Below are 57,671 nucleotides of genomic sequence, written 5' to 3' on the forward strand. Positions count from 1 at the left end.
GTGACCCTGGTAACTGACGGCGAGACCATGAAAGGCATCGTCAGCGGCGAGACCGACGGCATGCAGGCATTCATGGGCGGCAAGCTGCGCGTCGAAGGCGACATGATGCTGTCGATGAAGCTGAGCGAGCTGTTCCCGACCTGATCCACGCCCGTAGAACAGTCGAAACCCGATAGCCCGCGATGCCCACCCTGGCGTCACGGGCATCGGGTTTCGTGCGTTATATCGACCACCCTCGGGCAAGCCTGCTCCGGCAATGGGCACTCTTGCCAAGCACCGCTTTCCCTCTACGCTGGCCTATCAGGCACGCTGATCATCCTGCAACACCCCGGCCTATAACAGCGGAGCGCGCTTGTAGGCAGACAGGGCGAGCATTAGATTAGTCAATAATCTCTGGCCTCCAGAATAAGCAGAAGGGATAAGCATGACGCTTACTGACCAGTCCACCCGTATCCGCGCCGGCGAAGAGCTGGATGCCGGCTTGATCGATCCGTATCTCAAGGCTCATATTCCGGGCCTGCACGGCCTGCCGACGATCAGCCAGTTCCCCGGCGGCGCCTCGAACCTGACCTACCTGATCCGCTACCCGGAACAGGAATTTGTCCTGCGTCGGCCGCCGTTCGGTCACAAGGCCAAGTCCGCCCACGACATGGGTCGCGAGTTCCGCATCCTCAACCAGCTCAAGGACGGTTTCCCGTACTGCCCCAAGGCTTATGTGCACTGCACCGACGAGTCGGTGATCGGCGCCGAGTTCTATGTGATGCAGCGGGTCGAGGGCATCATCCTGCGCTCCGACCTGCCACCGGAGCTGGGTCTGGATGCCGCGCAGACCGAAACCCTGTGCAAGAGCTTTATCGACCGTCTGGTCGAACTGCACCAGGTCGACTACACGGCCTGCGGCCTGGCTGACCTGGGCAAACCCGAGGGTTACGTCGAGCGGCAGATCCGTGGCTGGAGCGAGCGTTACGAAAAAGCCCTGACCCCTGACGCCCCGAGCTGGGAAGCGGTACGGACCTGGCTCAAGGACAAGATGCCCGCCGACCATCCGACCTCGAGCATCGTGCACAACGACTATCGCTTCGACAACGTGATCCTCGATCCCCACAACCCGATGCAGATCATCGGCGTGCTCGACTGGGAACTGACCACTATCGGCAACCCGCTGATGGACCTGGGCAACACCCTGGCCTACTGGATCGAGGCGGGCGACCCGGCCCCGGTGCAATTGATGCGCCGCCAGCCCAGCCATGCCCCCGGCATGCTGACCCGTCGCCAGTTCGTCGACTACTACGCCGAACGCTCGGGGATCGCCATCGACAACTTCGATTTCTACTACACCTACGGCCTGTTCCGCCTGGCCGGCATCGTGCAGCAGATCTACTACCGTTTCTTCCACGGCCAGACCCAGGACAAACGCTTTGCGCAGTTCATTCACATGAACAAGCTGCTGGAGCAGATGAGCCTGAAAGTCATCCAGTCGTCCAGCCTCTGACCGCGCCTACAACCAGGAAAATCACCATGTCCAAGACCCAGTTGTTCGACCTCGATGGCAAGATCGCCTTTGTTTCCGGCGCCAGCCGTGGTATCGGCGAGGCCATTGCCAAGCTGCTGGCCCAGCAAGGCGCCCATGTGATTGTCTCGAGCCGCAAGCTCGAAGGCTGCCAGCACGTGGCCGATGCGATCATCGCCGACGGCGGCAAGGCCACCGCCATCGCCTGCCATATCGGTGAAATGGAACAGATCAGCCAGGTCTTCGCCGGTATCCGCGAGCAGTTCGGGCGTCTGGATATCCTGGTCAACAACGCCGCCACCAACCCGCAGTTCTGCAATGTGCTGGACACCGATCTCAGCGCGTTCCAGAAAACCGTCGACGTGAATATCCGCGGCTACTTCTTCATGTCGGTGGAAGCCGGCAAGCTGATGCGCGAGCACGGCGGTGGCAGCATCATCAACGTGGCCTCGATCAACGGCATTTCCCCGGGCATCTTCCAGGGCATCTACTCGGTGACCAAGGCCGCCGTGATCAACATGACCAAGGTCTTCGCCAAGGAGTGCGCGCAGTTCGGCATTCGTTGCAACGCCCTGCTCCCGGGCCTGACCGACACCAAGTTCGCCTCGGCCCTGGTCAGCAACGAAGCGATCCTCAAGACCGCCCTGCAACAGATCCCCCTCAAGCGCGTCGCCGCGCCGAGCGAAATGGCCGGGGCCGTGCTGTACCTGGCCAGCGATGCCTCCAGCTACACCACCGGGGTAGCGCTGAACGTGGACGGTGGTTTCCTGTCCTGATCATGAAATAAAAATTCCATCAGTTGAATTTATTGAATTTAAATTCTATAAATAGCCCTTCCTGAAAATAATAATCAGAGGGCGTGGTGATGGACGAGTTGGGAATAGGCTTGATCGGCACGGGCTTTATGGGCCGTGCCCACGCGCTGGCATTTCACAATGCCAGCGCCGTATTCGAACTGCCGCTGAAGCTGCGCCTGGTGGCACTGGCGGATGCCGACGCCCGGCGTGCCGAATCCTGCGCCCAGGCCTGGGGTTTCGAGCAGGCCTACGGCGACTGGCAACAACTGATTGACGATCCCCGGGTCGGGGTGGTGGCGATCACCACGCCCAATCACCTGCATTTCCCCATGGCCATGGCCGCCCTTGCGGCGGGCAAGGCGGTGTACTGCGAAAAACCCCTGGCGGTCGACCTGGATCAGGCAACGCAAATGCGTGACGCGGCCCGACAGGCCGGCGTGGTCACCCGCGTGGGCTACAACTATCAGCACAACCCGATGATAGACCTGGCCCGGGAGCTGATCCAGAGCGGCGAACTGGGGGAAATCGTCGGTTTCCAGGGCGAATTCAGCGAAGACTTCATGGCCGACCCCGCCTCGCCCTGGTCCTGGCGTTGCGAAGCCCAGCATGCCGGCGGCGCCCTGGCCGACCTGGGCAGCCATCTGCTGGCCATGGCTCGTTATCTGCTCGGCGATATCAGCGCCGTGTGTGCCGACACCCGCACCGTCCATGCACAGCGCCCGGCCAGTGCCGGTAGCCTGGAGACCCGTGGGATTGCCGTCGACGATCAGGTCCACGCCCTGCTGCGCTTCGCCAATGGCGCCCGGGGCACCTTCAGCAGCAGCTGGCTCAAGCACGGCTACAAGAACCACCTGAGCTTCGAGATCAGCGGCACCCGGGGCACCCTGGCCTTCGACCAGGAGCGCCTGAACGAACTGCAACTCTGCCGCGCCGGCCAGAGCGGTTTCCAGCGCCTGCTGGCCGGGCCGCATCTACCGCGTTACGCAGCCTTCAGCCCGGCCGCCGGCCATCAGTTGGGTTACAACGAACTCAAGGCCCTGGAAGTCCAGGCATTGATCGAGGCGCTGGCCGGTCGAAGCCAGACGGGGACCGACTTCGAAGAGGCCTGGCAAGTGGAGCGCCTGGCGACAACGATTCGCCGGGCGGCCAGGGAACAGCGCTGGGTCGATGTCAGCGAGCTGTAAAACCTGTGGACTGCAGAACCCGTGGGAGAGACAGAACCTGTGGGAGCGGAGCTTGCCCGCGAAGAGGCCCGTCAGGACGCCAAAAGCTTCGCGGCGGTGCGGCGATCCGACAAGCTCCGCTCCCCCACACAGAACGGTGCATTATTTGAGGCTGGCGGCAACCTTGTTGGCCACATCCACGGGCAACCAGGCCTTCCAGACCTCCGGATGCCCCTTGAGGAAAGCCTCCGTCACCTGGCGTGGCGGCAGGCGCTCCTCGCTCATTTTCGCCAGCGCCTGGTTCAACACATCAATCGGCAGGTCGACCTTGGCGAAAAACGCCAGTATCTGCGGGTATTGCGTCTTGAACGGCGTAGACACGCCAATGCTCAGCTTCGAAGCCAAAGAACGGCTCGGCTTGGGATCAGGATTCTCCGGGTCGGTCAGGGTCTTCCAGGCCTCGGCATCAAAGGCCGGCTCCTGCAACTGGACCAGCTTGAACTTGCCCAACAGCGGCGTCGGCGACCAGTAATAGAACAGGATCGGTTTGCCACGCCGGATCGATGAGGTGATCTCCGCATCCAGCGCCGCTCCGGAGCCACTGCGAAAGTTCACATAACTGTCGGTCAGGCCGTAGGCCTTGAGTTTCTGCTGGTTGACGATTTCCGATGTCCAGCCGATCGGGCTGTTGAGAAAACGACCCTTATCCGGGGACTCCGGATCGCGGAACACATCCTTGTAGCGGGCCAGGTCCGCGACCCCGTGCAGATCCGGCGCCAGGGGCTTGATGCCACGCTCCGGATCGCCCTTGATCACGTACTCCGGCACCCACCAGCCCTCGGTGGCACCCTTGACGGTATCGCCAACGGCTGCAACCTCACCCGCCGCTTCAGCCTTGACCCACACCGGACTGCGTCCGGCCCACTCTTCGCCAATCACCTGGATATCATTCTTGGCCAGGGCCGTTTCCAGGGTCACCGTGGTGCCGGGCAGCATATCGGTCGGCAGGCCGTAACCTTTTTCGACGATATACCGCAGGATGTCGGTGATCAGACTGCCACTTTCCCAGTTCAGGTCGGCAAAGTGGATCGGCTGGGGCGCGGCTCGAACCGCCAGCGGCATGGCGCCGATACAGAAAACAGCCAGGGCGCTGGCGAACAGCGCGCGAAATCCTTTCATGGAATCACCTCAATCGCAGATCGTTTTTCGGCGAAAAGTCCGAAAGCCCGGAAATATTCAGTCAGCAGAACTGTAGTCGAGGTTCCCGGAATGATGCGCCAGCGATCAATGAGTATCTGGCGACTGAAGTTGCTGCAACTCACGTCGGACCATGCTGACATACTCCGCAGGCCCCAGGGCATACAATTGCGCCGCGACCCAGTTGAGCCAGGCGCCCTGCAGTTCGGCCTTGCGTTCGAACAACCGGCGGGCCTCGGCACTGGCCTGCCGCACATGCTGTTGATGGAACTCGGCCCGGGTCAAACCCATTACTCGCTGGCCTTGAAGGTCAGTTCGCCCTTGCGCCAGCGCGCGGCCTTCTTGGTCACGTCCTTGAGGGTCTTGCTCAAGGTGCCCTGCAACTGTTCATGGGCGGCAAACACCATCACCACGGTATGCCCTTCCTTGAACACAATGCCATGGCCTTCCGGTACGGTGATATAGGCATAGTCGCCCAGGCCATAGACCGTCAGTTTGATCTCGCGAAACTTGATGTCGAACTTGCCGCCTTCGCGGCTGGGCAATACCGCGGCACGAAAATGATCGCCGACCTTGAGCTCCAGGTGCTGCTTGTCATCGACCACCAGGGAGGTTTCGGTGTCGATCTCGGCGATGTAGATGCCTTCGGCGGTTTGTTCGGTGATATAGACGAAACGCGATTGAAACTGCTTGACCAGCTTGGCCCGAAGATCACCCAGTACAAACAGTGCATGCATATCCAGATTACTGACTGCCAACGAAAAGTCCTCAAACTCGAAAAATGAAGCCGCCCGGCAAGTGTCAGGCAACACAAAACGATCGGTCACCGCCGTCGGTTACTGAATAGAAAGCCCTGATGTTTGCCCGCGCGGCCTGGCGATGCTCACCGGTGCGCAGCAAGCCTAATGGATGCAAGGTCCCATGACTTCTGCGAAGTGTCATCAGCGCTTGAAGGAAAACACCGCATTGCACCGATCACGGGAAACCGGCAACTGAATTTGCGAGGGAAGGCCTTCCTGAAAAAAAGTAATTTCCGACATGCAGGTTGCAAAAAATGCCCTGGATGAAATCAGCCCCTGGACACTGGAAGTGATTCTAGAACACGTCGGGCCATTCGGGCCAATCAAACTACCCGTGAGCAGCATCTTACAAGACAAAAAGTACTCAATTGTGTCCAGTCTGTCGCAAATACCCTGTAGAAGCGCTCGTCGAGACTACAGAATGCCATCCCGCGGTCGATAATCTGGCAAGCGTCATTCCAGGAGTATCGCCGATGATCAACTTGAATGTTTCCTTGATCCCCTCCGCCTTCCTGCTGTCGTCCCCCGAAGAGAGCGGCAGCGCCGCCAGCCGTCTTTCGTCCGATCCTTTGCTGGATGGCGACAGTGGCTTGAATCTGCTGGGCGACAGCCTGGCGGCCAATGCAAAGGCGGCGCAGGATCGGGTCAAGAAACTCCGGGCACAGATCGAGCAGTTGCAACAACGACTGCGCAAGGCCAATGCGCACCTGGCCGCGACCAAAAGCGGCCACCACCCCAACGCAGCGGCGCGCGAAGCTGCTGTCCAGCCGGCCAAGGCCCAGGTCGCAGCCCTCGGCGCCGCACTGAACGGCACCAGCACCGCGCTGTTCATGGCGGAAAAGCTGATGGCCGGGATGACTGATACTTCGGCCTGAGCAACTCCCACAGTCTTGCAGTGGTTGAACCGGCCTCTTCGCGGGCAAGCCCTGCTCCTACAGTTTTTTGTCGAACACTCTCTTGAGTACGACACAACACTGTAGGAGCAGGGCTTGTCGGGACGCCGCACCGCCGCGAAGAGACCCTTGAGGACAGCCTCAACCTTTCCTGGGCGCACTTTCCGGCTTGTAGCCCAGGCGCAGTCCGCCCCAATGGCGGCCCTTGACCATGATCGGCACCGACAGGTCATGCATCAGCTCACCCGTGTCGCGGGTATAGGTCTGCAACAACAGCGGCTGCTGGTGGCTGCCACAGCGAATCCCCGTACGGTCATCGAACTTGCGCTTGGTCCGGTTGTGCAGCGTGTCCTGCTGCGGGTTACCCGTCAGGGGCTGGCAAAACGCCTGGTTATGGGTCGGCACATAGCCCTGGGGCGTACAGGCGATGGCAAACACCAATCCTTCATGGCGTGCCAGCAACGGCTCCTGGATCGCCGGCAGGACCTGATCGGTGTAACGGTCGAAACGCGTCTGGTATTTGGCCGGCGAGGTATTGGCGATCGGCTGGTACGTCCGGTCGAACAGGTCATCAAGGCTGATGCGGTTCTGTTCGATATCCGCCTCGAAACGCGCGGCAATCTGTCCGGCCCCTTCACGGGCGAGGTCGTAGACCCGCTGATGGTAATCGTCCAGGCCGACCTCGGCCAGGCGCTGGCTGATGGTCTCGGCCTGCCCTTCCATCTGGGTCGCCGCCTGGGTCAGGTGGCGGGTCTGCTGGTCGCTGACGGCCAGGTCGCCGCGCATCTGCTCCACCGCCGTGAACAGGCTGTCCAGTTGCTCGCGGTTGCTCTGTGCACCGCGGGCGATCTCGCCCACCTGCGCTTCGACACTGGCCGCCAGGCCGGCGATATTCGCCAGGTGCCGGCCGGTATCCTCGACCTGCTCCACACCGCCGTCCAGATCCTGGGCCAGTTGACGGATCTGCTCGACGACCTGGGTGGTGCGCTGCTGGATATCGGCCACCATGACCCCGACCTCATCGGTCGCCGTGGCCGTGCGCCCGGCCAGCCCGCGTACTTCGTCGGCGACCACGGCAAAACCGCGACCATGCTCGCCGGCGCGGGCCGCCTCGATGGCGGCGTTAAGGGCCAGCAGGTTGGTCTGGCTGGCGATCGCCTGGATCACCAGGGTCACCCGCTGGATTTCTTCGCTGCGCTGGCTCAGGGCCTCGATTGTCTGGCGACTGGCATTGGCCTGCTGGCTGAGCCGGTGCATGCGGCCGATGGACTCCGCCAGCACCGTATGCCCTTCGGCGCTGCTGCTGCGGGCCTGACTGGCCGAGCCGAGGGCCTGCTGGCTCAAGTGCGAGGTGGTCTGCTCGGTGCTGATCACCTGTTCGGCACTGGCGACAATCTGCGCGGCGGCACTGAGCTGCGACTGCACCTTGCCGGCCAGTTGCTTGACCGCAAAGGCCACGCCGGCGGCGGACAGGGCGTTATGGCTGGTGGTATGGGAAAGGTCGCGGGTCAATTGCGCCAGGGTATCGCCGCCGCTCTGCACGGCTGACGCCGGGGCCTGGCGCATCCGCAGGCGCGGCAGCCAGATCAACAACAGCGCCAGGGGCAGGCAAACGCCCAGAGACCAGCCGGCAAAGGCCATGGCCGACAACAACAGCGCCAGCCCCACGCTCTGTATCAGGGGTGTCAGCCAGCGCAGCGCCGGTTTCGATGGCACGTCCACGTGCGACCCGACCCCAGGCAGAATTCCTTCTCCAGACATGTACTTACCCACCGTGAGCTTCTAGTTGTTTTTTTGCATTAAACGCCACTATCGGGCCATTAGCCATGGTCCGTTAGTTGTAGGGCGTATGCATCAACGATAGCTGCTATGGGGCGGGTGTGGAGGCGGGTTTATCGACGATGAACGATGACGCGGCGTGACATAAACACCGCGTCGTCCGGATCGCCGGCAAGCCGGCACCTGCAGGGGGCAGCGATCAGGCCTGGCGCTGATGCTTGTCGATCTGCTCGTGACGTTCCTGAGCTTCGATGCAGTACTTGGTGGTCGGGCTGATCAGCAGGCGCTTGAGGCCGATCGCCTCGCCGCTGTCGTCGCACCAGCCGAAGGAGTCGTCGTTGATGCGCAGCAGCGCCTGTTCCAACTGCGGCAGCATGCGCTGGTCGCGGTCGATGGCGTTCACCAGCCAGGTACGTTCTTCTTCAACGGAAGCGGCGTCAGCCGGGTCAGCCGGGGTATCGAGACTCTCGATGGCAATACGGTTCTGCTCGATACGCTCGTGGGTTTCGACTTTCATCGCTTGCAACAGCTCGGTAAAGAAAGCCAGTTGCTCGGCGTTCATGTAGTCGTCCGCCGGCATGGCCAGCAACTTTTCCTTTGTCATTGATTTCTCTATAGAAAATACGTGCATTAAGGCGAATTAGGGAGCGTTCTGCGCACCTGAGGGGATGCACAGAAAGGCGCCGTCCATTCCAAGCGCCACCCGGCACTCAATTTACGAGGGGCGGCAGTCTAAGGCCGAGTTATCGAGTCAGCAACTGAAATGACAGCAAAAACGTCCGATGCGCCCACACAGGCGCTCTGGCGCCGGTCCCGCGGAGACGTATCGGAGTGTGTTTATAACAAGAAATTCACTGCAAAGCGCCTATCAAGGAGACAAATGGTCACGCAGCGCACGACGTAGCACTTTGCCCACCGTGGTCTTGGGCAGTTCTTCAGTGCGAAACTCGACAATCCGCGGCACCTTGTACCCTGTCAGGTACTCCCGGCAATGCGCCAGCAACTGGGCCTCGGTCAAGGCCGGGTCCTTGCGCACCACGAAGATCTTCACCCGCTCCCCGGTGACCTGATCGGCAACGCCGATGGCCGCCACTTCGGCGACGCCGGGGTGCAGGGCGACCACATCTTCGATTTCGTTGGGGTACACATTGAAACCCGACACCAGGATCATGTCCTTCTTGCGATCCACCAGGCGGATAAAGCCCTGCTCGTTCATTACCCCGATATCGCCGGTCGACAGCCAGCCGTGCCGGTCCAGCACCAGGGCGGTTTCCTCCGGCCGCTGCCAGTAGCCTTTCATCACCTGCGGGCCGCGGACCTGCAACTCGCCCTCCTCGCCCAGTTGCGCCAGCTCGCCGTCTTCGCGCATGAAACGCACCCAGGTCGAGGGCAAGGGCACGCCGATGGTCCCGCTGAAATCCCCCTCGCGCATCCGCGCAATATCGATGGGGCTGATGCTGACCACCGGCGAACACTCGGTCAGCCCGTAGCCTTCGATGATCGGCACCCCGGTCACCTCTTTCCAGCGCCGGGCCACGGCGGTGTGGGTGGCCATGCCGCCGGCAATCGCCAGCTTCAGATCGGAAAAATCGCGGCCGCGAAAGGCTTCGTTTTCCAGCAGCCCGTTGAACAGGGTATTGACCCCGACAATGCCGCTGAACTTCTCCTTGCGCAGGATCATCTGGACCCGCTTCACGTCACGGGGGTTGGCGATCAGGATATTGCGCCCGCCCAGGCACATGAACATCAGGCAGTTCACCGTCAGCGACAGCACGTGATACAGCGGCAACAGGGTGACGTTGGTTTCCTGCTGGTTCTCATCCAGCTGATTACCGACCCAGGCCTTGGCCTGCATCAGGTTGGCGAGAATATTACGATGGGTGAGCATCGCCCCCTTGGCATCGCCCGTGGTGCCGCCGGTGTATTGCAGGAAGGCAATGTCATCGTGGGCCAGCTTGACCTTCCTGACCCGCAGCGTTGCGGCCTGCTTCATCATCCGTGTAAAGCGGATCGCCCCCGGCAGATGGAAACGCGGCACCTGTTTCTGGACATGCCGCAGCACAAAGTTCAGGGCCGCGCCCTTGAGCGTCCCCACCAGGTCACCGATGGCCGCCACCACGATATTTTTCAGCGCGCTGCCGGGTAGCGCCTGTTCCAGGGTATGGGCGAAGTTCTCGAAGATCACCACGGTCTCGGCGCCGCTGTCCTTGAGCAGGTGCCGGAGTTCATGGGCGGTATACAACGGGTTGACGTTGACCACCACCGCGCCCACCAGCAAGGTGCCGAACAGACAGATCGGATATTGCAGGCAGTTGGGCATCATCAGCGCCACGCGATCGCCCTTCTTCACCCCCCGGGACTGCAGCCAGGCCGCGAAGGCAAAGGCGCGCCGCTCCCATTCGAGATACCCCATCTCAGTGCCGATGCTGACGTAGGCGACGCGTTCACGGTACTTCTCCATATGCTCGAGAAACACCTCGCGCAGTGACGGATAACGGTCGATCTCGCTTTCGATATCGGCGGGAACCCCCGGCAGGTAGGCGTTCAACCAGATGCGCTGGTCAACGCTGTGCAGGCTTGCGACGCTCATGGCACTTTCCTTGTTGTTGTTTTATTTTTCGACGATGGCGGTCACACCCAGCCCGCCGGCGGCACATACGGAGATCAGTCCACGGCCCTGGCCGCGCTCGTCAATCGCCTTGGCCAGGGTCGCCAGCAAACGCCCGCCGGTGGCGGCAAACGGATGCCCGCAGGCCAGGGAACCGCCGTTGACGTTGAGCTTGCTACGGTCGATCGAACCCAACGCCGCATCCAGGCCAAGGCGCTCACGGCAATAGTCGGGGTCTTCCCAGGCCTTCAGGGTGCAGAGCACCTGGGCGGCAAAGGCTTCGTGGATCTCGTAGAAGTCAAAGTCCTGCAAACCCAGGCCTTCGCGGGCGAGCATCCGTGGCACGGCGTAGGCCGGCGCCATCAGCAGGCCCTCGGTGCCGTCGACAAAATTCACCGCCGCGGTTTCGCCGGTACGCAGGTAAGCCAGCACCCGCTGGTTGTTCGCCTGCGCCCATTCCTCGCTTGCCAGCAGGACCACCGAGGCGCCATCGGTCAGCGGCGTCGAGTTGCCGGCGGTCAGGGTGCCGCTGCGTTTGTCGTAGGCCGGCCCCAGGCCGGCCAGTCTCTCCAGGCTGGCATCGGCGCGCAGGTTGTTATCGCGTTTCAGCCCGCGATAGGGGCTGATCAGATCATCGAAGAAACCGCGTTTGTAGGCGGCATCGAGGCGTTGGTGACTGGTCAGCGCCAGTTCGTCCTGGGCCAGTCGGCGGATCTGCCAACGCTTGGCCATCTCCTCGCAATGCTCGCCCATGGACAACCCGGTGCGCGGTTCGCCGTTGCGCGGCAGCAGGGGTTTGAAGAACATCCCCGGACGTACCCCGAGCAGGCTGCGCAGCTTGTCGCCCAGGCTTTTGGAGCGATTGGCCCGCAGGAGGATCTGGCGCAAGGCTTCGTTGATCGCGATGGGCGCGTCCGAGGTGGTATCGGCGCCGCCGGCAATCCCCACGTCGATCTGTCCCAGGGCAATCTTGTTGGCCACCAGCAACGCCGCCTCAAGGCCGGTGCCACAGGCTTGCTGCACATCGTAGGCCGGGGTCTCTGGCGACAAGGTGGTGGACAGCAGGGACTCGCGGGCCAGGTTGAAGTCCCGCGAATGCTTGATCACCGCCCCGGCGGCGAATTCCCCCAGGCGCTTGCCCTCAAGGCCGTGGCGATCGATCAGGCCCTGCAAGGCCGCCACCAGCAGGTCCTGGTTGCTGTCCTGGGCGTACACCGTATTGGAGCGGGCAAATGGAATGCGATTGCCACCGAGAATGGCGACCCGACGCACCGGCGCCGGGTTGAAAGCGTAGGTACTCATGACTGATCTCCCCGGATAAAGAGTCCACGCATATGCGGTTTGTCACCTGCCGCGTTGCGCACTTCGAATTCGTGACGCGAGCCTGTCGGCGGCACATTCCACAGCGTGGCGCTGCCGGGCAGGAAGATTGGCAGCTTGAACTCGCAGGTCAGCTCCGCGGCGGCCAACGGCTGTGGCGGTTGTTGCGCCGCCAGTGCGCGGCCCAGGGTCCACATGCCATGGGCAATAGGCCGCCGGAACCCGAACAGGCGCGCCCCCAGCCAGGAGATATGGATCGGGTTGTAATCGCCGCAGATCCGGGCAAAACGCCGCCCCAGGTCCGCTGGCAAGGACCAGCGCTGAGTGCGCACCAGGGCAGCTTCATCCAGGTCCAATACGCCCTGCCAGGGCTCACCCTGGGGAGCGGCCACCCCACGGCGCAGATACAGGCTTTCGCCTTCCCACACCAGGCCGCCGCCACCTTTGGCCCGCGTCACGATCAGTACCGCCTGGCCCTTGGGGTGCGCCACCCAGCGCTCGCAATGCACTTCCAGACGCAAGGCCTGCCCGGCCTCCAGGCGTTGGTACTGGCGAATGCGATTGGCCAGATGGACCATGCCGCTGGCCGGCCAGGGAAAGGCCGGACTGGTCAGCAACAGCAGGTGCAGAGGCAAGGCCAGGTTATGGGGAAACGACAGCGGCACCCCGTGCTCGGGACGAAAACCGCAGGCCCGGGCGTAACGGACGATGTCCGCCTCCAACAGCTCCGCCGCCGGCCGCACCAGTTGCTCGTCGGGCAAGCGCGGTAGGCCTTCGAGCTTGGGCTTGCGCAAGCTGCGCAGGCCGAGCCAGAGCAAACGGACGCCGGAAGGCGGCGGGTCGATAAGACGAATGGAGGAATCGGCTTTCATCATTCAGGCCCCCAGCAGGCTTTGCCCGCAGACGCGGACCACCTGTCCATTGATCCCGCCGGAAGCCGGATGCACCAGCCAGGCAATGGTCTGGGCGACGTCCTCGGGCTGTCCGCCCTGAGAGAGTGAGTTCATCCGTCGCCCCGCTTCACGGATCAGCAACGGAATTTTCGCGGTCATCTGCGTCTCGATAAACCCCGGTGCCACCGCGTTGACCGTGACCTGCTGGCGCGCCGCCAACGGTGCCAGGCCCTGCACCAGGCCGATCACACCAGCCTTGGACGTGGCATAGTTGCTTTGCCCCAGGTTGCCGGCGATACCGGAAATCGACGACACCCCGATAATCCGCCCGCCGGGATTGATCGCCTGGCCCTCCAGTAAAGCCGTGCTCAACCGCAACGGTGCCTCCAGGTTCACCGCCAGGACCTTGCGCCAGGCGGCTTCGGTCATTTTCGCCAGGGTCTTGTCCTGGGTGATGCCGGCGTTGTGCACGACGATATCGAACGCACCTTGCTCGCCGGCGAATGCCAGCAGTTGTTCGGCCGCCTGGGGCGCGGTGATGTCCAGGGCCAGCGCGGTGCCCCCGAGGGAGGCCGCCACCTCCTGCAACTCGGCTTCCACGGCGGGGATATCCAGGCAGACGACCTGGGCGCCCTCACCCGCCAACACCTGGGCGATAGACAGGCCGATACCGCGACACGCCCCAGTGACCAGCGCACGGCGCCCGGTCAGCGGTTTGTCCCAGAGGATATCCCTGGGCACGTCCACCGGTTCGGCGATCCGCACCACCTGGCCAGAGACAAAGGCGGAACGCCGGGACAGGAAGAAACGCAGGCTGCTGTCCATTTCCGCTTCGGCCCCCGGCTCGACATACAGCAGTTGCGCGGTGATCGCCCGCCGCAGCTCCTTGCCCAGGGAGCGCACGAAGCCCTCCAGGGCCCGCTGCGCCACCGTCTGGGCGAGCGACGTGCAGTGTTCCAGCGGCGTGCCGAGGACCAGCACCCGGCCGTGGGCGCTCAGGCGCCGGACATTGGCGTGGAAGAAGCGGTACAACTCGTCCAACTGCTGCACATCAGCCAGGCCGCTGGCATCGAACACCAGCCCCCGGACCTTGACCGTCGACGGCGCATCGAGGCTCGCGGGGAGCGCCGCCACAGTCTCGGTGGCCGCAAAAATCCGTTGCAGCTCGCCCAACAAGCGGCCCTGGGGCCCGGTGGCCAGCACCACCGGATTGAGCAGGTTGCCCGCTTGACCTGGGCGATAACGTTGCAACGGCAGCGGTTGCGGCAGGCCCAGGGTCCGGGCCAGCCAGTGGCCCCAGGGGGTATTGACGAATGAAAGGTAACCGTCAGCCATGAATAGATTCCGATAAAAACCCGAGAAACATCATTAAACCGGGTTGCCCGCGGCCACCCGACGCTTGCCCAGGCTCTTGTCCGCCTGATCGATATGCGCCTGGCGCCGCTGCAACGCCTCCAACAGACCAAAGTCCTGGGGAAAATCATCCACCTGGATTGCATGGTCGGCATATTCAACATAGCGCCCGAGCAGCTCGCCCTCCTCGCCGCTGATCAGTTGCGCGGCCAGGGCCTGGATCCGCCAGGGCGCAAATGCCTCGCGGGAAATCGGCAACGGCGCGAGCAGCCCTTGGCGCACGGCCGGTTTCAGGCGTGCTTCGATCAGATCCACCTGGGGCTGCAGCCGGAATGCCAGTTCACCGTAGGCCAGCTTGTCGATATCCGGCTGCGGCATATAGGAGTCGGCCAACAGCCGGTCGCGGCTCTCGCCGGGGGTTTGCACCAGCTCGGCGACTTCCGCCAGCAACCGGTCGGAAGGTTTGCGCAGGACAATGCCGAACGGAAACGCCAGGCCGCGAATCACTCGGCTGGCGGCTTTCGAAGGATAGTTGTCGAGGGTTTCACTCAAGGCTTCATGGGCCCGCCACAGGGCATCCTGGGCCGCCCAGTGCACCAGGGGCAGGTCCGCCCGGGGCCGGCCGTCGTCCTCGAAGCGCTTGAGGACGCAGGACAGGATGTACAGCTGCGAGAGAATATCGCCGAGCCGCCCGGTGATGCTTTCCTTGCGTTTCAGCGCCCCGCCCAGCACGCCCATGGAAATATCCGAAACCAGCGCCAGCACCACCGACAGGCGTTCGATCTGCCGGTAGTAAGGGGCCAGGGCCGGATCGGTTTTAACCGGGGCCTTGAGCAACCGCCCCGCCGTCAACCCGTGCACCGCGGCCCGGACGGTGTTGGCCAGGACAAAGCCGATATGGCCGAACATCGCCCTGTCGAAAGCTTCCAGCCCTTCAGGCCCCTGGCGCCGCGCCGCCTCCATTTCACGCAACACGTAGGGATGGCAGCGAATCAGCCCCTGGCCGTAGATGATCAGGCAGCGGGTCATGATATTCGCGCCCTCCACCGTGATGGCAATCGGGCTTTGCTGGTAGGCCCGGGCCAGGAAATTGTTCGGCCCCATGCAGATGCCCTTGCCGGCGGCGATGTCCATGCCGTCGTTGACAATGGCCCGGGCCCGCTCGGTCACGTGGTACTTGGCGATAGCGGAGATCACCGAGGGTTTCTCGCCGGCATCCAGGGCCGCCACCGACACCTTGCGCACCGCATCACAGGCATACAGATGCCCGGCCATGCGCGCCAGTGGCGCCTGCACGCCTTCGAACTTGCCGATGGGCAGGCCGAACTGTTTACGCATCGCGGCATAGGCCGTGGTCCCGCGCACGGCGACCTTGCCCAGGCCGACATTCGCCGAGGGCAACGAAATCGCCCGGCCGGCGGCCAGGCACTCCATCAGCATGCGCCAGCCATTGCCGACCTGCTCACGACCGCCGATCACCCACTCCAGCGGAATAAAGACATCCTTGCCCTGGGTCGGCCCGTTCTGGAACACCGCGTTGAGCGGCCAGTGCCGGCGACCGTGCTGTACCCCCGGATGGGACGTGGGGATCAGCGCGCAGGTAATCCCCAGACTGCCCGGACTGCCCAGCAGGCCATCCGGGTCTTCGGCGCGGAACGCCAGGCCGAGCACCGTGGCAATCGGCCCCAGGGTGATATAGCGCTTGTCCCAGGTCACGCTGAAACCCAGCACTTCCTGGCCTTCGAAAGTGCCCTTGCAGACCACCCCGAGATCGGGAATCGCCCCGGCGTCGGAACCGGCGTAGGGACTGGTGAGGGCGAAACAGGGAATGTCCTCGCCCCGGGCCAGGCGCGGCAGATAGTACTGGCGCTGGGCCTCGGTGCCGTAATGCAGGAGCAGTTCGGCCGGGCCCAGGGAATTGGGCACCATCACCGAGATCGCCGCCGCCGAGCAGCGGGTCGAGAGCTTCATCACCACCTGGGAGTGCGCGTAGTGGGAGAAGCCTTTGCCGCCGTATTGGCGGGGAATGATCATGCCGAGAAAGCCGGCCTCCCTGGTGTACTGCCAGGCCTGGGGCGACAGGTCCTGCCAGACCTGGGTGGTTTCCCAGTCGTTGGCCATGTCGCAGAGGGTTTCCACCTCGTTGTCGAGGAAGGCTTGCTCCTGCGCGCTCAAACGTGCCGGCGCGGCGCCCAGCAGGCGCTGCCAACGGGGTTTGCCGCTGAACAGCTCGGCGTCCCACCAGACGGTCCCGGACTCGATCGCCGCGCGTTCGGTGTCGGACATGGCCGGCATGATCTGGCGGAACAGGACCAGGGCCCGGCGCGAGAGCAAGGCCCGGCGCAAGGGCCTGACCGCCAGCACCATGGCCGGGACCAGGAGCAACAGAGCACCAATGGCGGTGCCCAGTGGCCCGACCACGCCGAACAGATAACCACCGGCCAGCCAGACCAGCACGCCCGCCAACCACAAGCGCGCGGACGCCTGCCGATACCCCAGGGCCAAGGCCCCCGCCACAGCCAGCAACAACCAGAAAGTCATGAGCACACCTCTTTGAACAGTCAGGGGAAACCACGGGCACCGATCGTAAATGGCACCTTGGGCCAGTCATCGCCACGACGACCCATTGGCTCTACCTTACAAAGAATAGGCATGATTTAAAATTATTTTTTAAAATAAATATTTAATTATTCTGAATGAACAGGGCACGGTGGCACGACGACACACACGAAAAAGCCCGACCTGATTGCTCAGGTCGGGCTCTTCAGAAGACTGCCCGGATCAGGCCGCCATACGCATCAGACCTTGACGATCCAACCCGCCGGGGCTTCGACGTCACCGGTCTGCACGCCGGTCAGTTCGTTGTACAGGCGCTGGGTCACCGGACCGACCTCAGTCTCGCTGTGGAACACGTGCAGCTTGCCGTTGTACTCGATGCCACCGATCGGCGTGATCACTGCGGCAGTACCGCAGGCACCGGCTTCCTTGAAGTCGGCGATCTTGTCGATCAGCACATCGCCTTCGATGACCTTCAGGCCCAGGCGCGATTCGGCCAGTTCGATCAGCGACAGACGGGTGATACCCGGCAAGACCGAAGGCGACTTCGGCGTGACGAACTCGTTGTTGCGGGTGATGCCGAAGAAGTTGGCCGAACCGACTTCCTCGATCTTCGAGTGGGTCAGCGGGTCCAGGTAGATGCTGTCGGCGAAGCCGCGCTTCTTGGCCTCGGCGCCCGGCATCAGGCTGGCGGCATAGTTGCCACCGACCTTGGCCGCGCCGGTGCCTTGTGGAGCGGCACGGTCATAGCTGGAGATCACGAAGTTGTGCGGCTTCATGCCGCCCTTGAAGTAGGCGCCGACCGGAATGCAGAAGATCGAGAAGATGAACTCGGGCGCGGTACGCACGCCGATGTTGTCACCCACGCCGATCACGAACGGGCGCAGGTACAGCGCGCCGCCGGTGCCGTAAGGCGGGATGAAACGTTCGTTGGCGCGGACCACCTGCTTGCAGGCTTCGATAAACACATCGGTCGGTACGTGCGGCATCAGCAGGCGCGAGCAGCTGCGCTGCATGCGCGCGGCGTTCTGGTCAGGACGGAACAGGTTGATCGAACCGTCCTTGCAACGGTAGGCCTTCATGCCTTCGAAGCACTGTTGGCCGTAATGCAGCGCGGTCGAACCTTCGCTGATATGCAGGACGTTGTCTTCGGTCAGCGCACCCTTGTCCCACTCACCGTTACGGTAGTACGACAGGTAGCGCTTGTCGGTCTTGACGTAATCGAAACCCAGCTTGTCCCAGTTAATGCTTTCCTGACCCATGGCACCCTCAATCATCTGATAACCGCCTGAATCGCTCAGGCTTATGACATTTTTTTCGCAGGCAACCACAATACTCTATTCAGACAGGAAATCGCAGCCTGGACGACGTGCATGTCCTACATGCGTTTATGCCCGGTCCTTCCACGCCGCACGCCGGCGGGAGACCTTCAGTCGGTATGCACGGCCTGGCGTCCGAAGCGGTATTGGTTGTTGCCGCTGCGCTTGGCTTCGTACATCGCCAGGTCGGCGGTATGGATCAGCGTATCCATGCTCGGCGCATGATCCGGGAATACCCCCACCCCCAGGCTGCAGCCGATCTGCACCGGTTGAGCGCCAAGAATAATCGGCATCGATAACTCGACGAGGATTTTCTCGCACAGCAAGTGAACCTCCTCCAACCGGCCGTTGCCCTGCTGGGCCAGCCCTTCGAGGACCAACACGAACTCATCGCCACCGATGCGCGCCACCGTATCCGAGGTCCGCATCAGGTTTTTCAGGCGGGTTGCCGTGGTAACCAGGATCCGATCACCGGCCGCATGCCCGTGTACATCGTTGATGTCCTTGAAACCGTTGAGGTCGAGGAACACCAGGATCACCCGGGAGGCCTGGGTACGGGCACGCTCCAGAGCCCTGGACAAACGCTCCTCCAGCACCAGCCGATTGGGCAGCCCGGTCAGCGCGTCGTGGTGGGCCAGGGTATGCAACTGGCTGGCCCAGGCCTTTTCCTCGGTGATATCACGCACCACCCCCATCATCTTGATCGCCGAGTCATGGACGTTCTTCACCACATTGCCGGTCTCGCGCAGCCAGTGGACGCTGCCGTCCGGCCAGATCACCCGGTATTCCTCGTCGTGGTTCTCGCCGGTCTCGATACAACGCGCCTCCCCGGCCCGCACCCTGGCCCGGTCTTCGGGGTGCACGCTGGCGCAGAACAGTTCGTAGGACGGGATCACCTCGCCCACCTTGTAGCCGAACATGCCGTAGATGGCCTCCGACCAGTAGAGCTTCTCGGTATCGACGTCCCAGTCCCAGGTGCCGATGCGGGCAAAGTACTGACTGCGCTTGAAACGTTCGACATCGTCGGCGGCTTCAACCCGTCGGTGACATTCGTTCACCTGCTGCAACAGTGCCCGGCATTCGGCCAGTTCCCGACGAGCCTTGCGCTCACGACGAAACAGCACCGCGATCAAGGCGATCACGGGCACGACGACAACGACCTCAAGCCATGGGGTCATGATTGAAAACCAAGGGATTTGAACATGGACACACGATGAATAAATAGCCAGTGGCCATCTTAATCCACACTGAACATGCGCCCATGTTTTTTTAGTGGGCCGCCGTTTCGGCCATGACTCCGGCCGCCGCTCAAACGCACCGCCTCAAGCACCGTGCTACCCCAACGCTCCTGCAGGCCGGGAATTGCCGACAACTCATTGCTAAATCAGCCCTATTCTGAGAAAACGCCTGCCAGACAGGGCCCCTGCGCCAATTAACGGGAGAGGAAGCAATGAACAACGAATTACAGATCACCGACGTCCGCCCAGGCGACGGCAAGGCCGTGGTCAAGGGCGCGCTGATCACCACGCATTATCGCGGTACGCTCGAAGATGGCAGCGAGTTCGACTCGTCCCACAGCCGTGGCAAACCGTTCCAGTGCGTGATCGGCACGGGACGAGTGATAAAGGGCTGGGATATCGGCCTGATGGGCATGAAAGTCGGCGGCAAGCGCCGATTGTTCGTGCCGGCGCACCTGGCCTACGGAGAACGCGGCATGGGCTCGCTCGTCGCACCAGGTGCCGACCTGACCTTTGAAATCGAGTTGCTGGAAGTGCTGACACGGGACGATTGAGCACACCTGCGTCTATCCTTGAGCTTCGATCACGACGACATGCACGGCCCCATCACCGCCGTGTCAGCCGCTCGATAACCGGAGATGTCCCCATGCCCGATCCGCAAGTCAGCGCGGCCCTGGAAACGCTCTTGCCACTGATGGCCGAGCAGCCCTTTCTGGTGCTCACCGGCGCCGGTATCAGCACCTCTTCCGGCATCCCGGATTACCGCGACAGCGACGGCGTGCGCAGGGGTAAACCGCCGATGATGATTCAGGAATTCCTCGGCTCGCCCCAGGCCCGGCGCCGCTACTGGGCCAGGGCCATGCTCGGCTGGCCGCGGGTGCGCATGGCCCGGCCGAACGCCGCCCACCGGGCGCTGGCCAGCCTGCAGGCGCAACACCGCCTCAGCGGCCTGATCACCCAGAACGTCGATACCCTGCATGAGCAGGCCGGCAGTCACGATGTCATCGAGCTGCATGGCAGCCTGCACAAGGTCCTGTGCCTGGATTGCGGCGCTCGCCTGGAGCGTGATGCCGTCCAGCTTATGCTGGAGGCGCAGAACCCCTATCTCACGGGGATCGAGGCGGTCCAGGCGCCCGACGGCGACACCCTGCTGGACGCCGCCTTCGAGTCGCGCTTCCAAGTACCCCACTGCCCGCAGTGCGATGGCGATCGCTTGAAACCCGACGTAGTGTTCTTCGGCGAAAACGTCGCCCCGCTCACCGCTGCCAGGGCCCTGGCCAGCGCCGAGCAGGCGGCGGGGTTGCTGGTGATCGGCTCGTCGCTGATGGCCTACTCGGCCTTTCGCCTGTGCAAGCTGATGGCCGAGCGCGGCAAGCCACTGATCGCCATCAACCTGGGCAAGACCCGCGCCGATGAGTTGCTGAACTTCAAGTTCGAAGCCTCGTGCGAACAGTTGCTGCCGCTGCTGGCCGAGCGCCTGGGCTGATCAGCAACGGATGGGCAACGCCTCGATCAGCGCCTGGGTCGAACGGACCCGGGCAATGCGCGGCATGACCTTCTCCATGGAGAAACGATGGGTGTCTTCGCCGAGGCCCGCGCAGGCGTCTTCGGCCACCACCACGGCGTAGTTGTGGTGCCAGGCATCCCGGGCGGTGGATTCGACCCCGGAGTTACTGGCGATACCACAGACAATCACAGTGGTAATCCCGCGACGACGCAATTGCAGATCCAGTTCGGTGCCGTAGAAGGCACTCCAGTTATGCTTGGTGATCTGCACCGGGGCGTTCAAGGCAGCGATCACAGGGGTCAGCAGCGCCCAGTCTTCCGGCAGGCCGCCCGGCGGCACGGCCATCGGCATATCCACCGGCTGGTTGAGCTTGTCGGCGTAGTCGCTGGCGAAACCCACACGCACCGCAACCACCAGACCACCCGCCTGGGTCAGGTGCTCACCAAGCCGCGCGGCCCGTTCGGCGACCGCCTCCGAGGTATGGGGGGCAACCGGCATGGCCATGATCCCCTGCTGCAGGTCGATGATCACAAGGGCACAGGTACGAGGATCGAGGGTAAGCGACATGATGATCTCCTGATCGACGGACGTCGGCTTGCGCAACCAGGCAAGCGCGAACGGCGAAGCTGCGGTTAGAATATGAGGATAGCCTCACAATCAGGATATGAGGATGCCCTCACAAACTTCAAGTAAAAAAAATGTCAGCATCCACACGCCGCGCCTGGAACGCGGCAAGCAGCGCGTGGCCGAGCTGATGGCCGCCGCTGCCCGGGTCTTTGCCGAACAAGGTTATGACGCGGCGACCATGACCGAAGTGGCCGCCCTGGCCCAGGCGTCGATTGGTTCGCTGTACCAGTACTTTCCCACCAAGGCGCTGCTGGCCCAGGCCCTGCACAGCGCGCAACTGGAGATGCTCCGAGGCCGGCTCGAAAGCCTGGCGCCACAGGCACCCAACCTGAGCCCACGACAGATAGCCGAGCGGATACTGGAGGAGTTGTCGCTGTTTCTGGAGGAGAATCCGGCGTTTATCGCCCTGGCTGAGCGGCGCGATATCGACAAGAAAGCCAAGGCCGCCACGCGCTCAGGCTTGCTGTCGCTGCTGACCGGGCTGCTGGCCCAGGCACAACCGCCACTGCCGGCCGAGCGCCATGCACTGACGGCGGTGATGCTGCTGGAGCTGATGAAAGTCGCCGTATCACTCAAGGCCCGCGAGTCCACCGAGATCGCCGAGGGCGTCATCCAGACGTTCAAGGGCATGTTGGGCCAGCATCTGGACTCACTGTAGAAACTGCCGAAGGCTCTTCGGCAGTTCCCCTGTGCTCCCTGGGTGACAGTGCCGGGCGATCTTTTTATGCCGACGGAATGGTCAGGCCCTTGATCACCGCCGGGCGCGCCACGAACTGCTCCAGGGCGCGGAGCACATGGGGGAAGTCCTGGATGCCCACCAGGTCGCCGGCCTCGTAGAAACCGATCAGGTTGCGAATCCACGGGAAGGTGGCGATATCGGCGATGCTGTAGTCGTCGCCCATGATCCAGCGGCGGCTTTCCAGGCGCTGGTCCAGCACCCCCAGCAGGCGCTTGCTCTCGGCCACGTAACGGTCGCGCGGGCGTTTGTCCTCGTAATCCTTGCCGGCGAATTTATTGAAGAAACCGAGCTGGCCGAACATCGGTCCGATACCGCCCATCTGGAACATCACCCACTGGATGGTTTCATAGCGCCGCGTCAGGTCCTTGGACATGAAGCGCCCGGTTTTCTCGGCGAGGTAGATCAGGATCGCCCCGGACTCGAACAACGGCAGCGGCTGGCCGTCGGGACCGTTGGGGTCGATGATGGCCGGGATCTTGTTGTTGGGGTTCAACGCCATGAATTCCGGCGTCATCTGGTCATTGCTGGCGAAACTGACCAGGTGCGCTTCATAGGGCAGGCCCAGCTCTTCGAGCAGGATCGAAACCTTGACGCCGTTGGGCGTAGGCAACGAATAGAGCTGGAGGCGGTCTGGATGTTGTGCAGGCCATTTATGCGTGATGGTGAACTCGGAAAGATCAGTCATGGAAAGCTTCCAGCAAGCGGTAGGGAATGCGGCAACGGGTCAGGACCATACACCCGTCAGGGCGCTGATTATAGGCACAGCCAGTGGCCGTGCCTGTAGCGCCGGGCATGAGATTTTTCTGCGCCATGGACCGTCAATCACTGAAACAGAGAGGGCATCATGTATCTGAAAATTCTCAGTCTGCCATTGCTGGCAGCGGCGTTCCTGACCTTAGCGGGCTGTTCCACGCCCACGGTGGTGACCTTGCAGAACGGCACCGAGTACATCACCAGGGATACACCCCAAACCCACTCCGCCGATGGATTCTATGAGTTCAAGGATATTTCCGGCAAAGAGGTGCGGGTCAAGGCGTCCGATGTGGCGACGGTCAAACCGAAGGATTGACACCGAGAGCCGGGCTTACTTGTAGATATCGGCTGGTCTTGAGGGCCTCTTCGCGGGCAAGCTCCGCTCCCACATTAGATTTGCGCCGGGCACAGGTTTCAGGCTCGACGCGGACATTGTGGGAGCGGAGCTTGCCCGCGAAGAGGCCAGCACAGGCCCCCCACATCCAGACCTCAGCGAAAATCCCGGCTGCGCACGGTGATATCCGCCAGCAGCGAACCCAGGTCGCTCAAGCGTCCGGCAATCACATGCCGGACGTCGCCCTCGGATTCCAGGCGCCCGTCGACTTTCAGCAACTGCGATCCCACCAGCACTTGCCGTTGCCGCTCGGCCAGGTCGCGCCAGACCACCACGTTGACGTTGCCGAATTCGTCCTCCAGGGTGACAAAGGTCACCCCGCTGGCCGTGCCCGGCCTCTGGCGTCCGGTGACCAGGCCGACAATGCTCACCGGCCGCCCGTGTTCGACCGCCAGCAGCTCCCGCGAACTGCGACAGCGCATGGCTTGCAATTGCCCGCGCAACAGCGCCAGCGGATGCGGCCCCAAGGTCGTGCCGAGGCTGGCGTAATCCGCTTGCAGATCCTCGCCGACACTCGGACATGGCAACACCACCGGGGTTTCGGTTTGCCTCGACAACCCGGCAAACAGCCCAAGCTGCGCCTCGACCCCAGCCACTTCCCAACGCGCCTGATAACGGTCACCCGCCAACCCCTGCAAGGCACCGGCATCGGCCAACAGTTCCTGAGCCCGGGTATCCAGTCGCGCCCGCTCACCCAGGTCGGCGATATCCTCGAAGCCCCCTGCCTTGCGTGCCACTTCGATCCGCCGCGCATCCTCCTCGCGAAACCCGCGAATCATCCGTAAACCCAGGCGCAACGCCGGCTGTGGGCCATCGGCAGGCTCCAGGCTGCACTCCCAATCGCTGGCCCGCACGTCCACCGGACGGATCTGCAACTGATGCCGCCGGGCATCCTGGAGGATCTGATCCGGACTGTAGAAGCCCATCGGCCAGCTGTTGATCAGCGCACAGGCAAACGCCGCCGGTTCATGGCACTTCAGCCAGCAACTGGCGTAGGTCAGCAAGGCAAAGCTGGCGGCATGGGACTCGGGGAAACCGTAGCTGCCAAAACCCTTGATCTGCTCGAAGATCTGCGCGGCGAATTCCGGCGCATAGCCGTTCTTCGCCATGCCCTCGGCCAGTCGCAGACGGTGCGGCTCAAGCCCGCCATGGCGTTTCCAGGCGGCCATGGAGCGGCGCAACTGGTCGGCCTCGCCCGGGGTGTAGTCCGCCGCCACCACCGCGATCTGCATGACCTGTTCCTGAAACAGCGGCACCCCCAGGGTGCGTTTCAGGACCTCTTCCAGCTCCGGCGACGGGTAGGTCGCAAGCTCCTCCTTGTTTCGCCGGCGCAGGTACGGGTGCACCATGCCGCCCTGGATCGGCCCCGGCCGGACAATCGCCACCTCGATCACCAGATCATAGAAATTCTTCGGTTTGAGCCGTGGCAGCATCGACATCTGCGCCCGCGACTCGATCTGGAACACGCCGATGGTGTCGGCCCGGCCGATCATTTCATAGGTCGGCTTATCGTCCGGCGGCAGGCTCGCCAGGGTCCAGCGCGGCCCGCCGCGATACTGCTGCACCAGGTCGAAACAGCGACGCAGCGCGCTGAGCATGCCCAGGGCCAGGACATCGACCTTGAGCAGACCGACCTTGTCCAGGTCGTCCTTGTCCCACTGGATAATCGTCCGTTCGGCCATGGTGGCGTTTTCCACCGGGACCAGGGTCTCCAGCGGTTGCTCGGAAATCACGAAACCGCCCGGATGCTGGGACAGGTGCCGGGGAAAGCCGATCAGTTGCCGGGTCAGCCCCAGGACCCGGCGCAGCACCGGGCTGTCGGGATCGAAACCGTTTTCGCGCAGGCGTTCCGCTGCCGGCGGCTCATCGCTCCAGTGGCCACAGGCGTCGGCCAGGGCATTGATCTGATCCGGCGGCAGGCCCAGCGCCTTGGCCACATCGCGCACCGCCCCCGCGCCGTGATAGGTGCTGACCACCGCCGTCAACGCCGCGCGGTTTCGGCCATAACGCCGAAATACGTATTGCAGTACCTCTTCGCGGCGATCGTGCTCGAAGTCGACATCGATATCCGGTGGTTCGTTGCGCTCGCGGGAGAGGAAGCGCTCGAACAGCATGTTGGTGCGATCCGGGTTCAACTCGGTGATCCCCAGGGCATAACACACCACCGAGTTCGCCGCCGAACCGCGCCCCTGGCAGAGAATGCCCTGCCTGCGGGCGAAGTCGACGATATCCTGCACCGTCAGGAAATAACTGTCGTAGTCCAGCTCGGCGATCAGTGTCAGCTCTTTTTCGATCAGGTCGCGAACCCGGGTATTGATCCCTTCCGGCCAACGTCGACGGATGCCCTCCTCCGTCAGATGCCGCAGCCAGGATGTCGGGGTCTGCCCTTCCGGCACCAGCTCACGGGGGTACTGGTAGCGCAGCTGGCCGAGGTCGAAGGTGCAACGCCGGGCAATGACCTGGGTTTCGGCCAGCAAGGACGTCGGATAAATCTCGCGCAAGGCCTCAAGGCTGCGCAGATGTCGCTCGCCATTGGCATGCAACTGCTGCCCGGCATCGGCCACCCGGGTGTTCAGGCGAATGGCGGTCATGGTGTCCTGCAGGGCACGGCGGGCCCGCACATGCATATGCACATCGCCGCTGGCCACGGCGCGAATCGCCAGTTCGTCGGCCAGGGCCAGCAAGCGCGCCAAACGTCGATCATCATCCTGGCCGCAATGCAGTTCCACCGCCAGCCATAGCCGTTCGGGAAAACGCTCGCGCAACCAGCGGCCATCGACGTCGCTAATGCTCTGTTCAGGCAGCCACAACGCCAGTAGCCCAGGCAGCGCCTGCTCGAAGTCCGCCCGCAGCACTTGATAACAACCCTTGTCCGAACGACGCCGGGCCTGGGTGATCAATCGGCAAAGGGCCTGGTAACCCAGCAGGTCTTCCACCAGCAACACTACCCGAGGTCCATTCTCGATCCGCATTTCACTGCCGATGATCAGCGGCAGACCGCTGTCCTGCGCGGCCTGCCAGGCCCGGACAATCCCGGCCAGGGTGCATTCATCGGTGATCGCCAGGGCTTGATAGCCCTGCTCCTTGGCCCGTTCGAACAACTCCCGGGCACTGGAAGCCCCGCGCTGGAAACTGAAGTTCGACAGGCAATGCAGCTCGGCGTATTCGCCACTCATGCGAACCAGCCCTGCAACAGCAAGGGGCCACTTTCCCCCACCGTGCGATAGGCCCAGGCGTGGCGACCGGCACGGGTCTCGATCAGGTAATAATCGCGGCGCACATCCGCGCCGTCCCACCAGCCCGACTCGATCCGCTCCGGCCCCAGCAGGACCCGCGCCGCCTGTTCGGGCAATGGCAACGGCGTTTTGAGCAGCCAACCGGGGCGCAATGGTCCGGCGGCAGCCAGTGGCTCGGCGGTGCTCGCCGGCAGCGGCTGCCAGGCGCATTCGGGGCGGTGATCGGCCTGGAAACGCAGGCCCTGAACAGCGTCATCACCCAACCGGGCGCGCAAGCGCTCGCGCAGTTGCTCCCAGGGCAGAGACTGCTGCGGGCGTTCGTCGAAGAGTTCGCGATGCTGCGGGACAAAGGCCGGCAGGTCCTCGGCCTACAGGCGAAAACCACGCACCGCCGCCTCGACCTGGACCTGCTCCAGTCGCCCACGGGCCAGTTCGAAGAGCATCGAAGGGTCACGCTCGGCACTCAGCAGGCCGACCTTGATCCGCGTGTCCGCGACCCCGGCATGTTCCAGGATCAATTCGAAGCGCTGCACACCGCTGTCACGCCCACAGAGAAACGCCGACAGATCTCCGGTCAGGCGACGCAAGGGAAACAGCAAGGCCTGATTCGAGGTCACGTCGAAATTCAACTCGATCCGCGCCACGAAGCGATCCGGCGGCAGGTAGAACGCCAGGGCCAGCGGCCGCTCGCCGAGCAAGGTGTCGAGGTGTTTGAGCAACGACGCCTCGAAGCGCCGCGCCAGGCTATGCCGGGGCAAGGCCAGCACTTGCGCCAGGGTCCGCAGTCCCATGCGCGACAAAGCCGTGGCCGCCTCTTTTTCCAACCCGACCCGGTCGATCGGCATCTGCCCCAGGGCCTGGCGCAAGGACCCGTTGTCCGCCAGGGCCAGACCATCGTAGGCATTGGCCAGGACCCGGGCCGCCGCCGGATTGGGCGCGACCACGATCCGGTGACGAAAGCCCAGGCCGGTCAGTTCTTCACGCAAGCGCGCTTCCAATTGCGGCCAGGGCCCGAACAGGCCCAGGCTGGATTCGATCTCGAACAGCAAGGCCCGCGGATACCGCAGGCTGACCTGGGAACTGAAGCGATAGGCCCAGGCGGCGAGAAACTGCTGCCACTGCTCGATCTCGGCGGGATCGTATTCGGCGCTGGCAAAGGCCTTGGTCAAGGCATGGGCGGCGGTCAGCGATTGCCCGGGACACAGGCCCAAGGCCCGCGCCGACGCATTCACCGCCTGCACCACCCGGCGTTGCGGCGACCCCGTCAACAGTGCCAGCGGCGCGTCAGGCTCAGGGGTTCGCCGCAGCACCCCGTCCAGTGCCAATTGCGGAAAAACAATACAGACCCAACGCATACCCGCCTCAATGCCCGGTGCTGAAGGCAATCGGCGCCGAATGGGCCAACCCGCCCCGGCACTTGAGCACCCGCAACTGCGCGGGCCGGCCCTCGACGGCAATCCGCAGGGCCGCCGGCGACGGGTTGATCGCCTCTTCCAGCGAACGATAGGCGAAGGCCAGGGTCTGGCCGGTTTCCGCCGCTACCTGCAAACGCCGCAAGGCCCGATCATCGGCCTGTTGCGGCCAGCACAGGACCGCGCCGCAACTGCCGGAACGCAGGCATTGTTCGGCGGCCCACAAGGCATCCCGCGGCGGCGCCTGGATCACCGACAACTGCCGCAGGTCCACCCCCGCGCTCAGCCACGCCTGGGGATAGGGCACATGGGGCGGTGCCACCAGGACAATGCGCTCGCCCCGAGCCGACAGCCGCGCCAGGGTCGGCCAGACCAGTTGCAACTCACCGACACCCTCCCCGGCAATCAGGATTTCCGTCAACGCTGCCGGCGGCCAGCCACCGCCGGGCAAAGCGGCGTCGAGGGTCGCGTGGCCGCTGGGCTGGCGATCGGACTGCGGCTCGGCCAGCGGCGCGCCCGCCCGGCCTCTCCACACCCGCCGCTCGTCGAGCAGCGTATCCAGGGCCACCACCGCGCCCCTCATGCCGGCCGTACCAGACCGCAGAACACGCCTTCGATGGACAACTCCTGGTGCTCGGGATCGACAACGATAGGCTCATAGGCCGGGTTGCGCGGCAACAGGCGGATGCCCGTGGCCGTCCGTTCGAAGCGCTTGATGGTGACCTCGCCCTCCAGCCGGGCCACGACGATCTGGCCGTTGCGCACCTCGCCCGTGCGGCGTACCGCCACCAGGTCACCGTCGAGAATGCCATCGCCGATCATCGAGTCGCCTTGCACCTGCAGCAGGTAATCCGGCGCCCGGGAAAACAGTGCGGGGTCGAGCAGCAAGCGGCGATGCTCCTGGGCATCGACATCGATCGGCCGGCCCGCCGCGACCCGGCCCAGCAGCGGGATATCCAGCAACGCGGCCCGGGGCGCCTGATCGAGCAGGCGGATGCCTCGCGCCTGATGGGCGTTGACCTCGATAAAACCGCCCTCGGCCAAAGCCACCACGTGCTTGCGTGCCACGCTGCGGGAGGCGAAACCAAAGGCCTCGGCGATCTCGGCAAGGCTCGGGGGCTGACCGTTACGCACGATGCGCTCGCGGATAAAGGTCAGGATGGCGGTACGGCGGGGAGTTAAAGTCGTCATGGAGTACATTTGTACTCCTGTGGGATTTCCCTGACAAGAGCCATCAGTCGAGACACGGGCTTGCCCATACCCGCTTCGTGAAAGCCAATGGCCAGGTCCGAATATCGGAATAGGTTTCCACTTTTTATATAAGAATAAAACTACAGAACTATCTCACCCATAAAATATTGAAGCTTCTTTCTTACAACCATAACCAACAACTCTTCGAATCCACCCTATTCAGACTTCATAAAATCAATAAGTACATATTGAAAAATGAAATCATCTTGCTATATTCACTCGGGCATCCCCATTGAAAACAGCCCCCCTGGCCTGCTCATCTATAAAAGTTTCAACCGTTATCCGGAGACCGACATGCCCCATTCCAACATCCACTCTCAGGAACGTCTCGCCATTATGTTGAACAGAGCAATAAGCGATGAATCATTCGCCGCGCAGTTGCATATCAATCCAGGCAACGCCGGTAAAGACCTGGACATGCCCCTGCGGATCGACGAAGTGGTGGCGCTCAAGGGCCTGGACCTTGCGCAATTGGTGGCGGCCTCGAAAGCCCTGCACAGCCCGCTCGCGGCTCGCGCCAGTTTCGACCAGCAACAGGTTCGAACCGATTAAGCCCGCGCCAGCGTCCGAGATATATCGCCGATATGAATATCATGAAGCATTTGTTACGCCTTATTAAATAAACTTCCAACGAACGGCTATTAATGTTCGCCTCCCCGAGCACTGCCGACACTTTACATTCCGACACTCTCTTTCCTGAAGGAGGGTTATTGCGCGCTCGTCATTTATCGAGTGATATCCCGAGGACACCGACATGACCACCCGATTGCAATCCCAGCTCGACGAACTGTTCCAATACAACACGTTCTTGCCCGATGCCACCCCGGACCGTTTTCACCGTTTGCTCGATCGACTCAGCCAACAGCGCTACAGCACCTTCGCCGCACTCTATGCCGAATGTTTCCGGCGTTTCGAGGGCAATCCCAGGCTCGATCCGTTTTTCTCCAGTGCGGTGCACCTGATCCTGCTGCCGGTCACCCAGCGCCGCCTGATCATCAACGATCCGGTGTTCCAGATCTGGATGGCCCTGGCGTTTCAACATGCCAACGCGGTACTGACCGAACAGGCGGACAACACTGCCTCCTTGCAGGACATGCTCCTGGAGTTGCCGGCAGTGCTGCAACGCATTACCCAGACGGCGGTCGACCACAAGTATTCGAACCATCCGCCGATCCGCCGCTTCAATGTCGATCCGCTGATCGCCGCCACGACACCGCCCAGCTATGAGTTCCCCGAAGACGAAAGCACCCGCAAACACCTGGAGCGCAGTGGTTACTCCCTGCACTTTTTCCGCGACGTGGTCAGCGTTGCCCTGTCGCGTATCGCCAATACCTGGCCGGCCTGCTACGAGCAGTTCCGGCACCTGGTCAAGCTGATCTGCTACCTGCCCGACAGCACCTTCCGCAGCTGTTCGGCGGCGCGCTACACCGGCGTTATCCTGCTTTCGGCCAAGGACCACTCGATTCTGGAAATCGAAGAATCGCTGGTCCATGAAACCACCCACCAACTGTTGTACAGCCTGGTCGAGGTCTGCCCGATCATCGATGAGCAACGCGCCGGGGAGCGCCTGTTCAGCCTGCCCTGGTCCGGCCTGCAGCGCGATCTCCATGGTTATGTCCATGCCTTCTTCGCCGCGCTTGCCCAGGTCAAATACCTGGAGCGCGTGCGCCAGCGTCCGGCCTCGGAAATGCAACGGGCCGAAGAGCGAATGCTCGACATCCTGCGTGGCCTGATCAAGGCCCTGCCGGAACTTGAGGCCTGTGACGAGTTCACGCCCCGGGGCCGGACCTTCATGGACAATCTTGCCCTGGAGGTGCACGCCCTGCGCAGTCGCCATGCCGGCCTGCTGAGCCAGTCGAGCGCAACGACGGGCAACAAGCCGGCCATGGGCATGGCCGTGTAGAAAACAGGGTTGCCGGCGGGCTAGTTGGGATCGAGCAACCCGCCCGTCCAGTTGTGCGACACCCGGCTGCCAGTGAATTTCGCCGCCACCGAACCTTGCGCGATCAGGCGGTCGCGGTGGCGGGTGACCATCCGCCCGGCCTGGGCCGCCTGCAGGATCACCTCGGAAGCGGCGTCCCCGGGGCGCCCGACGATCCGGGCAAAACGCTGCCCTTCCTCGACGAAGTCGCCCAGTTCCTTTTCAAAGACCAGCACCCCTGGCCGTGGCGCCAGGATTGTCTCCATATGCCCCATCTCCACCGCCTGCACCGGCCAATCCAGCAGCGGCGGTGCCTCGTCGATCACCCCGACGGCACACAGCCAGGCATACAGGCCATCGGCATCCTGCCCGGCCAGGTGATCGCTGACATCGCCCTGTCCGCGCAACTCCAGGGTCGCGGCAAAACGTTGCGCGCTATCGCCGTCGCGCAGCCAGGGGGCGATAAGGGTTTCCTCGAAGGAACCGTCGCCGCCGTCATCCCAGATGATCGCCAGGTCCATCTTCAGCGCCGCCGCCAATGCCTGGCCCTTGGGCCAGAACGCACGGTGGATATAGACATAGGGCAACGCTTCGTCATCGGTGTGCAGGTCGAGCACCAGGTCCGCCGTGGCCGCCAGTTCCACCAGGCATTTTTGCCAGTGCTGGACATTGGTCGCCGGCCGCGCCAGCGCCTGCGACTGGTCGAATGAGCGATTGAAGTTCTGCCCGGTGCCCTCATGAAAGCGCCCGAGAATCCGTCCATGGCGAAACTGCCCGATGCCCAACAGGTTGGCCTGAGGCACCACGGTCACGCGGCCCTTGAGGCGGCCCTCGGACTCGGCTTGTTGAAGGCGTGGCATCAACAGGTGCAGCACCAGCATGCCGGCGATCTCATCGGCATGTACCCCGGCCTGCAAATGCACCTTCGGCCCCTCGCCGCCGCCCTCGAAACGCCAGGCGCCAACCTTCAAGTTCTCACCGTTATTACCCCGAATACTGAACGAAATATCCCGCGCCATAACCTTGCCTTCCCCTTATAAACGTTGAAAATCAATCCATCGTCAGCCTCGACAGTGGAAATTGAACGTACGTTCAACTAAGCTCGCCAACCTGGCCTCGAACCCAAGGATTCCCGTGAGCACCGACACCCGAAAATTTCGCCGCGCCGAACCTGACGAGCGTCGCGACCTCTTGATCGCCGCCGCCCTGCGCTGCCTGGCCCGGGACGGCCATGCCGGCATTTCCGTCCGGCGTATCGCCACCGAGGCCGGCGTCTCCGTCGGCTTGCTCAACCACCATTTCGGCAGCATCGATGCGCTGATCGCCGACACCTACCACAAGCTCGCCAGCGAACTGACCAGCACCCTGCTCGAAGAGGTCCGCCAGGCCGGCAGCGCCGCGGACAAGCTCGAAGCCTTTCTGGTCGGCTCCTTCTCGCCACGGATCATGGACCCGCAATTGCTCGGGGTCTGGGTGGTGTTCTGGAGCCTGATCCGCCACTCCGAACACGTCAGCCAGTCCCATGAAAAAAGCTACCGCGCCTACCTCGACCTGATCCGCCAACTGCTCGACGACCTGGCCAGCGCCGAAGGCTTCACGATCCATGACAGCCGCCTGGCCGCCATCGGCCTATCGGCGATGCTCGACGGACTCTGGCTCGAGTGGTGCCTCAACCCCGAGACCTTCAGCCCCGCCAACGGGCTGCATATCTGCCGCTGCTGGGTAAAGGGGTTGCGTCACGGAGCATTCGGCACCGACGACGTCCCGTGACGCGTGACGACCGAAAACCATCGCCAGGGTGCCGCTGAGGGCGATCAGCCCGGCACCGATCATCAGCGACAGGTCCATCAGCGTGCCCCAGATCAGGCTCGAGAGCAGGAACGCCCAGATCAGCCCGGTGTACTCGAACGGCGCCAGCAGGGTCGCGGTGGCCCGCTGGAAACTGGCGAACAGCAGGAACTGGCCGATCCCGCCCACCAGCCCCGCGCCGAGCATCCCCAGCCAGGCCGGGGTCGATGGCGGTGTATGGGTCCAGGGCAGCGCCAGGGCCATGCAGATGACAAACACCACGTTGGTGATCAGCATCTGTTCCAGCACCGAGGTCTGTTCGTCCACCTGCCGTAGCTGGATGTAGGTAAAGGCCCAGCACAGCGCCGCCAGCAGCGTCAGCACGATGGGCCAGGGGTCGGTCATATTGCTCGGGCGACAGGCGATCATCACACCGACAAAACCGATGATCAGGGTGAACCATTGCCAGCCCGTGGCGCGCTCCTTGAGGATCAGCGCCGCCAGCACCGTGACCATGATCGGCGCGGAGAAATACAGGGTGGTCATCTCCGCCAGGGTCAGGTCCCGCGCCGCCGTGTAGTACAGCAGCCAGGCGACGATCGAGAGCAACCCGCGCACCACCAGCAGGCGTCGGCTCGGCGACTGCCAGGCACTGCGCACCAGACGCAGGCGCCCGGCCAGCAGGCAGGCCGCGACCACCACCAGGCCGCGCCAGAACAGCACGGTAATGACCGAATAATCCGCCACCAGCCACTTGATGGCCGCATCCTGCAAGGCCAGGAAGGCATAGCCCAGCGTGCACAGGCCAATGCCCTGCAACGAACGGTCGACCCGTGGCGTATGGTTCATCACACCGACCTGCGCATCGGCGTTCCGCGCCGTTCGGCAAAGGCAAACAGCGCCTCGATCAGAAAGGTCAGGCAGACATAGACCCCGGCCACCAGCAGCAACGGCTGGTAGACCTGCAATGTCTGCGCCCGGACCACGTTGGCCGCCCCCAGCAGATCGATCACTGCAATGGTCGAAGCCAGCGCCGTGGACTTGAGCAGCATCACCGTCTCCCCGGCCAGGGTCGGCAGCAACAAGCGCATGGCCCGCGGCAGGCGCACCCGCAACAACGACTGGCGCGGGGTCATGCCGAAGGCCGAGGCCGCTTCCATCTCGCCCTTGGGCACCGCCAGCAACCCGCCACGAATCACCTCGCCGACATAGGCGCCCACCGACAGCACCAGGGCGAACACGATGTACCAGTAGCCGTCCCGCAGGTAAGGCCAGAGAAAGCTGCCGCGCATCAACGGAAACTGCGCGAACAGACTGCCCAGCCCGTAGTAGAAGATGTAGATCTGGATCAGCAGCGGCGTCCCGCGCAGCACGCTGGTGTAGAACAGGCTGGCCTTGGCGACCAGGCGGTTTTTCGACATCCGGGCCAGGGCCACCAGCACCGCCAGCCCGAAGCCCAGCACGCTGGAAATCAGCAACAGGCTGATGGTCGTTTGCAGTCCACGGCCCAACAACGCCGCGTATTCGAGTGTCCACTCTGGAATCATTTCATTCACTCAGCCAAAGGCATCCAGCGACGGATCCGTCGCTCAAGCCGTCCCGACAGGTAGTTGGACACCAGCGTCACCGCGTAATACAGCGCGGCAGCCGTGAGGTAGAACAACAGGTAGTGGCGCGTCGATCCCGCGCCCTGCTTGGCGGTGTACAACAGCTCGTTGGTGCCGACCACGCTGATCAGCGCACTGTCCTTGATCAGGTTGATCCACAGGTTGGCCATCCCGGCCATGGCGTAGGGCGCCATGATCGGCAAGGTGACCCGGCGGAACAGACCGAAACCGCTCAAGCCGAAGGCCTTCGCCGCTTCGATCTGACCGAAGGGAATCGCCTGGATCGCCGCGCGGAAAATCTCCGAGGCATAGGCACCCTGGACCAGCCCCAGCACCAGGATCGCCGCCAGCGGGCCGCTGACATTCAGCGCGTCATAGCCGAGCCGGGCCATCAGCGAGTTGAGCAGCATGGAACCGACGTAGTACAGCAAGAGGATCAGCAACAACTCCGGAACCGCCCGGAACAACGTGGTGTAGCCGCGCATCAGCGCCGCGATCGGTTTCGGCGCGCCCAGCTTGAGGCAGGCCACCACCAAACCGATGAACAGCCCGACCGCAAAGGCCCCGGCCGATATCTGCAGGGTCATCCAGAGCCCCTTCAACAGCGCACTGCCCCATCCCTGTTCGCTGAAATCGATCAATTCGAACATCGCTGGCTCTCCAGTCGGTGGTCTTGAAAGCGCCACCTCAGTCTGTAGGAGCAGGGCTTGCCCGCGAAGCTTTTGGCGCCCTCGAGGGCCCCTTCGCGGGCAAGCCCTGCTCCTACAGGTTCTGCGTTTTCCGTAGGTTGTGTGTTTAGGCCGGGCCGAATAGCATCACCGTCAGAACGCAGGTTTCACACTGGTACCAAAATAGTGCTGGGAGAGATCGTCGTAGTCCTTGCTCGCCAGCAAGGTCTTGATCGCCTTGTCGAGACGCGCCTTGAGGTCGGTGTCTTCCTTGCGCAGACCGGCGCCCACGCCCTTGCCGAAGATCGGGTCATAGGGCACCGCGCCCAGGTAGGCCAGGTCCTTGGCATCCGGAGTCTGGACGAAGGCCGTCATGGCCGTGCCGTCCGCCATCATCAGGTCGATACGCCCGGCAATCAGGTCGGCGTTGGCCGAGTCCTGGGTGTCGTAGTACTTCACGTCGGCGATCTTCTCGTAGTAGGCCTTCAGGTAGCTGGCACTCACGGTGGAGTTCTGCACACCGATGATCTTGCCCTTGAGGTCATCCGGGTACTTCTTCACCGAAGCGCCCTTGGGCCCGACAATCGCGATCACCGAATCGTAGTAGGCCTTGCTGAAGGCGATCTGCTTTTCCCGCTCCTCGGTCACCGACATGGAGGAGAAGATCACGTCGATCTTCTTCGCCAGCAGCGAGGGGATGATCCCGTCCCAGGCCACTTCCTTGATCTCGCACTCGGCTTTCATTTCACTGCACAGCTTGTGGATCAGGTCGACTTCAAAACCCTTCCACTCACCGTTGGCCTGCTTCTCGGTGTACGGCGGATAGGGTTCGGCCGCGACCGCGAAGCGGATAGGCGCGGCCTGCGCCGCACTCATGCCGGCCAGCAGGACACAGGCCACGCCCGTCAACCAGTTTGCCAAACGTCGATTTCCCATGATGTTGTCCCGTCTTTTTATGTTGCGTTAGCGAGTCTGATGAGCGTTGACGAATTGTCGGCAACGCTCGCTGCGTGGGTGTACGAACACTTCATCCGGCGAACCGGTTTCCTCGATCAGCCCTTGATGCAGAAAGGCGACTTTGGAAGAGACATCGCGTGCGAAGGCCATCTCATGGGTCACCAGGATCATGGTCCGGCCTTCTTCGGCGAGGGAGCGGATCACCCGCAGCACTTCCCCGACCAGTTCCGGGTCGAGTGCCGAGGTGGGTTCATCGAACAGCATGACCTTGGGCCGCATGGCCAGGGCCCGGGCGATGGCCACCCGTTGTTGCTGTCCCCCGGAGAGAAACGCCGGGTACTCGTTGCGCTTGGCCGCGAGGCCCACACGCTCAAGCAAGGCTTCGGCCCGTTCAATGGCCTCGGCCCGACTCTCACGCAGGACCTGGGTCGGCGCTTCGATGAGGTTTTCCAGCACCGTGCGATGGGGCCAGAGATTGAAGTTCTGGAACACCATGCCCAGGCTGGAGCGGATGCGCACCAGTTGCTTGGCGTCGGCCACCAACGGCGCGCCGGGGCGGTCGAAATTCAGGTGGATGCTTTCGCCGTCCACCAGGATGCGACCCTGGTCCGGCACTTCGAGCATATTGATGCAGCGCAGCAAGGTGCTCTTGCCCGAGCCGCTGGCGCCGATCAGCGAGATCACCTCACCCTCGCGGGCCGTCAGGGACACGCCCTTGAGCACCTCGATATTGCCGAAGCGTTTGTGCAGGCGATCGACCTCGATCATGGTCCTGGTCGCGACAGGTTGCGCAAAGCTTTCAACCTTCACGCCATTGATCACTGGCCGCGGGGGCTCGCCCTTGAGCACCCGGACAAACTCGCGGATACGCTGGCAGGCCTGGGCCAGGCGTTCTTCACCGAGGGTGAAGGAGATCCGCACAAAACCTTGCGCCGGCTCACCGAAAGCCGCCGCATCGAGTACCGAGACCCCGGCTTCGCGAAACAGCCGCCAGGCGAATTCCAGGGAGGTCAGGCCGGTCTCGCGCACGTCCACCAGCACAAACATGCCGGCATCGGGCTTGAGTACGGTAATGCCTGGACAATCGGACAAGCCCGCCACCACCAGATCACGACGGCGGCGATAGATCTCGCTCATCCCCCGGGTCACTTCGTCATGGGCCAGTACCGCCTTGAGCGCGGCCTCCATGACAAATCCCGGCAGGCCGTAGAGCATGCTCAACACCAGGTTTTCGGCATGGGCGACCAGCACCGGGTCGGCAATGATCCAGCCGATCCGCCAGCCGGTCATGGCGTGGGACTTGGACAGGCTGCCGACGGTCACGCAGCGCTCGGCCATGCCCGGCAGCGCCGCCAGGCTGACATGCTCGCGCTCGAACGCCAGGCTTTCGTACACCTCGTCGACCACCACCCAGAGATCATGGGCGATGGCCAGGTCGGCGATGCCTTGCAGCTCTTCGCGGCTGAGCACCACACCGGTGGGGTTGTTCGGATTGGAGAAAAAGATCGCCCGGGTGCGTGGCGTGATGGCCTTGGCCAGCCGCGCGGCATCGAGGCGAAAACCCGAGTCGGCATCGCACGGCACCCGCACCAGGGTCGCGCCGGAGGCCTTGAGGGTCGCCTCGTAGGTCACGTACATCGGGTCCAGGGCAATCACCTCGTCACCGGCGCTGAGCAGGCACAGCGAGGTGATGAACAAGGCGTTCTGCGCACCGGCCACGGTGATGACGTTTTCAGCTTGCAGCGGACGCTCCAGGCGCTGGCTGTAGCGCGCGGCGATGGCTTCGCGCAAGGCCAGGCGACCGGCGATTTCGGTGTAGTGGGTGTCGCCTTCGCGAAGGGCCTGGATGGCCGCTTCAGTGATGAAATCGGGGGTGGGGAAATCCGGATCGCCGACGCTGAGGATGATCACATCCTCGCCGCGACGCTGGGCTTCGAACGCCGCGTGATGAATGTCCCAGGCGGCCACACCGTCACCCGAGATCCGCTCAACAAAAGGTGAAAACCGCATGCCAGTGCCTCGTTCGAATTTGAAGAAACGCAAGCCCGCAACCCGCCGGGATGGAGCCAACATAGACGAAGCTGAACAGTCGTTCAACAGGAAAAATCGGTCCGCTTCGTGTTCAGCGTAAACAGGTCGTTTTCACGACAGTCGCGCCGTTTTTCAGCACTGGATCGCTTTGGTTTCGATAAACTCCGCCAGCCCTTCCTCACCCCATTCGCGACCGTTGCCCGATTGCTTGTAGCCGCCGAATGGCGCGCGGTAGTTGAAGGCCGCGCCATTGACGAAGCACTGGCCGGCGCGCAACCCGCGCGCCAGTTCCAGGGCCCGGGCCGGGGTGCCGGCCCAGACCGCGCTGGACAGGCCGAAGGGCGATTCATTGGCCAGGCGTATGGCCTGTTCCTCGTCCTCGTAGGGCATCAGGCAGAGTACCGGGCCGAAGATTTCTTCCTGGGCGATGCGCATGCCGTTATCGACATCGGCAAACAGCGTGGGGCGCACGTAGAAGCCGCGCTCCAATCCTTCCGGCAAGGCACCGCCGCCACTCAACAGCCGGGCGCCTTCCTGCTGGCCGACGCGGATGTAATCGAGCACGGTGCGGCGCTGGGACGCCGAGCACATGGGCCCGAGAAAGCTCTGTGGGTCCAGGGGATCGCCGACCTTGAGGCTTTCGCTTTCGGCCCGCGCCAGTTCCAGCGCCTCGGCGTAGCGACTGCGGGGAATCAACATGCGGGTCAAGGCGGTGCAGGTCTGCCCGGAGTTGATCATCACGTCCTGCACGCCATGGCGCACGGCGGCGCCGAGATCGGCATCGGCGGTGATCAGAAAGGGCGACTTGCCCCCCAGCTCCAGGCACACCCGCTTGACCGTCGGCGCGGCGGCCATCGATACCCGTACACCGGCGGCGGTCGAGCCGGTGAACGAGACCATGTCCACGTCCGGGTGCCGGGCCAGGGCTTCGCCGACCTTGGCGCCGGGGCCGCTGACCAGATTGAAGACCCCGCCCGGCAGGCCGATGGCGTCAATCATTTCAGCCAGCAGGAACGCATGCAGCGGGGTTTCCTGGCTCGGCTTGACCACCACCGTGCAGCCTGCGGCGAGGGCCGGCGCGAGCTTGCCGATCAATTGATGCAGCGGGTAATTCCACGGGTTGATAAAGGCGCAGACGCCCACCGCCTCGCGGATCACCAGGGAGTTGCCGACTTCCCGTTGTTGCTCCATCAGCGCGGCGATTTCGGCGTAGCTGAGCAGGCCTTCCAGCGGGCCGTCGACCTGGACCGACTGGCACCATTGCACCGGCATACCCAGTTCGGCGGTGATCAGAGCGGCCATTTCGCCGGCGCGGGCCTTGAGTTGCCGGCCCAGGGCGCGGATATAGCCGGCACGTTCACTGGCCGGGGTTCGTGACCAGTTGGAGAAAGCCCGGCGGGCGGCGGTGACGGCGCGTTCGACGTCACGTTCATCGCCGAGGGGGACTTGTCCGGTGACGGTTTCGGTGGCCGGGTTGATGACTTCGGCGACGCCGCTGCCATGGGGGACGACCCAGTCGCCGTTGATATAAAGATGGGTGTAGGTGGTCATTTTTATTGTTCTCCATCATCGGGGGAGGACGAGGTATGCCGGTGGTTTTTTGTCAGGCTTGAGGGCCCTTTCGCGGCGATGCGGCGACCCGACAAGCTCCGCTCCCACATTAAGTTTTGCGGCGTATACAAAACTTGTGATCGACTCAGATCTAATGTGGGAGCGGAGCTTGCCCGCGAAAGCGTCAGCCCAGACACAACAGTCTTAACGGACGCACGCGTGCTTCAGTTCAATCAACGTCACCCCGGCATAGCCAAAGCCCACCCGCAGATCGCGCTCCAGCTCATCCAGGCTCTGCGGTTCACACACACGGCAACCAAACGCCTGGGCCAGCAGGGCGAAATCCGGATTACGCGGCAACACCCCCACCGGCTCGATATCCAGGCTGAGCATGTCATCGCGAATCTGCCCAAGGGCATCGTTGTTCCACAGCAGCACCACCAGCGGGCTGTCCAACTCCTCGACAGCCGTCGCCAGTTCCTGGACCGTATAGAGAAAACCGCCGTCCCCCACCAGCACCAGGCCGGGACGCTGCGGAGCACCAAACTTGGCCCCGATCCCCGCCGGCAATCCATAACCCAGGGTGCCGTAGCCGGTGGGATGCAACCAACTGCGCGGCGCCCGGCTGGCAAAGGCGTAATTGCCCGTATAAGCCAACTGGGTCATATCGCTGCTGATAACGGTGTCAGCCGGCATCGCCGCCGCAATACGGTCGAGAATCCGCTGATGGATTATCTGTAACGGACCGTGGCCAGCGCGCAAAGCCACCCGCAATGCCGCCACTGCCTTGACCGACTCATGGGAGTCCCGGGCCTGCACCGGCAGACGTTCCAGTAAATCAGCGAGGGTCTGCTGTGCATCCCCCCGCAACGCCACGGCGCAGGGATAGAAGTCGTTGAATTTGCGCGAGTCGATATCGACCCGGATCACCTCGCCAGTCAACGGCAGGCGCTCACGCCAATAGTCGGTATCGGCCATTTCGGTACCCACCGCGAGCACCACATCGGCTTGCGCGATCAGTGCCCAACCGGGCTCGACGCACAGGCTGGAACCTGCATTCAACGGCGCATCCGGCGCCAGCAAACCTTTACCGGCAACACTGGTGAACAGAGGCGCGGCCAGGCGTTCGCTCAAGGCCTGCAACTCGGCCCCGGCGGCCAGCGCACCGCCCCCGGCGATAATCATCGGGCGCTTGGCCTGTTGCAGCCGTCGGGCAGCCTCTTCCAGGGCCTGCACACTCGGCAGCCCACGCCCGGGACGGCGCACCACTTCACCGCTCCAGTCACGGCTGATCGGCCCGGCCAGCACATCCAGCGGCACCGAAATATGCACCGGCCGCGGCCGCTCGCTGTCGAACACGGCAAAGGCCCGGGCGATCAGTTCCGGCAGGTCGTCGGTGCTCAGGGCCACCGCCGAAAACGCGGTGATAGGCGCGGTGATCGCCCGCTGGTCCTGGGTCTCGTGCAGGCAACCCCAGCCCTTGCCCAGGCTGGCGGTGTGGTTGACGCTGGAAATCACCAGCAGCGCAATCGAGTCGGCGTAGGCCTGGCCGATGGCGGTCGCGGCGTTGGTCACGCCAGGGCCGGTGATGATAAAGCAGACGCCGGGCTTGCCACTGACCCGGGCATAGCCGTCGGCCATGAAACCGGCGCCCTGCTCATGGCGGGTCAACACATGGCGGATGCCGCTGCCGGGCAGGCCGCGATACAGCTCCAGGGTGTGCACGCCGGGAATGCCGAACACCGTGTCGACACCATAATGGGCCAGCAGGCGCACCAGGGCCTGACCGCCGGTGAGCGTGGTGGAAGAAGCTTGCAGGGTCGATTGGGAGCTCATGCTAGCCCTCGTCTTGTTGTTGTGGAGTGATAGGGGACCGCCTGACGATATTAAACACTTGTTCAATAGCGTGACAATCCTTTTGAGGCACTCGAAAAAAAGCCACACGTTCAACCCAACTTATTGTTTTTAAAAACAATAAATCCATATCTGGTGTCTCTCGACGCAGACCTGTTACATCTTTGAACATCCCTGTCCTCAGCATTAATTACCACCTCATGCCTTCGGCTTGCGCGTTGAATAACGGCCATCACGCAACGACAAGGATGCTCAGCATGACCCCTCTGATCACTTCGGCCGATCCCCCCGCAAGCGCCCCCGCCTCGGTTTCACTGGAACAGGCCATCAGGCATTTTCTCAGCGACCTGCCCGCCGAGACCGCCCGCCGCATTCGCCTGGTCAGCGGTATCGACAGCCCCGCCTTGCGCGCCGTCTACGCCGAATCCCGACAGGTGCCGGCGCTGCTGCTCGACGCCCGCGTGCGCTTCGAGCTGGAGCAGGAGATACAGGACTTCATCGACGGGCTGAGCCATGACGCTGCCCCAGCATCCGGGGTGAAGGCCCTGTACTGGCAGTTGCAACTGCTCGGCCTGGAGCTGATCTGGCCAACGACAAGTGTGCTGCAGATATACGATCCCGCCGGTGATTCGACAGCTGCCGAGTACGGCCCCGACCTGTCGTCCGGCCTGCCGAGGGTGCGGGTCAGCCGGGCGCAGGTGCTCGATGGCACGCTGTGGAGCAGCGTTCTGCAAACCATGAGCACGGCACAGAAGACCGAATGGCTGGGCACACGATGCTTAACCCTCGATGCCCAGTTATGGGAGCTCAAGCGCAGGGCTGTCCGTCTACTGTCCTCTCGCCGCAAGGACCTGTTCGACAACCTCCTGGCCTTCAGGCAGCAATCCCGTGATCCGCTGGTGAATCTGCTGCGAACCCGAATCCCCCTGCTCTCCCAGGCGGCGGCCCATGAACTGCTCGCCAACTCGACCGAGCATGAGCTGCAGTCGATGCAACTGTCCGAGGGCGAACTGAGCGAGCGTCAACTGCTCGACGCCCACTGGTATCTACAGGAGGAACGCCTGAGCCAGGCCTATGAAGGGCTCTTTCTGCAAAGCCGGCAGCACAACGACGATACTCAGCGGCTGATGCTCTACACCCTGGCCACCTTGCCGAACTGGCCGTCGAGCGGTGTGCGCCTGGAACTGCGCGAGCAGACGCCGGACGGCACCTTGCTGACCAGCATCGGTGACCTGCAGGCCCAACAGGTCCACACCCTCCTGCGCCGTCATGGCCGCTTCACCCTGAATGCCCTGCAAGAACCACAGCCCGACCTGCCCGCGGTCCTGGCGACCCTGCCCGATAGCCTGCGCAACCCGCTCGGTCTGACGGACCACGAGGCCATCCTGCGCCTGCTGCGCCAACACCCTCCTCTTTCACGCGCCCATCTACGCGCCTTGCTGGAGCTTTCCCCCATGGAACCATCGCAGCGTCTTTCCAACGGCAACGGCTACCTGAAGGACTCCCCCACCGGCTTCGCCGCCCCCGACCAACTGGCCCAGAGCCAGCGGGAAGCCTTCGATGCCCTGGCCGCCACCAATGAGCGAACCCTGTTGCTCGCGCGCCAACAGCCTAATTTCCACTGGTTCGCCGCCCTGCTCCTGGCCCGGCAACTGGCACGTGACTTCCCCCAGGCGGCCTCGAGGGATCCCGATGCGATCTTCCTCAACACCTATGAGGAAACCCTGTACTGGCCCCTGTCGGACACCGACGAGCGCGGCGAGCTGGTCCGTTATCGCGCTGTCAGGCAGTCGCATACGCTGACGGAGGTGTTTACCCGGCACCTGGCCGGCAATGACCAGACGTTCGACCCGGCCACGAGCGGCTTCTACGCCAACGCCACCGATGCCTACGACGAACAGCAACTGAGCGGCCTGGACATCGGGCGCTTCGGAAAAACCCTGGAGGATGCGGGCCTTGGCTTCGACACGCGCTTCAGCGAAAACGTCGACAGTTTCTGGGCCAGCGCCGCGCCACTGCTACGGGAAAACCTGCAGACCCAGATTCGCCTGGAAGCGCAGTTGCGCGAACTGGATCTGAACCTGGACAAAAGCAACCGTGAGGACCTGGAGCGGGTCCTGGACCACCCCACCCATGAACAACGCCTGAAAAAATTCCCCCTGGGCGGGCCAGTCCACGTCTACCGGATCGCCCTGCAACCGCACGACCTGATTCTGGAGGGCTGCCTGGTCATCACCCGTAGTCCCGACGAGGACACTTACAAACTGCCGGCGTTGCTCTATCAGATCGGCCGTGGCCTGGAGCCGTTCGCTTCGTTGCAGGCACTGAGGACGAACCTGGTCCGGCGCCTCGATGATGCGGTCGAGCGCGAATCGCTGCTCGATCTGCTGCCGCAGCGACAGCGCACCTGGAGCCCCGCGAACGCACCCGATCGCAGTGCACCCTTCAGCTACCGACTCGAAGAAGGCGACCCCTTCCAACTCCTGGTGGACGGATTGCTCGCCAAGCAAAAAGCTGACTTCACCGATGCCTGGCGCTTCGCCAGAGGTGCTCCGGGCCTGCACAATGACGTCGCCGAGTTCGCCCGGCAACTGGATGGGTCGATCAGCCTGGCCAGGCTGCTGGATATCGTCCCGGTCCTCAGGCGACGCAATCGCGACCTGATGTTCAGCGACCTGTTGAGCCGAATCAACAGCATCAGCCCGGACGAACAGGCCCAGCTCGCCACCTTGTGGCGACCGACCCTGGAAGACAACCCGGTGCCCGCCTCGCTCAGCGACCTGCCGGCCCTCAAGGCCTACGCGGCCGGTCTGCTCGAGACCCATCTGCAACAGCACTATCCCCAGGTCATGGCCGACCCTGACAACATCGTCGTGCATGTCACTCGCATCACCCACCACCTGAGCCCGGCCTGGCAAAGCCAGCCGCCGATCGATCGGCTACGCCCTCCCCGTACGCTGTCGTTGACGGCCCTGGCACTGGAAAACATCAAGGGCGTGCGCCTGGGCGAAACGGTCAGTTTCAAGGCCCAGATCAACAACCCGAACGGGTCCACACTCAGCCTGTCGGACAAGCAGGTACAGGCTATCGTCAGTGCCGTGGACGCGCCTGGCCAGTACAAGACGTTGCTCGAACAGAAACTGCTCGGCCCGGGCCAGGCGGCGTTACGCGCGACCTGGCTCGAAGGGCAACGGGCACGGATGAAGCTGCAGGCCTATGTCGCACGTCTGAGCGGAGATTTTCTCGATCCCAAGGACAGCGCCCTGGAGCGTGGCTACCGGCGTATCGAACACCTGCTCAAATACCCGTCGGCACAGCGCCGCCCGCTGCTGGACGGCTACAAGGTCCAGGCCAACTACCTGATGCTCGGCGGCACGGAGCAGGCACACAACGGCATGAGTATCGATGAGGTGCTGGTCATCAGCACCGACGCCCCCGCCGACAGCCTGCTGCTCTACACCCCGCAAGGCCCCGATGGCAAAGCCTGGCGCGAGCTGGCGGATGTCGCGGCGATCAAGGCCTTGCTGCGCCAGCAAGACTGGAAGGACTACTGCATCGCCCGGGCCGCCCGCAACGAACAGTGGGATCCGGCCCGGTTGTTCACGCGGCAATTCCCGCTGGTCCGTTACCTTCCCATCGAAGGCGACCTGTTCAGCACGCTGTACGAGGCCAGGGCCAAGCATCTGATCCACAGCGTGGAATACTTCGCGGCCAGCAACCAACGGGTGGGCCGTGACACCCTCTGGTACTGGATCAATGTGGGATCGCGCTTCGCCCTGGAGTTCGTCCTCGGCGGCGCCTCCTTGCATCTCAGCCTGCCGGTCTACCTGTTGCGTGGCCTGTACGGCCTGGCCAACTTCGGCCAGGCACTTGCCCTGGGTCATCATCAGGAAGCCGAGGAGGCGCTGATCCAGACGCTCCTTGACGCCGCGGCGCCCTTCCCGCTGCAACTGATCAAACCCGCGTTGCGGCAGATACGGCCGCTTCCCGGCGAGAAGGTTTCCCGCCTGGTCAAGACCAGCCGGGTCAGCCTGGACGGCAGCCGGCAATCGCTGCTGACCGCGGAGCCTTCGACGGCGTCATCCCTCAGGTCCCTGGCCGCGGACCTCAAGGACTATGAAATCCGTACACCGCTGGAGCTGAACTATATGCGTGACGGACTGTTCGTCGACCGCACGGCACGCATGGACCAGTACGTGAAACTGGAGGGCAAGTGGTACCGCACCGGCTCCCGGGACGGCAAGCGCTACGTGCTCAAGGAACACCAATGGGCGGAAGACATCGAGCTCATAAAGGTTGGCAGCCATTGGCAGGCCTTGCCCAGGAATCGCCTGTTGGGCGGCGCACCCGAGAAGGTCGGTGCCGCACGTTATGAAATCCCGGCCACCTACCGGAACACGCTCGAGGAGCTGATTCGCACCACCAGCAGAGCCCTTGATCCCGCTTGGGTCTCTCCGGCTCCTTCCGCACTGGAGCGCCAGGCCGCCCCTCACGTGTACTCACTCTCAAAACGGATGCTTGAAGACGCCCGAAGTTTCTTCGTCGAAAACCCGCCCCCCGTGGCCAAGACACTGGCGCCCGACCTGCTGGACGCCGCGCTGGCGACACAACTGTTCGAACGTGGCTACCGGAACGGGAACGGTATTGTCCTCGGCGCAGCCTACCAGTCAAGGAGCGGCCGCCAGCTCCTGATCGACAACATGCAGTCGCTTGCTACGGAACACCAGGTCAAGACCCTGTACCTGGAAAACCTCCTGACGGACTTCGATCAGGTTCACCTCAACAACTTTCATCGTAGCGGCGTCATGTCCCAACGCCTGAGGGACACCCTGAGACGGCAAGATATCGAACATCACATCGACCCGAACGGCCCCCATTCCTTGCGTGAACTGATTAACAGCGCACATGCCAACGGCATTCGCGTCCAGGCGATCGACTGCGCCGCCAGTTACCGCCAGGGCCTGCGCAACTACAGCCCGGATCGGGCCAGGGCCCTGAAGTACTATGCCCGCCAAGTGATCAATGCGGACCAACTGCAGCAAGGCCCGCATCGCTGGATTGCCCTGAGCCAGGATTCACATGCCAGCGGCGTAAACGGCGAGACGGGCCTGGCCGACCTGTTGGGGGCGGCCAACCTGCGGACCGTCGATGTCGGCGGACAACCCTTGCCGTTGCGCGTCCTGCGTGATCCGGGAGAGTTCACCCAGGGCCAATATGCACGTGATATTCAGTTCGTCCAAGCCGATGCGAAGCTGGAAGTGAACGTGGCGCCCCAAGCGTTGCCACAAATCAGCAAACCTCACAGGGGGCTGCTGGTCAAGCAAGGGGATTTCCTGATCGAACAAAGCGGCGATCAGTACACGCTCGTCTACCGGCCGGTCGATCCCCTGCACCCTGGCCGCCAGTTGATCACGACGGAACAGCCGGTGACACGGAGTCGGCCTGCCGGCAGCTCACACGATGTATTTCATCTCGAGGCCCCTATAAACCTCAACATCCGAGGAATCAAATACAGAAGCATCGACGACCTGATATGGGGACTCAGGCAAGGCAATATGAGGCAGGTGGTCGAGCTCAACAGCGTCACCTACCTGCGCCAGCCCAGGCTCGACACCCATCCGCAGCTCAGTCGCGCGGGTATGTTCACGGTCGAAACGTCCCCGCAAGGACCTGTACTGATCAATCGCTCCAAGGATCGATCCCTGGTCACGACGGTCATCCGAACCGACAGGGGCACCGGCAAGTTCTATATCGTTCATCCGCGCTGGGGATTCAACGAGGCGCGGCTGTTCGCCAGCATCGACGAACTGACCCAGGCACTGGTCCATGAGGTGGGGCTGACGCGTCTGGTCGAATCCACCAGTGTCTGATTCAAGCAGCCCTTGAGGTCCGGGCGGTAAACAGGTAGCCCGCCCCATGGATGGTCATGATCAGTTCCGGCGCGGCCGGGTTGTCATGGAGCTTGCGCCGCAGGCGCCCGACCAGGACATCGATGGAGCGGTCGCTGGGCAGCCATTCACGGTTGCGCAGTTGCTCCATCAACTGGTCGCGGCTCAGCGTGTGACCGCTGTTGCGCATAAACACGTTGAGCAACTGGAACTCGCCATGGCTGAGCAGGGTTTCACGGCCGTCGCAGGCTTTCAGGCGACGGCGGTCGGCGTCCAGGGTCCAGTCGGCGAAATGTTCGAGGCGCGGGCTGGGCAGCGTTGGCGTGGCCGGTTGCAGGTGACACACCCGGCGCGTCAGGTTGCGGGCGCGGGAAACCAGCTCGCGGGGATTCAGGGGCGTATTCAGGTAATCGTCGGCACCACATTCCAGGGCGGTGATCCGCTCGGCATCGTCGTCGCGCCCACCGATCAGGATGATCCCGACCTCAGAGCGCCCACGCCATTGGCGGGTCAGGTGCAGGCTGTCCGAACCCGGCAACTGCACATCAAGCAAGACCAGCGCCACCGGGAAGCGGCTCAGACAGGCCTCGGCCTGCTCAGCGGACTCGACGCAATGGACTTCATACCCATCCTGGGTCAGACACGCCTCCAGCTGTTCACGGATCAGCGGATCGTCCTCGACGATCAGCACGCGCGGCATCACCTTCATTACCTGGCTCCTGTTCGTGCCGCGAGCGGCCGATTCTTGGAATTATGCGAAGCGGTAGGAATTTGCGATGCACTGTAGCGCTAACTGAACAGTTGATCAACAAGCCATGAAAGCCTAGGAGATGAAACGTCGGTAGCCGCCCATTTGCAGGCCATCGACCCAGGCTTCGCAGATCTGTACGCCCTGGGCCGGGGTGAAGGTGCTGGGGTTGAGCCCGCATTCCAACCACAAGCCATCGAGCAAGGCACTCAGGCCGATGGCCGCCAGGCCGCTGTCGAAACCGCTCCAGCCTTCCTCTTCGGCCAGCAGGGTCAGGGCCTTGCCCATGATGGTCCGGTACTCGCCATAGGAATGATCGTGGGCGCGGTTGATCGCCTCGGCGGTTTTCACCGCGCCCCAGAACGCCAGCCAGGCTTCGAGCAGTTCGGGGTCGAGCATGCCTTCGGAAAACGACGCCTCGAAAAACGCCGACAGGTGCCGGCGGGCACCGCTGCCCGCCTTCGCCACCGACTCGCGCAACAGGCTCATGACCTGCCCGGTGATATGCAGGTAGGCATCGGCCACCAGTTCGTCCTTGCCGCTGTAGTGATGGCTGATCAAGCCCACCGACACCCCGGCCTCGGCGCAGATCTTGCGGATCGAGGTGCCGACAAAGCCGTACTTCTTCAGGCAGCGCAAGGTCGCGGCGACCAGATTGGCCTTGCGCAACTCAGGGTCCATACGCAGAAAACGCGTTTCCTCGGCCATAGTGCTCCTGCCCTCTTCAACGTCGATGGCTGACTGCGGTCAGCGGATGGGATACAGCGCCTCGTCGAACTGTGACAAGCGCGGAAAGACCAGGGGACTGTCCTGTTCGAGATTTTCCAGGCGCTCATGGTAACCGACCAGGAATTGCCCGCGGGCCTCGGCACTGATATAGGGCACGTGCCAGGCCACGAAGGGTGGCAGCACGTCGAGACCGACATAGGCCAGGGTGCCGCGCAGGAGTGGACGCAGCATGTCTTCCAATGGACCGTGGATCGCGCCTTCGCCGAACATGTGCTCGCGGCCGCCGAGGGTGACGGTGACCAGCGCCTTCTTGCCCGCCAGGCCGCCCTGGTCGTAGAAACGCTTGCCGCCGTAGCAAACGCCGGACACCAGCACACGGTCGATCCAGCCCTTGAGGATGGCCGGCACGGAGAACCAGTAGATCGGGAAGTTGAGGATCAGCAGGTCGGCCCAGAGCAGTTTGTCGAGTTCTTCCTGGATGTCCGGTGCCAGGCTTTGGGTCTTGACGCCGAGGCGTTGTTCCAGGGCGTAGACCAGGTAGTCGGGGTTGTCCCGGGCGGAAAAGTCCTCGGCGCTGGCCACCGGGTTCCAGCGCATGGCGTAGAGGTCGGAAACCTGGACGCTGTGGCCTTGGGCTTGCAGGGTCTCGACGGCCTGGTCACGTAGTGCGGCAGTGAAGGATTGTGGTTCGGGGTGGGCGTGGATGATCAGTACGTTCATCAAGGGTCCTTATGGTGATTTTGAAACTGTCACAAATAACCTGTGGCAGGGCTTGTGTGGGAGCAGAGCTTGCTCGCGAAGGCGGCCTCAAGGACGCCAAAAGCTTCGCGGGCAAGCTCCGCTCCCACAGGTCCGTAGCGTCCAAAAAATATATCCGGTCAGGCGCTGGCCCGTTGCTGGAGAATCCGGTCCAACCAATCCGGGTCCATCTCCGGCTCCGAGGAAAACAGCAGGCCGGTGTAGTCGCGGTGTGGCGGCGTGAAGATCACGTCCCGCGAGCCGGCGTCGACCACCTTCCCGCGCTGCATCACCACCACTTCATCGGCAATCGCCCGCACCGTCGCCACATCATGGGTGATAAACAGGTAGGACACGCCCAACTGCCGCTGCACCCGATCCAGCAACTTGAGGATGCCCTCGGCCACCAATTGGTCCAACGCCGAAGTCACCTCATCGCAAATGATCACCTGCGGCTCCGCAGCCAGGGCACGGGCGATACAGACCCGCTGCTTCTGCCCGCCGGACAGCTCCGACGGCAGCCGCTCCATGAACTTTCCCGGGTCGAGCTCGATCATCTCCAGCAACTCGGCCACCCGCTGGCGCAGGGCCTTGCCCTTGAGCCCCAGGTAGAACGCCAGCGGCCGACCGATAATGTCGACGATGCGCTGACGCGGATTGAGGGCCGTGTCGGGGATCTGGTAGATCATCTGGATACTGCGCAATTGCGCCTTGCTACGGTGGCGATAATCAGCCGGCAACACTTCACCGTCGAACAACACCTGCCCGCTGCTCGGTTGCAACAGGCCGGTAATCAGCCGTGCCGTGGTGCTCTTGCCGCTGCCCGACTCTCCGATCACCGCCAGGGTCTGGCCCCGATAGAGACGCATCGAGACATCGTGCAGCACCGGCTGCTGGCTGTAGCTGGCCGAGGCATTGCGCACTTCGAGCAAAGGCCCGCCCTGCTCCGGCCGGCCCTTGGGCTCGGTGCGGAAACAACGCACCGCCCACAGCGACTTGGTGTAGTCCTCGGTCGGCGCCTGGAGCATTTGCCGGGTCGCCGCCTCTTCCACCAACTTGCCATGGCGCAACACCATGATCCGGTCGGCCATCTGCGAGACCACCGCCAGGTCGTGGGTGATGTAAATCGCCGCCATGCCGAAGCGCTTCACCGCATCGCGAATCGCCGCCAGCACTTCGATCTGGGTGGTGACGTCGAGGGCCGTGGTCGGCTCGTCGAAGATGATCAGGTCCGGCTGGCAGGCCATGGCCATGGCGGTCATCGCCCGTTGCAACTGACCGCCGGAGACCTGGTGCGGATAACGCCGGCCGATGCTTTCCGGGTTCGGCAGGCGCAACACCCGGTACAGTTCCACCGCCTGGGCCTCGGCCTCGGTGCGCTTCATCCCGCCATTGATCACCGCGGTTTCCACATGCTGGTCGATCAGCCGTTGCGCCGGGTTGAACGAGGCCGCCGCGCTCTGCGCCACATAGGCGATGCGCAGGCCACGCAGTTTACGCAGGGCCTCGGCGGAACACTGGCGCAGGTCCTGGCCGTCGAAATGAATCGAGCCGCCGGTGATCCGGCAACCGTCGCGGGTGTAGCCCATGGCGGCCAGGCCCAGGGTCGACTTACCCGCACCGGATTCACCGATCAGGCCCAGCACTTCGCCCCGGGCCAGGCTCAGGTCGATGCCCTGCACCAATGGATGCCAGGCATCGTCGTAGTGCCCTTCGATATGCAGGTCGCGGATCTGCAACAAACTCGGGTTCGCTTCGTTCATGCTCAACATTCCTTCAGCCCGCTGGAGCGATAGAGCATCCAGTCGACGACAAAATTGACCCCTACCGTGAGCAACGCCACCGCCAGTGCCGGGAGCAAGGGCGTGAGGTCGCCGAAGGTGATCAGCACCGCGTTGTCGCGCACCATGCTGCCCCAGTCGGCGGTCGGCGGCTGGATGCCCAGGCCGAGAAACGACAGCGCACTGATAAACAGGAAGACGAAGCAGAAGCGCAGGCCGAACTCGGCGATCAGCGGCGCCGCGGCGTTGGGCAGGATCTCCCGGGTCACCAGCCAGAGCGTGCCCTCGCCCCGCAGCCGGGCCGCCTCGACAAAGTCCTGGACCACCACGTTCATCGCCACCGCCCGCGCCAGGCGGAATACCCGGGTCGAATCCAGCAGCGCGATCACCAGCACCAGCGAGGTCGCGGTGGTGCCCACCACGCTGAGGATCAGCAAGGCGAAGATCAGTTGCGGAATCGCCATAAGGATATCCACCAGCCGCGACAGGCCCATGTCGACCCAACCGCCCTTGAGCGCCGCGATCAGGCCGGCCAGGCCGCCCACCAGGAACGCCAGCGCGGTGGTGAGAAAAGCAATGCCCACGGTATTGCGCGCGCCATAGAGCAGGCGGCTGAGCATGTCGCGCCCGAGGTTGTCGGTGCCCAGCGGGAACTGCGCGCCCCAGGCGGCGAAGCCATCGCCGACCACCTGGGTTTCTCCATAAGGCGCCAGGTGCGGGGCCAATAGCGCCACCGCGACATACAGGACAATCACGCAGAACCCGAATTTCGCACTCCAGGGCGCGAGGATCAGATCTTTGAACACGGATTTCATGGGCTACCCCTTCGGATGCATCAGGCGTGGGTTGCTGGCGATGGACAGCACGTCGGCCAGGGTGTTGAGCACGATATAGGTCGCGGCGAAGATCAGGCTGCAGGCCTGGACCACCGGGATATCGCGCTTGGCCACCGAGTCCACCAGCAACTGCCCCAGCCCCGGATAGACGAACACCACTTCGACCACCACCACGCCCACCACCAGGTACGCCAGGTTCAGCGCGACCACGTTGACGATGGGGGCCAGGGCATTGGGCAAGGCATGGCGAAAGATGATCCGGCCCTGGCTGATACCCTTGAGCCGGGCCATTTCGATATAGGGGCTGGCCAGCAGGTTGATCAGCGCGGCGCGGGTCATGCGCATCATCTGCGCGACCACCACCAGGCTCAGGGTCGCTACCGGTAGCACCGAGCGCTCCAGGAGCATGCCGAAGGAGGCATCCGGCGGCAGGTTCGACAGGCTCGGCAACCAGCCCAGCTTGACCGAGAACAGCAGGATCAGCAGGTAGGCGACGAAGAACTCGGGGAACGACACCGCACTCAGGGCCACGCTATTGAGCAGCCGGTCGAACCACGAATTGCGGTACAGCGCGGCGAGCATCCCCAGCAACAGCGCCAGAGGCACCGACACCAGCGCCGCCAGGCCGGCCAGGCACAGGGTGTTGCCCAGGCGACCGCCGACCAGTTCGGCGATGGGCCGCTGGTTGGCCAGCGAAGTGCCCAGGTCGCCCCGCAGGAGATGCCCGACCCAATGCACGAAACGCCAGAATGGCGGTTGGTCCAGGCCCAGTTGGGTGCGGAACGCCGCCAGGGTCTCAGGGGTTGCCGACTGCCCGAGCATGGCCTGGGCGATATCCCCCGGCAGCAACCCCACCGCCAGGAAGATGATCACCGACACCGCGAACAACGACAGCAGCCCCAGCGCCAGGCGCTGGGAGAGCAGTTTCAGAATACTGTTCATCTCGCGCTCCCGCCTCAGGCCTGCCACCAGCGCTCGATCAACCGCAGGCCGTCCAGTTCGCCATAGGGTGCGGTGAGCCCGCCGTGGGCTACACGGGTCGAGCGCGCCGCCACGGAGCTGGCGAACAACGGGATGATCGCGCCGCAATCGTCACGGCAGATCGCCTGCATTTCGTTGTACATCTCGCGCCGCAACGGGTCGTTGAGTTCGCCCCGGGCCTGGTTGAGCAGGACGTTGAAGCGCGGGTTGTCCCAATGGGACTCGTTCCACGCCGCACCCTTGGCGTAACCGATGCTGAACATGCGGTCGGCGGTCAGGCTGCTGTACCAGAACGAGGTGGTGAATGGCTGTTTGTTCCAGACATTGGAGAAGAATCCGTCCGCCGGCTCGCGTACCACATCGATATCGATGCCGCCCGCCCTGGCCTGTTCCTTGAACAGCACCGACGCGTCCACCGCCCCGGAATACGCCGCATCGCTGGCTTGCAGACGGACCTTGAGCGAATCCACCCCGGCCTTGCGCAGGTAGAACCTAGCCTGGTCGGGGTCGTATTTGCGCTGTGGCAGTTGGGTATTGAGGAAGCGGCTGCCGGGCTGGATCGGATGGTCGTTGCCCACCGCGCCATAGCCCTTGAGCACCGAGGAGAGCAGCACTTCACGGTCGATACCGTGTTTCATCGCCATACGGATATCGTTGTTCTTGAACGCATCGCTGTCGCAGAGCATCGGGAAGGTGTACTGCTGGGCGCCCTTGGTTTCCTCGATGACCATGTTCGGGTTGCGCTTGAGCAGGCCGACGGTCTTCAAGTCGACCTTGTTGATCACATCGACCTGCCCGGTGATCAGTGCGTTGACCCGTGCCGCGCCGTCGGAGATGGCCAGCAGTTCCGCCGCGTCGAAATGCGCGCGACCGGTTTTCCAATAACCGGGGTTGCGCTCCAGGGCCATGCGCACGCCGGGCTCGAAGGACTTGAGGCGATAACCGCTGGTGCCGACGCCGGCGCGCCAGTCGGCCAGGCCGTCCTTGGCGGGCATGATCACCAGGTGATAGTCGGCGACCACATAGGGGAAGTCGGCATTGCCCGAATGCAGTTCGAAGGCCACGCTGTCGTTGCCGGCGGCGCGTACCGCGACCACTTCACCGAGCACGGTCTTGGCCGCGGAGGTGGATTTCTCACCGAGGTGATGCTGGATCGAGGCGATCACATCTTCGACGGCAAGAGGCTTGCCGTTGTGGAATTGCACCCCTTGGCGCAGTTTGAAGGTCCAGATCCTGGCATCCGGCGAGGACTCCCAGCTTTCGGCCAGCTCCGGGATGGCGGAACCGTCCACGGCGATTTCCACCAGGGTGTTGTAGATCGCCGAGAAGCCGACGAAGGTGAAGGTGTCGCTCCAGGAACCGGGATCATAGGAGTCGGAGGTGCTGCCGCCGGCCAGGCCCAGGCGCAGGGTTCCACCGGGTTTTGGCGTGGCGTCGGCGGCCCAGGCGCTGAGCGGGAAGCCCATGGAAGCGGCAGCGCCGGCCAGCCCGGCCACAGCGCCGAGCTTGAGGAAGCCGCGGCGCTCCAGTGAAAGGCCGTGGGAAAACTGAGGAATCTTGTTGTTATTATCGCTCATCGAATTGCCCCTGTTACGTTGCGGGAAAGGGTTCGTTTGCTGATGCGGTATTAGGCCAAACGGATCAACGCATCCACCGCCACCGTGCCCTCGGCGTTGACCAGCAGCGGATTCACATCCAGTTCCAGCAATGGCCCGGCGTTCTCGCAGGCGTAATCCGCCACCGCGCGAATCGCCTTGACCAGGTCCGGCATATCCACTGCGGGACCGCCGCGAAAACCGGTCAGCAGCGGTGCGCAACGCAAGCCCAGCAACGCCTGGTGAATGGCCTGGTCGGTGGTCGGCAGCAGCAGGCTGCAGCTGTCCTTGAGCAACTCCACCAGAATCCCCCCGGCGCCGATCACCAGCGCCAGGCCGAAACCGGCTTCGCGCTTGACGCCGACGATCAGTTCCGCCAACGGTGGCGCGGCCATGCGCTCCAGCAACACCTGATTGAAAGCGAGCTCCGGCGCATGTCGGGCCAGGTTGCCGCGCATGGTCTCGAGCGCCGCCTGCAACGCCACCTCGTCCTTGAGGTTAAGGGCGACACCACCGGCCTCGGTCTTGTGCGGCAAATCGGCACTGACCACCTTGAGCACCAGCGGGTAACCCAGGCTGCGGGCCTCGACCAACGCCTGCTCCGGCCGACACAACCGCCCCTCGGGCAACGGCAGGCCGAAGGGCCGCAGAGCCTGCTTGGACTGCCACTCATCCAGCAGCCGTCCGCTACCCAGCACAGCATCCGGGCATACCGGCAACAACGCCGCCTCACCGCCATTCAACAAGGCCTCGCGCCGCTGGCGGTAATGGGCGATCCGGCCCCAGGCCGCCAGCCCGTCTTCCACCCCTTGCAACGCCGGTACGCCGTGGGCGTGCAGACGTTCGCGGGCATGGGCCGGCAATAACTCGGGAAAGGCCGAGGCAACGAAACCGCTCTTGCCATGCCGCTCCAGGCACTCGCAATACAGCTCCAGCAGGAGATCGCATTCCTTGCGCTCGCCGGTAAACTGCGCCGGATAATCGAGCACCAGCAAGGCGGCATCGGACGGGGTACGCAAGGCCGTTTCGAGCATCTTTGCCAGGGCGTCACGGTCGCCCCAGATCGCCGTGGTGAAGTCCAGCGGATTGACCAGGTTGGCGTAGCTGGGCAACACCTGCGCCAGTTCGCCGCGCTGGTCTTCGTCCAGGGTGGGCAAAGTCAGGCCATTACGCTCGGCGTAGTCGGCGATCAGCCCCGCATCACCGCCGGAGCAGGCCAACCCGGTCAGGCTCGGACCCGCCGGCAAATGACCGCAGGCCGCCGCCTTGAGGGTTTCGACAAAACTCACCGGGCCACTGACCCGAATCACCCCGAGACGCGCGAACAGGCTGTCGTACAGCGCATCGGAACCGGCCAGGGAGCTGGTGTGACTGAGGGCCAGCTCGGCACCGATCTGCGACACCCCGGTTTTCAGGGCGATCACCGGAATACCTTTCTCCAGCGCCTTGTACGCCGCCCGGGCAAAACCCTGGACATTCTTCAACCCTTCCAGGTGCAGGCCGATGGCGGTGACCCGTGGCTCGTCGAGCAGCACGTCCATCAATTCGGCCACGCCCAACTGCGCCTGATTGCCCACCGAAGCCATATAGGCCAGGGGCAAGGAGCGGTCGCTCATGGACAGGTTGTAGGCGAAGTTGCCGCTCTGGGTCAGCACCGCCACGCCCTTCTCCACCGCCTTGCCGCCGTGGGCCACCGGCCACAGGGCAACATTGTGCAGATAGTCGAGCAAGCCATAACAGTTGGGCCCGAGCAGCGCCATCTCGCCCGCCGCCTGCAGCAATTGTTCCTGCAGGGCCTGCCCCGCTTCGCCGGTTTCGGCAAAGCCGGAGGCATAGCAGATCGCCCCGCCCGCGCCCTTGGCCGCCAGCTCGGCGACACAGGCCAGGGTCAGTTCGCGGTTGGTGGCGATAAACACCGCGTCCGGTCCACAGGGCAACTGCGCAACCGACGCCACGCAGGGAATTCCGTCGAGTTCGGCATGCTGCGGATTGACCAGCCACATCTGGCCCTGGAAACCGCCGTCGGCACAGCGCTTGAACGCCCGCGCCATGCTGCGCCCACCCACGAAGGCCAGGTGGCGCGGCGCGAGCAGGCGCTTGAGGTTGTCTCTGATGGACATAGTGTTCTCCTGGTCCGATCAGCGCAGCAGCGGCCGCAGCAGTTCGCGGGAAATGATATGGCGCTGGATTTCCGAGGTGCCTTCCCAGATCCGCTCGATCCGCGCATTGCGCCAGATCCGCTCCACCGGCCCTTCGTCCATCAGGCCCATGCCGCCAAAAATCTGCACCGCTTCGTCGGCGGCGCGGCCCAGTACTTCGCTGGCGAACAGCTTGGCCATACCGGCCTCGCCGTCGGTCATGGTGCCCTGGTCCATTTTCCAGGCGGTGTGCAGGGTCATCAGTTCGGCGGCGCGGATTTCCGTGGCCATGTCCGCCAGCTTGAAAGAGATGCCCTGGTAGGTACCAATGGCCTGGCCGAACTGCTTGCGATCGGCCGACCATTGCAACGCCACATCCAGCGCCCGCTGAGCCTGACCGACACAGTTGGCCGCGACCATCACCCGCCCGGCGGTCAGCCAGGCATTGGCGACGTCCCAGCCCTTGCCGATCTCGCCCAGCACCTTGGCCGCCGGGACCCGGCAGTCGTCGAAGA

At 63.4% G+C, this 57,671-nt stretch carries 46 protein-coding genes and 2 pseudogenes (2 of these 48 only partly in view); 13 read left to right on the forward strand and 35 right to left on the reverse strand.

What is annotated here, in order from left to right:
* From M5C01_RS15705 to M5C01_RS15720, 4 genes are all read left to right on the forward strand, one after another.
* A protein-coding gene (locus tag M5C01_RS15705; protein WP_103498881.1) for an SCP2 sterol-binding domain-containing protein crosses the window boundary here: on the forward strand, positions 1-144 show its final stretch. 171 nt of this gene lie to the left of the window's left edge; the window shows 144 of its 315 coding nt (coding positions 172-315); its start codon lies off the left edge, out of view; it ends in the stop codon at positions 142-144.
* 280 nt (positions 145-424) lie between these two features.
* Positions 425-1,492 carry a phosphotransferase family protein gene (locus tag M5C01_RS15710; protein ID WP_152739540.1) on the forward strand — a complete coding sequence of 356 codons (1,068 nt, stop codon included), beginning with the start codon at positions 425-427 and terminating at the stop codon, positions 1,490-1,492.
* 26 nt (positions 1,493-1,518) lie between these two features.
* Positions 1,519-2,286: an SDR family oxidoreductase gene (locus M5C01_RS15715; protein WP_103498883.1), complete on the forward strand. Its 768-nt coding sequence runs from the start codon at positions 1,519-1,521 to the stop codon at positions 2,284-2,286.
* Positions 2,287-2,375: 89 nt separating this feature from the next.
* Entirely contained in the window at positions 2,376-3,491 is a 1,116-nt protein-coding gene (locus M5C01_RS15720) for a Gfo/Idh/MocA family oxidoreductase (protein WP_152739541.1), read from the forward strand.
* Between the two features lie 141 nt (positions 3,492-3,632).
* On the opposite strand, the gene M5C01_RS15725 is transcribed toward M5C01_RS15720, so the two are convergent.
* From M5C01_RS15725 to M5C01_RS15735, 3 genes are all read right to left on the reverse strand, one after another.
* Positions 3,633-4,649: an ABC transporter substrate-binding protein gene (locus tag M5C01_RS15725; protein WP_103498885.1), complete on the reverse strand. Its 1,017-nt coding sequence runs from the start codon at positions 4,647-4,649 to the stop codon at positions 3,633-3,635.
* Between the two features lie 105 nt (positions 4,650-4,754).
* Positions 4,755-4,958: a hypothetical protein gene (locus M5C01_RS15730; RefSeq protein ID WP_103498886.1), complete on the reverse strand. Its 204-nt coding sequence runs from the start codon at positions 4,956-4,958 to the stop codon at positions 4,755-4,757.
* On the reverse strand, positions 4,958-5,425 hold the full coding sequence (locus M5C01_RS15735; RefSeq protein WP_100943867.1) for a hypothetical protein: 468 nt from the start codon (positions 5,423-5,425) through the stop codon (positions 4,958-4,960). The genes M5C01_RS15730 and M5C01_RS15735 overlap by 1 nt, the downstream gene beginning before the upstream one ends.
* Before the next feature lie 515 nt (positions 5,426-5,940).
* Here M5C01_RS15735 and M5C01_RS15740 point away from each other — a divergent pair.
* The gene (locus tag M5C01_RS15740) at positions 5,941-6,342 is read left to right on the forward strand and encodes a hypothetical protein (RefSeq protein WP_152739542.1); all 402 of its coding nucleotides are present in this window, start codon (positions 5,941-5,943) and stop codon (positions 6,340-6,342) included.
* Positions 6,343-6,501: 159 nt separating this feature from the next.
* Here the strand turns inward: M5C01_RS15740 and M5C01_RS15745 are convergent, their stop codons facing one another.
* From M5C01_RS15745 to M5C01_RS15785, 9 genes are all read right to left on the reverse strand, one after another.
* Positions 6,502-8,001: a methyl-accepting chemotaxis protein gene (locus M5C01_RS15745; RefSeq protein ID WP_248764350.1), complete on the reverse strand. Its 1,500-nt coding sequence runs from the start codon at positions 7,999-8,001 to the stop codon at positions 6,502-6,504.
* A gap of 337 nt (positions 8,002-8,338) precedes the next feature.
* Positions 8,339-8,743, reverse strand: coding sequence for a TraR/DksA family transcriptional regulator (locus tag M5C01_RS15750; RefSeq protein WP_100943636.1), 405 nt, complete (start codon positions 8,741-8,743; stop codon positions 8,339-8,341).
* Between the two features lie 264 nt (positions 8,744-9,007).
* Positions 9,008-10,729, reverse strand: coding sequence for an AMP-binding protein (locus M5C01_RS15755; protein WP_152739544.1), 1,722 nt, complete (start codon positions 10,727-10,729; stop codon positions 9,008-9,010).
* A gap of 21 nt (positions 10,730-10,750) precedes the next feature.
* The gene (locus tag M5C01_RS15760) at positions 10,751-12,049 is read right to left on the reverse strand and encodes an acetyl-CoA C-acetyltransferase (RefSeq protein WP_152739545.1); all 1,299 of its coding nucleotides are present in this window, start codon (positions 12,047-12,049) and stop codon (positions 10,751-10,753) included.
* Positions 12,046-12,939: a MaoC/PaaZ C-terminal domain-containing protein gene (locus tag M5C01_RS15765; RefSeq protein ID WP_152739596.1), complete on the reverse strand. Its 894-nt coding sequence runs from the start codon at positions 12,937-12,939 to the stop codon at positions 12,046-12,048. The genes M5C01_RS15760 and M5C01_RS15765 overlap by 4 nt, the downstream gene beginning before the upstream one ends.
* A gap of 3 nt (positions 12,940-12,942) precedes the next feature.
* Positions 12,943-14,295, reverse strand: a complete 1,353-nt coding sequence (locus tag M5C01_RS15770; protein WP_152739546.1) for a 3-oxoacyl-ACP reductase — start codon at positions 14,293-14,295, stop codon at positions 12,943-12,945.
* A gap of 33 nt (positions 14,296-14,328) precedes the next feature.
* Complete coding sequence (locus tag M5C01_RS15775; protein ID WP_152739547.1) at positions 14,329-16,854, reverse strand: acyl-CoA dehydrogenase; 2,526 nt, start codon at positions 16,852-16,854, stop codon at positions 14,329-14,331.
* A 257-nt stretch (positions 16,855-17,111) separates the two neighbouring features.
* Complete coding sequence (locus tag M5C01_RS15780) at positions 17,112-18,131, reverse strand: branched-chain amino acid aminotransferase (protein ID WP_152739597.1); 1,020 nt, start codon at positions 18,129-18,131, stop codon at positions 17,112-17,114.
* Between the two features lie 167 nt (positions 18,132-18,298).
* On the reverse strand, positions 18,299-19,366 hold the full coding sequence (locus tag M5C01_RS15785) for a sensor domain-containing diguanylate cyclase (protein WP_152739548.1): 1,068 nt from the start codon (positions 19,364-19,366) through the stop codon (positions 18,299-18,301).
* Positions 19,367-19,638: 272 nt separating this feature from the next.
* Between M5C01_RS15785 and M5C01_RS15790 the strand changes: the two genes are divergently transcribed.
* Both M5C01_RS15790 and M5C01_RS15795 read left to right on the forward strand, forming a co-directional pair.
* Positions 19,639-19,980: an FKBP-type peptidyl-prolyl cis-trans isomerase gene (locus tag M5C01_RS15790; protein WP_152739549.1), complete on the forward strand. Its 342-nt coding sequence runs from the start codon at positions 19,639-19,641 to the stop codon at positions 19,978-19,980.
* 92 nt (positions 19,981-20,072) lie between these two features.
* Complete coding sequence (locus M5C01_RS15795; RefSeq protein WP_152739550.1) at positions 20,073-20,912, forward strand: NAD-dependent protein deacetylase; 840 nt, start codon at positions 20,073-20,075, stop codon at positions 20,910-20,912.
* Here the strand turns inward: M5C01_RS15795 and M5C01_RS15800 are convergent, their stop codons facing one another.
* Positions 20,913-21,500 carry a hydrolase gene (locus tag M5C01_RS15800; RefSeq protein WP_152739551.1) on the reverse strand — a complete coding sequence of 196 codons (588 nt, stop codon included), beginning with the start codon at positions 21,498-21,500 and terminating at the stop codon, positions 20,913-20,915.
* A gap of 103 nt (positions 21,501-21,603) precedes the next feature.
* Between M5C01_RS15800 and M5C01_RS15805 the strand changes: the two genes are divergently transcribed.
* A complete protein-coding gene (locus M5C01_RS15805) occupies positions 21,604-22,218 on the forward strand; it encodes a TetR/AcrR family transcriptional regulator (RefSeq protein ID WP_178129849.1) in 615 nt (204 codons plus the stop codon).
* A 64-nt stretch (positions 22,219-22,282) separates the two neighbouring features.
* On the opposite strand, the gene M5C01_RS15810 is transcribed toward M5C01_RS15805, so the two are convergent.
* Positions 22,283-22,984, reverse strand: a complete 702-nt coding sequence (locus tag M5C01_RS15810; protein ID WP_152739553.1) for a glutathione S-transferase N-terminal domain-containing protein — start codon at positions 22,982-22,984, stop codon at positions 22,283-22,285.
* A 159-nt stretch (positions 22,985-23,143) separates the two neighbouring features.
* On the opposite strand from M5C01_RS15810, the gene M5C01_RS15815 reads away from it, so the two are divergent.
* Entirely contained in the window at positions 23,144-23,368 is a 225-nt protein-coding gene (locus M5C01_RS15815; RefSeq protein WP_152739554.1) for a YgdI/YgdR family lipoprotein, read from the forward strand.
* 173 nt (positions 23,369-23,541) lie between these two features.
* On the opposite strand, the gene M5C01_RS15820 is transcribed toward M5C01_RS15815, so the two are convergent.
* From M5C01_RS15820 to lexA, 4 genes and pseudogenes are all read right to left on the reverse strand, one after another.
* Positions 23,542-26,622: an error-prone DNA polymerase gene (locus M5C01_RS15820; protein ID WP_152739555.1), complete on the reverse strand. Its 3,081-nt coding sequence runs from the start codon at positions 26,620-26,622 to the stop codon at positions 23,542-23,544.
* A pseudogene (locus M5C01_RS15825) lies at positions 26,619-28,037 on the reverse strand (DNA polymerase Y family protein). Before M5C01_RS15825 ends, M5C01_RS15820 begins: the two are co-directional and overlap by 4 nt.
* Positions 28,038-28,044: 7 nt before the next feature.
* Positions 28,045-28,677 (reverse strand): translesion DNA synthesis-associated protein ImuA, encoded by a 633-nt coding sequence (imuA, locus tag M5C01_RS15830; protein WP_152739556.1) that lies wholly within the window; start codon positions 28,675-28,677, stop codon positions 28,045-28,047.
* The gene (gene lexA / locus M5C01_RS15835; RefSeq protein WP_152739557.1) at positions 28,674-29,294 is read right to left on the reverse strand and encodes a transcriptional repressor LexA; all 621 of its coding nucleotides are present in this window, start codon (positions 29,292-29,294) and stop codon (positions 28,674-28,676) included. Before lexA ends, imuA begins: the two co-directional genes overlap by 4 nt.
* A gap of 345 nt (positions 29,295-29,639) precedes the next feature.
* Here lexA and M5C01_RS15840 point away from each other — a divergent pair, with 345 nt between their 5' ends.
* Both M5C01_RS15840 and M5C01_RS15845 read left to right on the forward strand, forming a co-directional pair.
* Positions 29,640-29,897: an Os1348 family NHLP clan protein gene (locus M5C01_RS15840; RefSeq protein WP_152739558.1), complete on the forward strand. Its 258-nt coding sequence runs from the start codon at positions 29,640-29,642 to the stop codon at positions 29,895-29,897.
* A 202-nt stretch (positions 29,898-30,099) separates the two neighbouring features.
* Complete coding sequence (locus tag M5C01_RS15845) at positions 30,100-31,248, forward strand: HEXXH motif-containing putative peptide modification protein (protein WP_152739559.1); 1,149 nt, start codon at positions 30,100-30,102, stop codon at positions 31,246-31,248.
* A 20-nt stretch (positions 31,249-31,268) separates the two neighbouring features.
* On the opposite strand, the gene M5C01_RS15850 is transcribed toward M5C01_RS15845, so the two are convergent.
* Positions 31,269-32,285, reverse strand: coding sequence for a succinylglutamate desuccinylase/aspartoacylase family protein (locus tag M5C01_RS15850; protein ID WP_152739560.1), 1,017 nt, complete (start codon positions 32,283-32,285; stop codon positions 31,269-31,271).
* Between the two features lie 115 nt (positions 32,286-32,400).
* Between M5C01_RS15850 and M5C01_RS15855 the strand changes: the two are divergent.
* Positions 32,401-32,940, forward strand: a pseudogene (locus tag M5C01_RS15855) (TetR family transcriptional regulator C-terminal domain-containing protein); the annotation flags it as partial.
* Here M5C01_RS15855 and M5C01_RS15860 read toward each other — a convergent pair.
* The 7 genes from M5C01_RS15860 to M5C01_RS15895 form a co-directional block, all read right to left on the reverse strand.
* A complete protein-coding gene (locus M5C01_RS15860; protein WP_152739562.1) occupies positions 32,896-33,903 on the reverse strand; it encodes a DMT family transporter in 1,008 nt (335 codons plus the stop codon). The pseudogene M5C01_RS15855 and the gene M5C01_RS15860 sit on opposite strands and share 45 nt — an antisense overlap.
* A complete protein-coding gene (locus M5C01_RS15865; RefSeq protein WP_103497232.1) occupies positions 33,903-34,601 on the reverse strand; it encodes an ABC transporter permease subunit in 699 nt (232 codons plus the stop codon). The genes M5C01_RS15860 and M5C01_RS15865 overlap by 1 nt, the downstream gene beginning before the upstream one ends.
* A gap of 5 nt (positions 34,602-34,606) precedes the next feature.
* A complete protein-coding gene (locus M5C01_RS15870; protein WP_103497210.1) occupies positions 34,607-35,311 on the reverse strand; it encodes an ABC transporter permease subunit in 705 nt (234 codons plus the stop codon).
* A 171-nt stretch (positions 35,312-35,482) separates the two neighbouring features.
* Complete coding sequence (locus tag M5C01_RS15875) at positions 35,483-36,265, reverse strand: transporter substrate-binding domain-containing protein (RefSeq protein ID WP_152739563.1); 783 nt, start codon at positions 36,263-36,265, stop codon at positions 35,483-35,485.
* Positions 36,266-36,292: 27 nt separating this feature from the next.
* Positions 36,293-38,296: an aminotransferase class I/II-fold pyridoxal phosphate-dependent enzyme gene (locus tag M5C01_RS32905; RefSeq protein WP_152739564.1), complete on the reverse strand. Its 2,004-nt coding sequence runs from the start codon at positions 38,294-38,296 to the stop codon at positions 36,293-36,295.
* 153 nt (positions 38,297-38,449) lie between these two features.
* Positions 38,450-39,868 (reverse strand): aldehyde dehydrogenase family protein, encoded by a 1,419-nt coding sequence (locus tag M5C01_RS15890; protein WP_152739565.1) that lies wholly within the window; start codon positions 39,866-39,868, stop codon positions 38,450-38,452.
* 204 nt (positions 39,869-40,072) lie between these two features.
* Positions 40,073-41,704 carry a 5-guanidino-2-oxopentanoate decarboxylase gene (locus tag M5C01_RS15895; RefSeq protein ID WP_152739566.1) on the reverse strand — a complete coding sequence of 544 codons (1,632 nt, stop codon included), beginning with the start codon at positions 41,702-41,704 and terminating at the stop codon, positions 40,073-40,075.
* A gap of 275 nt (positions 41,705-41,979) precedes the next feature.
* On the opposite strand from M5C01_RS15895, the gene M5C01_RS15900 reads away from it, so the two are divergent.
* A complete protein-coding gene (locus M5C01_RS15900) occupies positions 41,980-47,592 on the forward strand; it encodes a membrane-targeted effector domain-containing toxin (RefSeq protein ID WP_152739567.1) in 5,613 nt (1,870 codons plus the stop codon).
* Position 47,593: 1 nt separating this feature from the next.
* On the opposite strand, the gene M5C01_RS15905 is transcribed toward M5C01_RS15900, so the two are convergent.
* The 9 genes from M5C01_RS15905 to M5C01_RS15945 form a co-directional block, all read right to left on the reverse strand.
* Positions 47,594-48,313 (reverse strand): response regulator transcription factor, encoded by a 720-nt coding sequence (locus tag M5C01_RS15905; protein WP_178129853.1) that lies wholly within the window; start codon positions 48,311-48,313, stop codon positions 47,594-47,596.
* A 120-nt stretch (positions 48,314-48,433) separates the two neighbouring features.
* Positions 48,434-49,066, reverse strand: a complete 633-nt coding sequence (locus tag M5C01_RS15910; RefSeq protein WP_100943607.1) for a TetR family transcriptional regulator C-terminal domain-containing protein — start codon at positions 49,064-49,066, stop codon at positions 48,434-48,436.
* Between the two features lie 39 nt (positions 49,067-49,105).
* A complete protein-coding gene (locus M5C01_RS15915; RefSeq protein ID WP_103498731.1) occupies positions 49,106-49,807 on the reverse strand; it encodes an NAD(P)H-dependent oxidoreductase in 702 nt (233 codons plus the stop codon).
* Between the two features lie 158 nt (positions 49,808-49,965).
* Positions 49,966-51,597 carry an ABC transporter ATP-binding protein gene (locus M5C01_RS15920; protein WP_152739569.1) on the reverse strand — a complete coding sequence of 544 codons (1,632 nt, stop codon included), beginning with the start codon at positions 51,595-51,597 and terminating at the stop codon, positions 49,966-49,968.
* Complete coding sequence (locus tag M5C01_RS15925; RefSeq protein ID WP_152739570.1) at positions 51,591-52,421, reverse strand: ABC transporter permease; 831 nt, start codon at positions 52,419-52,421, stop codon at positions 51,591-51,593. Before M5C01_RS15925 ends, M5C01_RS15920 begins: the two co-directional genes overlap by 7 nt.
* A gap of 3 nt (positions 52,422-52,424) precedes the next feature.
* Positions 52,425-53,384, reverse strand: a complete 960-nt coding sequence (locus M5C01_RS15930) for an ABC transporter permease (protein WP_103498734.1) — start codon at positions 53,382-53,384, stop codon at positions 52,425-52,427.
* Positions 53,385-53,398: 14 nt separating this feature from the next.
* Positions 53,399-55,000, reverse strand: a complete 1,602-nt coding sequence (locus M5C01_RS15935) for an ABC transporter substrate-binding protein (RefSeq protein ID WP_152739571.1) — start codon at positions 54,998-55,000, stop codon at positions 53,399-53,401.
* Between the two features lie 50 nt (positions 55,001-55,050).
* The gene (locus M5C01_RS15940) at positions 55,051-57,138 is read right to left on the reverse strand and encodes an acetate--CoA ligase family protein (RefSeq protein ID WP_152739572.1); all 2,088 of its coding nucleotides are present in this window, start codon (positions 57,136-57,138) and stop codon (positions 55,051-55,053) included.
* Between the two features lie 18 nt (positions 57,139-57,156).
* Positions 57,157-57,671 carry the end of an acyl-CoA dehydrogenase family protein gene (locus tag M5C01_RS15945; RefSeq protein ID WP_152739573.1) on the reverse strand. 646 nt of this gene lie beyond the right edge of the window, so the window shows 515 of its 1,161 coding nt (coding positions 647-1,161); the start codon falls outside the window, past its right edge; it ends in the stop codon at positions 57,157-57,159.

It is taken from the genome of Pseudomonas sp. MWU12-2319 (assembly GCF_023242525.1).
In the GTDB taxonomy this organism is placed as follows: domain Bacteria; phylum Pseudomonadota; class Gammaproteobacteria; order Pseudomonadales; family Pseudomonadaceae; genus Aquipseudomonas; species Aquipseudomonas gingeri_D.

Excerpts from the sequence above, each read along its gene's own strand:
- M5C01_RS15810 (WP_152739553.1), bottom strand. The coding sequence starts at position 22,984 with ATGACTGATCTTTCCGAGTTCACCATCACGCATAAATGGCCTGCACAA.
- M5C01_RS15745 (WP_248764350.1), bottom strand. The coding sequence starts at position 8,001 with ATGGCCTTTGCCGGCTGGTCTCTGGGCGTTTGCCTGCCCCTGGCGCTG.
- M5C01_RS15845 (WP_152739559.1), top strand. The coding sequence starts at position 30,100 with ATGACCACCCGATTGCAATCCCAGCTCGACGAACTGTTCCAATACAAC.
- M5C01_RS15790 (WP_152739549.1), top strand. The coding sequence starts at position 19,639 with ATGAACAACGAATTACAGATCACCGACGTCCGCCCAGGCGACGGCAAG.
- M5C01_RS15875 (WP_152739563.1), bottom strand. The coding sequence starts at position 36,265 with ATGGGAAATCGACGTTTGGCAAACTGGTTGACGGGCGTGGCCTGTGTC.
- M5C01_RS15740 (WP_152739542.1), top strand. The coding sequence starts at position 5,941 with ATGATCAACTTGAATGTTTCCTTGATCCCCTCCGCCTTCCTGCTGTCG.
- lexA (WP_152739557.1), bottom strand. The coding sequence starts at position 29,294 with ATGTACTCCATGACGACTTTAACTCCCCGCCGTACCGCCATCCTGACC.
- M5C01_RS15930 (WP_103498734.1), bottom strand. The coding sequence starts at position 53,384 with ATGAACAGTATTCTGAAACTGCTCTCCCAGCGCCTGGCGCTGGGGCTG.
- M5C01_RS15770 (WP_152739546.1), bottom strand. The coding sequence starts at position 14,295 with ATGGCTGACGGTTACCTTTCATTCGTCAATACCCCCTGGGGCCACTGG.
- M5C01_RS15720 (WP_152739541.1), top strand. The coding sequence starts at position 2,376 with ATGGACGAGTTGGGAATAGGCTTGATCGGCACGGGCTTTATGGGCCGT.
- M5C01_RS15710 (WP_152739540.1), top strand. The coding sequence starts at position 425 with ATGACGCTTACTGACCAGTCCACCCGTATCCGCGCCGGCGAAGAGCTG.
- M5C01_RS15865 (WP_103497232.1), bottom strand. The coding sequence starts at position 34,601 with ATGATTCCAGAGTGGACACTCGAATACGCGGCGTTGTTGGGCCGTGGA.
- M5C01_RS15895 (WP_152739566.1), bottom strand. The coding sequence starts at position 41,704 with ATGAGCTCCCAATCGACCCTGCAAGCTTCTTCCACCACGCTCACCGGC.
- M5C01_RS32905 (WP_152739564.1), bottom strand. The coding sequence starts at position 38,296 with ATGCGGTTTTCACCTTTTGTTGAGCGGATCTCGGGTGACGGTGTGGCC.
- M5C01_RS15730 (WP_103498886.1), bottom strand. The coding sequence starts at position 4,958 with ATGGGTTTGACCCGGGCCGAGTTCCATCAACAGCATGTGCGGCAGGCC.
- M5C01_RS15815 (WP_152739554.1), top strand. The coding sequence starts at position 23,144 with ATGTATCTGAAAATTCTCAGTCTGCCATTGCTGGCAGCGGCGTTCCTG.
- M5C01_RS15925 (WP_152739570.1), bottom strand. The coding sequence starts at position 52,421 with ATGAAATCCGTGTTCAAAGATCTGATCCTCGCGCCCTGGAGTGCGAAA.
- M5C01_RS15820 (WP_152739555.1), bottom strand. The coding sequence starts at position 26,622 with ATGAGTGGCGAATACGCCGAGCTGCATTGCCTGTCGAACTTCAGTTTC.
- M5C01_RS15915 (WP_103498731.1), bottom strand. The coding sequence starts at position 49,807 with ATGAACGTACTGATCATCCACGCCCACCCCGAACCACAATCCTTCACT.
- M5C01_RS15940 (WP_152739572.1), bottom strand. The coding sequence starts at position 57,138 with ATGTCCATCAGAGACAACCTCAAGCGCCTGCTCGCGCCGCGCCACCTG.
- M5C01_RS15760 (WP_152739545.1), bottom strand. The coding sequence starts at position 12,049 with ATGAGTACCTACGCTTTCAACCCGGCGCCGGTGCGTCGGGTCGCCATT.
- M5C01_RS15750 (WP_100943636.1), bottom strand. The coding sequence starts at position 8,743 with ATGACAAAGGAAAAGTTGCTGGCCATGCCGGCGGACGACTACATGAAC.
- M5C01_RS15860 (WP_152739562.1), bottom strand. The coding sequence starts at position 33,903 with ATGAACCATACGCCACGGGTCGACCGTTCGTTGCAGGGCATTGGCCTG.
- M5C01_RS15870 (WP_103497210.1), bottom strand. The coding sequence starts at position 35,311 with ATGTTCGAATTGATCGATTTCAGCGAACAGGGATGGGGCAGTGCGCTG.
- M5C01_RS15920 (WP_152739569.1), bottom strand. The coding sequence starts at position 51,597 with ATGTTGAGCATGAACGAAGCGAACCCGAGTTTGTTGCAGATCCGCGAC.
- imuA (WP_152739556.1), bottom strand. The coding sequence starts at position 28,677 with ATGAGGGGCGCGGTGGTGGCCCTGGATACGCTGCTCGACGAGCGGCGG.
- M5C01_RS15890 (WP_152739565.1), bottom strand. The coding sequence starts at position 39,868 with ATGACCACCTACACCCATCTTTATATCAACGGCGACTGGGTCGTCCCC.
- M5C01_RS15805 (WP_178129849.1), top strand. The coding sequence starts at position 21,604 with ATGCCCTCACAAACTTCAAGTAAAAAAAATGTCAGCATCCACACGCCG.
- M5C01_RS15850 (WP_152739560.1), bottom strand. The coding sequence starts at position 32,285 with ATGGCGCGGGATATTTCGTTCAGTATTCGGGGTAATAACGGTGAGAAC.
- M5C01_RS15900 (WP_152739567.1), top strand. The coding sequence starts at position 41,980 with ATGACCCCTCTGATCACTTCGGCCGATCCCCCCGCAAGCGCCCCCGCC.
- M5C01_RS15715 (WP_103498883.1), top strand. The coding sequence starts at position 1,519 with ATGTCCAAGACCCAGTTGTTCGACCTCGATGGCAAGATCGCCTTTGTT.
- M5C01_RS15800 (WP_152739551.1), bottom strand. The coding sequence starts at position 21,500 with ATGTCGCTTACCCTCGATCCTCGTACCTGTGCCCTTGTGATCATCGAC.
- M5C01_RS15785 (WP_152739548.1), bottom strand. The coding sequence starts at position 19,366 with ATGACCCCATGGCTTGAGGTCGTTGTCGTCGTGCCCGTGATCGCCTTG.
- M5C01_RS15755 (WP_152739544.1), bottom strand. The coding sequence starts at position 10,729 with ATGAGCGTCGCAAGCCTGCACAGCGTTGACCAGCGCATCTGGTTGAAC.
- M5C01_RS15780 (WP_152739597.1), bottom strand. The coding sequence starts at position 18,131 with ATGGGTCAGGAAAGCATTAACTGGGACAAGCTGGGTTTCGATTACGTC.
- M5C01_RS15935 (WP_152739571.1), bottom strand. The coding sequence starts at position 55,000 with ATGAGCGATAATAACAACAAGATTCCTCAGTTTTCCCACGGCCTTTCA.
- M5C01_RS15910 (WP_100943607.1), bottom strand. The coding sequence starts at position 49,066 with ATGGCCGAGGAAACGCGTTTTCTGCGTATGGACCCTGAGTTGCGCAAG.
- M5C01_RS15725 (WP_103498885.1), bottom strand. The coding sequence starts at position 4,649 with ATGAAAGGATTTCGCGCGCTGTTCGCCAGCGCCCTGGCTGTTTTCTGT.
- M5C01_RS15775 (WP_152739547.1), bottom strand. The coding sequence starts at position 16,854 with ATGACTTTCTGGTTGTTGCTGGCTGTGGCGGGGGCCTTGGCCCTGGGG.
- M5C01_RS15840 (WP_152739558.1), top strand. The coding sequence starts at position 29,640 with ATGCCCCATTCCAACATCCACTCTCAGGAACGTCTCGCCATTATGTTG.
- M5C01_RS15795 (WP_152739550.1), top strand. The coding sequence starts at position 20,073 with ATGCCCGATCCGCAAGTCAGCGCGGCCCTGGAAACGCTCTTGCCACTG.
- M5C01_RS15765 (WP_152739596.1), bottom strand. The coding sequence starts at position 12,939 with ATGAAAGCCGATTCCTCCATTCGTCTTATCGACCCGCCGCCTTCCGGC.